The 48,667-nt window shown below is 60.1% G+C and carries 49 protein-coding genes and 2 pseudogenes; 24 read left to right on the plus strand and 27 right to left on the minus strand.

Annotated elements, in window-relative coordinates:
• The 4 genes from AC3WLX_RS35170 to AC3WLX_RS35185 all read right to left on the minus strand — a co-directional run.
• Nucleotides 1–1,067 (minus strand): HlyD family secretion protein (locus AC3WLX_RS35170; RefSeq protein ID WP_492339253.1); only part of this gene is annotated, 1,067 nt, incomplete at its 3' end.
• Nucleotides 1,060–1,542 carry a MarR family winged helix-turn-helix transcriptional regulator gene (locus AC3WLX_RS35175; RefSeq protein WP_024343403.1) on the minus strand — a complete coding sequence of 161 codons (483 nt, stop codon included), beginning with the start codon at nucleotides 1,540–1,542 and terminating at the stop codon, nucleotides 1,060–1,062. The genes AC3WLX_RS35175 and AC3WLX_RS35170, both read right to left, overlap by 8 nt.
• Before the next feature lie 455 nt (nucleotides 1,543–1,997).
• Nucleotides 1,998–2,237, minus strand: a complete 240-nt coding sequence (locus AC3WLX_RS35180) for an acyl carrier protein (RefSeq protein ID WP_028139161.1) — start codon at nucleotides 2,235–2,237, stop codon at nucleotides 1,998–2,000.
• 246 nt (nucleotides 2,238–2,483) lie between these two features.
• On the minus strand, nucleotides 2,484–3,083 hold the full coding sequence (locus AC3WLX_RS35185) for a PepSY domain-containing protein (RefSeq protein WP_024343405.1): 600 nt from the start codon (nucleotides 3,081–3,083) through the stop codon (nucleotides 2,484–2,486).
• A gap of 593 nt (nucleotides 3,084–3,676) precedes the next feature.
• Between AC3WLX_RS35185 and AC3WLX_RS35190 the strand changes: the two genes are divergently transcribed.
• The 3 genes from AC3WLX_RS35190 (at nucleotide 3,677) to AC3WLX_RS35200 (ending at nucleotide 6,486) form a co-directional block, all read left to right on the plus strand.
• Nucleotides 3,677–4,555 carry an alpha/beta fold hydrolase gene (locus AC3WLX_RS35190; protein WP_049820510.1) on the plus strand — a complete coding sequence of 293 codons (879 nt, stop codon included), beginning with the start codon at nucleotides 3,677–3,679 and terminating at the stop codon, nucleotides 4,553–4,555.
• A complete protein-coding gene (locus tag AC3WLX_RS35195; RefSeq protein WP_049820511.1) occupies nucleotides 4,552–4,971 on the plus strand; it encodes a hotdog fold thioesterase in 420 nt (139 codons plus the stop codon). The genes AC3WLX_RS35190 and AC3WLX_RS35195 overlap by 4 nt, the downstream gene beginning before the upstream one ends.
• Nucleotides 4,972–5,256: 285 nt before the next feature.
• On the plus strand, nucleotides 5,257–6,486 hold the full coding sequence (locus tag AC3WLX_RS35200; RefSeq protein WP_024343408.1) for an ABC transporter substrate-binding protein: 1,230 nt from the start codon (nucleotides 5,257–5,259) through the stop codon (nucleotides 6,484–6,486).
• A gap of 403 nt (nucleotides 6,487–6,889) precedes the next feature.
• On the opposite strand, the gene AC3WLX_RS35205 is transcribed toward AC3WLX_RS35200, so the two are convergent.
• The 14 genes from AC3WLX_RS35205 to AC3WLX_RS35270 all read right to left on the minus strand — a co-directional run bounded on the left by AC3WLX_RS35205 (nucleotide 6,890) and on the right by AC3WLX_RS35270 (nucleotide 20,283).
• Nucleotides 6,890–8,053, minus strand: coding sequence for an LPD7 domain-containing protein (locus tag AC3WLX_RS35205; RefSeq protein WP_024343409.1), 1,164 nt, complete (start codon nucleotides 8,051–8,053; stop codon nucleotides 6,890–6,892).
• A complete protein-coding gene (locus tag AC3WLX_RS35210) occupies nucleotides 8,037–9,983 on the minus strand; it encodes a type IV secretory system conjugative DNA transfer family protein (RefSeq protein ID WP_024343410.1) in 1,947 nt (648 codons plus the stop codon). Before AC3WLX_RS35210 ends, AC3WLX_RS35205 begins: the two co-directional genes overlap by 17 nt.
• Complete coding sequence (gene virB11 / locus AC3WLX_RS35215) at nucleotides 9,949–10,980, minus strand: P-type DNA transfer ATPase VirB11 (RefSeq protein WP_024343411.1); 1,032 nt, start codon at nucleotides 10,978–10,980, stop codon at nucleotides 9,949–9,951. Before virB11 ends, AC3WLX_RS35210 begins: the two co-directional genes overlap by 35 nt.
• On the minus strand, nucleotides 10,977–12,122 hold the full coding sequence (gene virB10, locus AC3WLX_RS35220) for a type IV secretion system protein VirB10 (RefSeq protein ID WP_024343412.1): 1,146 nt from the start codon (nucleotides 12,120–12,122) through the stop codon (nucleotides 10,977–10,979). Before virB10 ends, virB11 begins: the two co-directional genes overlap by 4 nt.
• An 11-nt stretch (nucleotides 12,123–12,133) precedes the next feature.
• The gene (gene virB9, locus AC3WLX_RS35225; RefSeq protein WP_024343413.1) at nucleotides 12,134–12,985 is read right to left on the minus strand and encodes a P-type conjugative transfer protein VirB9; all 852 of its coding nucleotides are present in this window, start codon (nucleotides 12,983–12,985) and stop codon (nucleotides 12,134–12,136) included.
• A complete protein-coding gene (locus tag AC3WLX_RS35230) occupies nucleotides 12,982–13,653 on the minus strand; it encodes a VirB8 family type IV secretion system protein (RefSeq protein ID WP_024343414.1) in 672 nt (223 codons plus the stop codon). The genes virB9 and AC3WLX_RS35230 overlap by 4 nt, the downstream gene beginning before the upstream one ends.
• Before the next feature lie 351 nt (nucleotides 13,654–14,004).
• Nucleotides 14,005–14,991 carry a TrbL/VirB6 family protein gene (locus tag AC3WLX_RS35235; RefSeq protein ID WP_024343415.1) on the minus strand — a complete coding sequence of 329 codons (987 nt, stop codon included), beginning with the start codon at nucleotides 14,989–14,991 and terminating at the stop codon, nucleotides 14,005–14,007.
• Nucleotides 14,992–15,002: 11 nt separating this feature from the next.
• Nucleotides 15,003–15,248 carry an EexN family lipoprotein gene (locus tag AC3WLX_RS35240; protein WP_024343416.1) on the minus strand — a complete coding sequence of 82 codons (246 nt, stop codon included), beginning with the start codon at nucleotides 15,246–15,248 and terminating at the stop codon, nucleotides 15,003–15,005.
• Nucleotides 15,245–15,967 carry a P-type DNA transfer protein VirB5 gene (gene virB5 / locus AC3WLX_RS35245; RefSeq protein WP_024343417.1) on the minus strand — a complete coding sequence of 241 codons (723 nt, stop codon included), beginning with the start codon at nucleotides 15,965–15,967 and terminating at the stop codon, nucleotides 15,245–15,247. Before virB5 ends, AC3WLX_RS35240 begins: the two co-directional genes overlap by 4 nt.
• On the minus strand, nucleotides 15,964–18,330 hold the full coding sequence (locus AC3WLX_RS35250; protein ID WP_024343418.1) for a VirB4 family type IV secretion/conjugal transfer ATPase: 2,367 nt from the start codon (nucleotides 18,328–18,330) through the stop codon (nucleotides 15,964–15,966). Before AC3WLX_RS35250 ends, virB5 begins: the two co-directional genes overlap by 4 nt.
• Nucleotides 18,323–18,661 carry a VirB3 family type IV secretion system protein gene (locus AC3WLX_RS35255; RefSeq protein WP_024343419.1) on the minus strand — a complete coding sequence of 113 codons (339 nt, stop codon included), beginning with the start codon at nucleotides 18,659–18,661 and terminating at the stop codon, nucleotides 18,323–18,325. The genes AC3WLX_RS35250 and AC3WLX_RS35255 overlap by 8 nt, the downstream gene beginning before the upstream one ends.
• Nucleotides 18,661–18,957 (minus strand): TrbC/VirB2 family protein, encoded by a 297-nt coding sequence (locus AC3WLX_RS35260; protein WP_024343420.1) that lies wholly within the window; start codon nucleotides 18,955–18,957, stop codon nucleotides 18,661–18,663. The genes AC3WLX_RS35255 and AC3WLX_RS35260 overlap by 1 nt, the downstream gene beginning before the upstream one ends.
• A gap of 75 nt (nucleotides 18,958–19,032) precedes the next feature.
• Entirely contained in the window at nucleotides 19,033–19,602 is a 570-nt protein-coding gene (locus AC3WLX_RS35265; RefSeq protein ID WP_024343421.1) for a lysozyme family protein, read from the minus strand.
• A gap of 45 nt (nucleotides 19,603–19,647) precedes the next feature.
• Nucleotides 19,648–20,283, minus strand: a complete 636-nt coding sequence (locus tag AC3WLX_RS35270) for an acyl-homoserine-lactone synthase (protein WP_024343422.1) — start codon at nucleotides 20,281–20,283, stop codon at nucleotides 19,648–19,650.
• Nucleotides 20,284–20,488: 205 nt separating this feature from the next.
• Between AC3WLX_RS35270 and AC3WLX_RS35275 the strand changes: the two genes are divergently transcribed.
• From AC3WLX_RS35275 to AC3WLX_RS35295, 5 genes and pseudogenes are all read left to right on the plus strand, one after another.
• Nucleotides 20,489–21,229 (plus strand): helix-turn-helix transcriptional regulator, encoded by a 741-nt coding sequence (locus AC3WLX_RS35275; protein ID WP_024343423.1) that lies wholly within the window; start codon nucleotides 20,489–20,491, stop codon nucleotides 21,227–21,229.
• A gap of 187 nt (nucleotides 21,230–21,416) precedes the next feature.
• Nucleotides 21,417–21,720: pseudogene (locus AC3WLX_RS35280) on the plus strand (transposase zinc-binding domain-containing protein); the annotation flags it as partial.
• A gap of 594 nt (nucleotides 21,721–22,314) precedes the next feature.
• Entirely contained in the window at nucleotides 22,315–24,156 is a 1,842-nt protein-coding gene (gene ftsH, locus AC3WLX_RS35285; protein ID WP_024342346.1) for an ATP-dependent zinc metalloprotease FtsH, read from the plus strand.
• A gap of 493 nt (nucleotides 24,157–24,649) precedes the next feature.
• Nucleotides 24,650–25,414, plus strand: coding sequence for an NADH dehydrogenase ubiquinone Fe-S protein 4 (locus AC3WLX_RS35290; RefSeq protein WP_024342345.1), 765 nt, complete (start codon nucleotides 24,650–24,652; stop codon nucleotides 25,412–25,414).
• 669 nt (nucleotides 25,415–26,083) lie between these two features.
• The gene (locus AC3WLX_RS35295; RefSeq protein ID WP_080672325.1) at nucleotides 26,084–26,353 is read left to right on the plus strand and encodes a hypothetical protein; all 270 of its coding nucleotides are present in this window, start codon (nucleotides 26,084–26,086) and stop codon (nucleotides 26,351–26,353) included.
• A gap of 463 nt (nucleotides 26,354–26,816) precedes the next feature.
• On the opposite strand, the gene AC3WLX_RS35300 is transcribed toward AC3WLX_RS35295, so the two are convergent.
• Nucleotides 26,817–27,188: a hypothetical protein gene (locus tag AC3WLX_RS35300; protein ID WP_155248720.1), complete on the minus strand. Its 372-nt coding sequence runs from the start codon at nucleotides 27,186–27,188 to the stop codon at nucleotides 26,817–26,819.
• A gap of 139 nt (nucleotides 27,189–27,327) precedes the next feature.
• Nucleotides 27,328–27,780 (minus strand): Hsp20 family protein, encoded by a 453-nt coding sequence (locus tag AC3WLX_RS35305; protein ID WP_024342340.1) that lies wholly within the window; start codon nucleotides 27,778–27,780, stop codon nucleotides 27,328–27,330.
• Nucleotides 27,781–28,505: 725 nt separating this feature from the next.
• Between AC3WLX_RS35305 and rpoH the strand changes: the two genes are divergently transcribed.
• Nucleotides 28,506–29,399 carry an RNA polymerase sigma factor RpoH gene (rpoH, locus tag AC3WLX_RS35310; protein ID WP_029674525.1) on the plus strand — a complete coding sequence of 298 codons (894 nt, stop codon included), beginning with the start codon at nucleotides 28,506–28,508 and terminating at the stop codon, nucleotides 29,397–29,399.
• A 39-nt stretch (nucleotides 29,400–29,438) separates the two neighbouring features.
• Here rpoH and AC3WLX_RS35315 read toward each other — a convergent pair whose 3' ends face one another.
• Nucleotides 29,439–29,669 (minus strand): hypothetical protein, encoded by a 231-nt coding sequence (locus AC3WLX_RS35315; protein ID WP_024342338.1) that lies wholly within the window; start codon nucleotides 29,667–29,669, stop codon nucleotides 29,439–29,441.
• A 276-nt stretch (nucleotides 29,670–29,945) separates the two neighbouring features.
• Here AC3WLX_RS35315 and groES point away from each other — a divergent pair, with 276 nt between their 5' ends.
• From groES to AC3WLX_RS35345, 6 genes are all read left to right on the plus strand, one after another.
• Nucleotides 29,946–30,260, plus strand: a complete 315-nt coding sequence (groES, locus tag AC3WLX_RS35320) for a co-chaperone GroES (RefSeq protein ID WP_028139166.1) — start codon at nucleotides 29,946–29,948, stop codon at nucleotides 30,258–30,260.
• A gap of 36 nt (nucleotides 30,261–30,296) precedes the next feature.
• Nucleotides 30,297–31,919, plus strand: coding sequence for a chaperonin GroEL (gene groL / locus AC3WLX_RS35325; protein WP_028139167.1), 1,623 nt, complete (start codon nucleotides 30,297–30,299; stop codon nucleotides 31,917–31,919).
• A gap of 188 nt (nucleotides 31,920–32,107) precedes the next feature.
• On the plus strand, nucleotides 32,108–32,437 hold the full coding sequence (locus AC3WLX_RS35330; protein WP_024342335.1) for a hypothetical protein: 330 nt from the start codon (nucleotides 32,108–32,110) through the stop codon (nucleotides 32,435–32,437).
• A 519-nt stretch (nucleotides 32,438–32,956) separates the two neighbouring features.
• The gene (locus tag AC3WLX_RS35335) at nucleotides 32,957–33,415 is read left to right on the plus strand and encodes an Hsp20 family protein (protein WP_024342333.1); all 459 of its coding nucleotides are present in this window, start codon (nucleotides 32,957–32,959) and stop codon (nucleotides 33,413–33,415) included.
• A 174-nt stretch (nucleotides 33,416–33,589) separates the two neighbouring features.
• On the plus strand, nucleotides 33,590–33,922 hold the full coding sequence (locus tag AC3WLX_RS35340; protein ID WP_024342332.1) for a hypothetical protein: 333 nt from the start codon (nucleotides 33,590–33,592) through the stop codon (nucleotides 33,920–33,922).
• A gap of 133 nt (nucleotides 33,923–34,055) precedes the next feature.
• Nucleotides 34,056–35,147, plus strand: coding sequence for a trypsin-like peptidase domain-containing protein (locus tag AC3WLX_RS35345; protein WP_024342331.1), 1,092 nt, complete (start codon nucleotides 34,056–34,058; stop codon nucleotides 35,145–35,147).
• 135 nt (nucleotides 35,148–35,282) lie between these two features.
• Here the strand turns inward: AC3WLX_RS35345 and greA are convergent, their stop codons facing one another.
• Nucleotides 35,283–35,762, minus strand: coding sequence for a transcription elongation factor GreA (gene greA, locus AC3WLX_RS35350; RefSeq protein ID WP_024342330.1), 480 nt, complete (start codon nucleotides 35,760–35,762; stop codon nucleotides 35,283–35,285).
• Nucleotides 35,763–36,006: 244 nt separating this feature from the next.
• Between greA and AC3WLX_RS35355 the strand changes: the two genes are divergently transcribed.
• A complete protein-coding gene (locus AC3WLX_RS35355) occupies nucleotides 36,007–36,189 on the plus strand; it encodes a hypothetical protein (protein WP_035698935.1) in 183 nt (60 codons plus the stop codon).
• Between the two features lie 268 nt (nucleotides 36,190–36,457).
• Here AC3WLX_RS35355 and AC3WLX_RS35360 read toward each other — a convergent pair whose 3' ends face one another.
• Nucleotides 36,458–37,102: a MarC family protein gene (locus tag AC3WLX_RS35360; RefSeq protein ID WP_024342328.1), complete on the minus strand. Its 645-nt coding sequence runs from the start codon at nucleotides 37,100–37,102 to the stop codon at nucleotides 36,458–36,460.
• A gap of 298 nt (nucleotides 37,103–37,400) precedes the next feature.
• On the opposite strand from AC3WLX_RS35360, the gene AC3WLX_RS35365 reads away from it, so the two are divergent.
• Both AC3WLX_RS35365 and AC3WLX_RS35370 read left to right on the plus strand, forming a co-directional pair.
• Nucleotides 37,401–38,912 (plus strand): ATPase domain-containing protein, encoded by a 1,512-nt coding sequence (locus AC3WLX_RS35365; RefSeq protein WP_024342327.1) that lies wholly within the window; start codon nucleotides 37,401–37,403, stop codon nucleotides 38,910–38,912.
• Entirely contained in the window at nucleotides 38,902–40,590 is a 1,689-nt protein-coding gene (locus AC3WLX_RS35370) for an ATP-binding protein (RefSeq protein WP_029674520.1), read from the plus strand. Before AC3WLX_RS35365 ends, AC3WLX_RS35370 begins: the two co-directional genes overlap by 11 nt.
• Nucleotides 40,591–40,628: 38 nt before the next feature.
• On the opposite strand, the gene AC3WLX_RS35375 is transcribed toward AC3WLX_RS35370, so the two are convergent.
• The 3 genes from AC3WLX_RS35375 to AC3WLX_RS35385 all read right to left on the minus strand — a co-directional run bounded on the left by AC3WLX_RS35375 (nucleotide 40,629) and on the right by AC3WLX_RS35385 (nucleotide 41,934).
• Nucleotides 40,629–40,823: a hypothetical protein gene (locus tag AC3WLX_RS35375; protein WP_024342325.1), complete on the minus strand. Its 195-nt coding sequence runs from the start codon at nucleotides 40,821–40,823 to the stop codon at nucleotides 40,629–40,631.
• A gap of 77 nt (nucleotides 40,824–40,900) precedes the next feature.
• Entirely contained in the window at nucleotides 40,901–41,398 is a 498-nt protein-coding gene (locus tag AC3WLX_RS35380) for an Hsp20/alpha crystallin family protein (protein ID WP_024342324.1), read from the minus strand.
• An 80-nt stretch (nucleotides 41,399–41,478) separates the two neighbouring features.
• Nucleotides 41,479–41,934, minus strand: coding sequence for an Hsp20 family protein (locus AC3WLX_RS35385; RefSeq protein ID WP_024342323.1), 456 nt, complete (start codon nucleotides 41,932–41,934; stop codon nucleotides 41,479–41,481).
• Nucleotides 41,935–42,542: 608 nt separating this feature from the next.
• Here AC3WLX_RS35385 and AC3WLX_RS35390 point away from each other — a divergent pair.
• The 4 genes from AC3WLX_RS35390 to AC3WLX_RS35405 all read left to right on the plus strand — a co-directional run bounded on the left by AC3WLX_RS35390 (nucleotide 42,543) and on the right by AC3WLX_RS35405 (nucleotide 45,600).
• Nucleotides 42,543–43,667 carry a glycosyltransferase family 4 protein gene (locus AC3WLX_RS35390; protein ID WP_024342322.1) on the plus strand — a complete coding sequence of 375 codons (1,125 nt, stop codon included), beginning with the start codon at nucleotides 42,543–42,545 and terminating at the stop codon, nucleotides 43,665–43,667.
• Nucleotides 43,668–43,691: 24 nt separating this feature from the next.
• A complete protein-coding gene (locus tag AC3WLX_RS35395) occupies nucleotides 43,692–44,150 on the plus strand; it encodes an RNA polymerase sigma factor (protein WP_024342321.1) in 459 nt (152 codons plus the stop codon).
• Between the two features lie 78 nt (nucleotides 44,151–44,228).
• Nucleotides 44,229–44,402, plus strand: coding sequence for a sigma factor-like helix-turn-helix DNA-binding protein (locus AC3WLX_RS35400; RefSeq protein ID WP_433994225.1), 174 nt, complete (start codon nucleotides 44,229–44,231; stop codon nucleotides 44,400–44,402).
• Entirely contained in the window at nucleotides 44,377–45,600 is a 1,224-nt protein-coding gene (locus AC3WLX_RS35405) for a baeRF10 domain-containing protein (RefSeq protein ID WP_024342320.1), read from the plus strand. Before AC3WLX_RS35400 ends, AC3WLX_RS35405 begins: the two co-directional genes overlap by 26 nt.
• A 1,378-nt stretch (nucleotides 45,601–46,978) precedes the next feature.
• Here the strand turns inward: AC3WLX_RS35405 and AC3WLX_RS35410 are convergent.
• Entirely contained in the window at nucleotides 46,979–47,134 is a 156-nt protein-coding gene (locus AC3WLX_RS35410) for a hypothetical protein (protein ID WP_196232456.1), read from the minus strand.
• 592 nt (nucleotides 47,135–47,726) lie between these two features.
• Here AC3WLX_RS35410 and AC3WLX_RS35415 point away from each other — a divergent pair.
• Together AC3WLX_RS35415 and AC3WLX_RS35420 are read left to right on the plus strand one after the other, a co-directional pair.
• Entirely contained in the window at nucleotides 47,727–47,903 is a 177-nt protein-coding gene (locus AC3WLX_RS35415) for a hypothetical protein (protein WP_024342318.1), read from the plus strand.
• A 204-nt stretch (nucleotides 47,904–48,107) separates the two neighbouring features.
• A pseudogene (locus tag AC3WLX_RS35420) lies at nucleotides 48,108–48,590 on the plus strand (DUF3991 domain-containing protein); the annotation flags it as partial.
• Nucleotides 48,591–48,667: the final 77 nt, after the last annotated feature.

Here is a 48,667-nt window from a genome sequence, read left to right on the forward strand (position 1 = left end):
TTCAGCTTGGCGACGTATTTGTCGTGCTCGTCGAAATAGATCCGCACCGGAACGCGCTGCACCACCTTAACGAAATTACCGGTGGCGTTCTGCGGCGGGAGGATCGCGAACTGCGCGCCGGTGCCTGGCGAGAGCGAGCCGATCGTGCCCTTGAACACGTGGTTCGGGAAGGCGTCGACCTCAAGCGTGACGGACTGCCCTTCGGTGACGTGGGTGAGATCGCTCTCCTTCGGATTGGCATCGACCCAGGGGTGCGCGACATCGATGATGGAGAAGACGGGCGTGCCGGCTGCAACGTAGCGTCCGAGCTGGATCTGCTCGACCTGCGTCGCCACGCCTTCCATCGGAGCTCGCAGCACCGTGTGGTCGAGATTGCGCTGCGCATCGTCCAGCTTGGCCTTGGCCTGCGCGTAGGGGGGGAATTGCTCCAGCGGCAATTCGGGGTTGCCGAGCAATTGCGTCTTGGCGTTGGAGAGTTGCTGCTTGATGTATTGCGCCTGCCCGCCGGCGGTGACCAATGCCGTCGAGGCGTTGTCGAGGTCGAGCTGCGAGCCAAAATTGCTCTTCACCAGCGCCTGCTTGCGCTCGACATCGCGCTTCTTCAGATCGATGCCCTGCTGGGCCAGATCGAGCATGTCGCCATAGATCTTGATGTTGGCGACGAGGTTGTCGTAAGTGGTGCGGGCCTGCGCGAGCTGCGCCTTGGCCTCGTCCACCGCGAGGCGGAACGGAACGGGGTCGATCTCGAACAGCTCGTCGCCGCGCTTGACCGATTGGCCCTCCTTCACGATCACCTTCAAAATCTTGCCAGAGATGTCGGGCGTCACCAGCACCTTCTGGGCGCCGACATAGGCATCGTCGGTGCTGACATAACGTCCGCCGTGCAGGTAAAATGCCAGTCCGCCGAGTGTGGCAGCAATGGGCAGCACCACCAACAGAAGGGGACGGCGATAACGGCGCAGACCCGCCATCATGCGGCGGCGCGGTTCGGCAGCGACCTTCCTAGTCGGCTTGCCGTCGGGCGCGGCCTTCTGCTCAGGCGCGAATTTGACGACCTGATCAGCCATAGCGCGGCTCCTTGCGTACCTGCTCGGCTCCAGCATTTTGAATTGCGTTGCGCACGTTTTCCTTGATCGCTTCCAGTTGTGTCAAAAGACGGTGGGCGTCCGCCGGGAGAATGCCGTCGAGCGCGGTCGCCGTGAGTTCGGATCGCAGACCGCTCAATTTGCCGAGCAATTGACGTCCAGCTTTCCGAAGATGAAGCCGTTTGATGCGACGATCGTTTGCATCCCCCCGCCGCTCGATCCAATCGCTCTCGCACAGCTTGTCAACCAGCCGCGTCAACGTGATCGGCTGCATCTCCATCTGATCGGCAAGTTCCGCCTGGCTCATGCCCTCGTTGCGCTCCACCTTGGCCAGGACCGCCCACTGCGCCCGGGTGATGCCAAACCGCGCGGCTTCCTTGTCTGCATACACGCGAAGGACGCGTGTCAGCTCGGCGAGAGTAAACAGAAAATTCTGGTCTACAGAACCGCGGCTCATAAGTTCAATCTCCATAACTTTAATATATTATAAGCTAGCTCATATATAGCAGTCAAGCGCCGGCGCCATACAAAATGCCAGGATGTCCAGGCTGGATGAGAGCCAATGGAGTCAGGAGCGATAGTGCGCTGGCGGTGACAGACGTCTGCTCAGCAACAATTTTGTCGATCATTCTCGGCTCGCGATGGGCGCTCTGGCGGTGGTCAGGCGCTCGGCCAAGACCGATTGGGTCGCCGCTGCCGGACGCCGGCCTGCGGTGAAGCCCTTGGTTGCGCGCAAAGCAGGAGGATCGATACGCGATCCTACGGTGGTGTTCGGCAAAGGGAACGATGGCAGTGCAACCTCGCAAGGCGTCGCCTCGCAACGAATTGCCGCAAACCAAAGGAGGATACGCGACCGCGGGCGATCGATCCCCATCGGCCCACCTACGCAACGCCCGCCGTAGGCATAACTGACTACGTCTTTACTTTGCCTTCAAGATACTGCCTCGCGTCTGCCACGGTGACGATCGACTCTGCGACCTCGTCGGGAATCTCGCAGCCGAAGGCCTCTTCGAAGGCTATGATGAGCTCAATTGTGTCAAGGCTATCGGCACCCAGATCCTCGATAAACCGCGCCGAGTCGGTGATCTTTTCCGGCGCAACATTCAAATGCCGGCCAACTATTTCTCTGATCCGATGGCTAAGGCTATCCACGGCTGGGGTCCCCGATCCGGCACCATCGAACATTGCCGCGTATTCCAAAAACGCGTCAAGGGAGGAAGCGGTTCCCTGTAGCCGCCACAAATGAAAGCCGCGGTGAAGCCCACGGGACATTGATCGACGCTGAAGTGGGCCACGCGCCTCGGATCCGCCGTTATTGCGATGTCGACGACTAACGCCGACTGATGAGGACGTTTAGCCGCACCACGGAGCCGGATCATAGGGAAGGCAAGAGAGCGATCATGGACTCCTTGCTCCGGGCGATTCGAGAATAACCTCCTTCAAGTGGTTGCCGCTAACGATCAAGACGAGGAACTGCAGCTTACCATCGTTGTTCAGAAGACTTGCGCCAATCGCCTTTCCGTCTGCGGCCTTCTCCGCGATAAGCACGGCGTCCGACAATTTTAGCCGAACGCTCTCCAGGGCGACGAAGTTATTCCGATCCTCAGTATCCAGATTCTCGAGGGACATGACGGTTTCATGGCCCGCAACCTCTCCGGTCTTCCCGTCGATTGCATTTTCCCAGATCCGAGCTTTACGGGTCGTTCTTACCTTGTAAACGGCAGACCCCGACGAGCTATCGAAGGTGACATCCGCAGCTCTCGACCCCGCGTGCAGTTGCTGCGCGATCGCGATCGCCCGCCGCAATGACACTTTGGCTTCGCGGAAGAGTTCGAGTTCACGTCTAGCCGCATCATTGTCGGCATCCTCTTTGTCGACTTGAACTGCAGCTTGATCCTGCAAGAGAAGCGTCGTTGCGTCGGACCAAACGATCGCCTGCGACGGCGAGCACGCCACGAGCGGCAGGAGAGGAATGAGATACTGGATTGTCTTTGACATCAGCCATATCCGTAATGATCGAGCCCTTACCCATCTAGCCAACTGCTTCCGCGGGCTCGCTGCATCGCGATGTCTTGTATGCAAGACTATCATAAGCTTGCTTGTTTAAGCAAAACGCGCTATTGTTATTTGGAGACGGCTTAAAACTGTCGCGCGTTGGATGCGGCGCTCGCTTCGTCCATCGTGCAAATAAGAATAGGCGGACGGGATGCGGGACGCCCTCATGAACCAGAAAGCTGGATCAAGCTCGGCGCCAATATCCGCGCTAGTTGGCGCTGGGTTGGCCTTCGGGATAGCCCTCGCTATCCTCAGCCTTATGTATATCCTTTTTGTATGATGCTGCCCTCCACCAATCCCTGTTTTGCAGCAATTCAGCCAGGCTGGATGTTTACAATCAACGCAAAGCGCTTCCACTTGCCAGGAGGATGAGCAATCTGGGACGAAAAGATCGCGATAAGTGCGTTGCACAACGTTCGAAAGATTTGGCAGTTCGAACCAAGTCGGCATGGCTAAGGGGCGATGGAGGAAAGTGATGTTGAGGTCCTTTGCGGATCATTTAGTCGAGCAACAATTCCCTGGTACCGGGTAGTTACATGACGCCGACGATGCTTGCTGGGTACCAGGGCCACCCGATTGCGGCCTCGATCGAAGGGAGTGAGCAGGCCTTCCCAGTCGTCCTGGCGCACGGCGGAGGGCAGACGCGTCGCGCCTGGAAGGGGATTTCAAAACTTCTGGCAAGCCAAGGATTTCGCGCAGTCGCAATCGACATGCGAGGGCATGGCGACAGTTTCTGGGCTAAGGACGGAGCCTATGATATCCGCGATTTTGCAAGTGACCTTGTGGCCATCGCTAACGCGAGCACAAGAAAGCCGGCCTTGATTGGCGCCTCCCTCGGAGGGCTGGCAGGCATTATCGCCGCGGGCGAGCTTAGCCCTGAGAGCTTTGCATCGCTCACACTGGTCGACATCACCCCGCAAATGGAACCAGAAGGTGTGGCCCGGGTGGTCGGCTTTATGGCCGCGCATGCGCGCGAAGGCTTTGCCTCGCCCGAGGAGGCCGCGCAGGTCATCTCCCAATACTTGCCGCATCGGCAAAGCCGGAAGGCTTCGCCGGGGCTTCAGCGGTATCTTCGTCTGGGGGAAAACGGGAGGTACTACTGGCATTGGGATCCCGCATTCATCGAAGGCGTGATGCAGGCCCGAATAACGGACGTCGAACTCATCGATCATCGACGTGCGGCCTTTAGCGCGGCAGCTTCACGATTGCGCTTGCCGGTGCACCTGATCCGGGGAGGGTCAAGTGATCTGGTCTCGCCCGAGGCCGTGGCCCATTTCAGGAGCCTGGTTCCACACGCCCACTATAGTGACATTGCGGACGCCACACATATGGTGGTCGGAGATCAGAACGACGCCTTTGGCCAGGCCATCGTTGAATTTCTGGTTCGTACGCACGGGGCTGAGGTGGCCCGGTGAGTTCGGAGCAGACCAAGCCTTACGATCTCGAGCAATTGCGGGAGCGCCTGCAGGTCGCGCCCTTCCATCGCTGGCTGGGCATCAATCTGGTTACCCTAACCCGGGATGAGCTGATCCTCGAAATGCCTTGGCGCGACGAGATTGTGTCCAATCCTAAGATCGCTTCCGCGCATGGCGGCGTTCTTTCTGCATTGATCGACCTGACGGGGCTGTACACGATCCTCGCATTTGGAGGGACAGCGCGCGCGACCATTGATCTGCACGTGGACTTCCACCGACCTGCAACACCCGGCGCGCTGCGCGCGATTGGCCGACCTGTCAAAATTGGGCGTCAAATGAGCGTTGCCGCAACACGAATCGTCAGTGGTGACGGCGCCCTCCTGGCGAGCGGGAGAGGCGCTTATGTTGGTGGCTAGGCTGACAATGCGCCGTTGTTTGAGCTTGACCAAGATGCCATTCGCTTTGCGTCAGAGCCAACAAGCTGATCGCGGTCAGAAGCTCCGGTGCCACAGCAACTTACCCTTAGGTGCTCGGGTCGGGATCCCGGCCTCAAGTCCTACGCTCGACTCGCCCAGCGGCTTGACAAACGATATGCCTGCTACGTGCTTGGCCTCAGCGACAAGCGCCGAGGCCCCCGGAACGTTATGCGGCACCGTCGCGTCACAAGAAAAGATACTCATCGATAATAAAGGGAGATAAAAATGACTGCCGTTACCGACAAATTCGCCGCTGCTTCTATCGCGCTCACCTTGTTGGGTCTCTCGACGTGCACCGCGCTGGCGCAGAAGAGGTACGATACCGGGGCCACGGACACTGAGATCAAGGTCGGCAACATCATGCCCTATAGCGGCCCGGCATCCGCCTACGGTGTGATCGGCAAGACCGAAGAAGCTTACTTCAGGATGGTCAACGACCGCGGCGGCATCAATGGTCGGAAGATCAATTTCGTCACCTATGACGACGGCTATTCCCCGCCGAAGGCCGTCGAACAGGTTCGCAAGCTCGTCGAAAGCGACGAGGTACTCCTCGTTTTCAATCCGCTCGGCACGCCCTCGAACACTGCGATCCAAAAGTACCTCAATTCCAAGAAAATCCCGCAATTGTTCGTCGCCACCGGCGCCACCAAGTGGAACGATCCGAAGCATTTTCCCTGGACCATGGGCTGGCAACCATCCTACCAGAGCGAAGCCCAGATCTATGCGAAATGGCTGATGAGGGAGAGGCCCGATGCGAAGGTAGCAATTCTCTACCAGAACGATGACTTCGGGAAGGACTACGTGAAGGGTACCAGGGACGGCTTCGGAGCCAAGGCCTCCAGCATCATCATGGAAGAAAGCTATGAAGTTTCCGAGCCGTCGATCGACTCCCATATCGTCAAGATCAAAGCCGCCAATCCCGACGTCCTGCTGATCTACACCACGCCGAAGTTCGGCGCCCAGACCATCAAGAAAACAGGCGAACTCGGCTGGAAGCCGTTGCAGATCATGACCAACGTCTCAGCCTCAGTCGGCAGCGTTATGCAGCCCGCGGGCTTCGACAACGCTCAGGGCGTGATATCTGCGGCCTACGCCAAGGATGCAACTGATCCGCAATGGGCCAAGGACTCCGGCATGATGAAATGGTCCGAATTCATCGACAAGTACATGCCGGGAGCTGACAAGACGGACAGTGGCCACGTCTATGGCTACGGGGCCGCCCAGACCCTGGCGAAGGTGCTTGAAATGTGCGGCGACGATCTGACACGCGCCAATGTCATGAAGCAGGCAGCGAGCCTGAAGGAGTTTACCCCTGACACTCTTCTGCCCGGCATCAAAATCAACACCGGTCCGGCCGACTTCGCGCCGATCAGCTCGCTTCAGCTGATGAAGTTTCAGGGCGAGAAGTGGGAGCTGTTCGGCGACATCATCAATGGCGACGTCGCGACAGAATGATGGTCGAAAAAACGCAGCAACGAGCATGCGCTTAGACGCCAAGCGGCTCGTCAAGGGGAATGGAACGCGCTGGGACTGGGTGGGGCGCTCCAGGGCAATTCAAGCGTAAACTCAGCAAAGCCTCAGACGGCCAGGGCCCTCGGGTCTGGTGAACGGGTGACTGATCGGGTTTGGACTTGGTTGGCAGTGCCATCGTAAGTCACAGCCATCCGACTCCCGAGCAAGAACAACCGTGGGAGTCCCCCCTTTGTTCGAACCATCACCTGGATCGCCGGCATCCGCACTCGTCCGCTGGGGTGACGATTCTGCTTCTCTTGTTCTGCATTGTCGCGACGGTTGGGTTGGCTCGAGCGGAGGTACTTTCCCAAAAGCCCAGTTCGGCTCATTGATTGACCTCGTGAATTCAGCGCTCACGCTCACGCATTCTCGCGCTTTGACCAGTCTGAGCTCGGATCTCCTTATCTCCTTGCGACGGATAACGATCTCGAACCGGTTCCATGACTGTTGCCCGCGCAAACGAATGTCCGTTCTCCAGATGCTGGGCAATGCGCTCCTTGGCGAAAGCCATAATGTTGTGACGAGCATTCTCATCGTTCGGCAGAGCGCGTTCGACAAGCTTGTTGATGACGGCCATCTGGGATTGGGCCGCGAGCAGGTCGGAATCATACGCGGCCGCCGGTCGGTCTGCACGGCGTTCCTCTACCGTCACACTCCACATGTTGCGCCACATCTGGCGCTGTTCAATACGAGCGAGTCCAGTGGCGTCGTCTACTGACTTGATCGCCCTGATGACGGGTACGACGTTATCTCTTCGCAGAGAGATACGGTCGCCAGGCTTGGCGCCACTATCTGCGACGTCTGCTACAATGCCGACGCCCCACACCTGATGTCGCCGGCCATTGTCCAGTTCGATGGCTACATAGGTTGATGGCTCCGCGTCGGCGCGGTTGCGGTAGGGGCCATAACCGACCTCCAGCAGACGTCCGGAAACGCCCTTGTCGTAATCGAGCCTATCCGCCTGTAGTGACCTGTCGGAAGGCGTGCTGGCTCCGACTTCGTTGTTGTGGGCCTGGGCTCGATCCCATCGGATTCGTCGGTCAGCGAGCGCCTGGCGATCGAGCTCGCTTGGTTGATAGCCCTTCACATCCATCCCGCGCGCGCTAGCCTCGAACCAGGCCTCGCGTCGGAACTCGACAGAACCACGGACCTGAAGTGCCTCCCACTGGCGATGTTGTGCCACGCTGACCATGTCCCGGATCACTTCTGCGGCAGCTATGCGGGTGACCAGGCGATCGTCAGTGGTCTTGAACGCGAGGTACTCTTTCCGCTCGTCGGCATAGAGCCGCGCTTCGCGGTCGGATCCATCCTTGTGGAATTCACTGGCCACCACGTAATATTTCCGACGGATGCGGTCCGGAAACGCACTATCTGTGACCTCCGCGGAAGAAGGCTTGTTGGGGGCTGTAGTTGCGGCCTCGTCTTCCCCCTTTTCTCGGGCGGAAGCGTGCCCCGCGCGACGCTGCCGCTGCAGGCTGAATTCCTCGCTCGCGTCATGCCCGCCGTTCATGCTGCTCGCCCTTTTGCTTGCGGCCCGTCCGCCGCGTCGGCGGAATGACCTGAGCGTCGATGTAGTTCAGGGTCCAGGCTTTCAGGTCGTCCTCAGAGAGGCCTTCGAGATCGACATCCACGTCCCCAAAATCGAAGGAGGCGTCGGCGGGAATTGTGGAGGGATCGGCGACCTCCTCGTCGGTCATCGGCCGCGACCGCAATACCGCCTGGAGCTCCGCAACCTCGGAGCGAAGCTCGTTGATCTCGGCGTGAAGCAGTGCTGTCGAGCGACCTTTCGGCAGATTCTGGACAGGCGCGGGTAGCAGGCGTGTGAGGAACGCCTTGTCTTCGTAATAGACGATCTTGTCGGCGACGATCGGCGGAAGGCCGGTGCCCAGGATGAAGGCCTTGGACCTTGGAAGAAGCTTCAGCTCCTGGGGCAGCATCAGGGCGCGCCGATGCTCGGAGACGGTCTCGCTGGTCGACCGCGTTGCCAGCCCTTTCGGTCCGCTGCGGCTGCGCGCTTTGACCGTGTCATAGCCGATGCGCTCCGAGAGTTCATTTGCGACATCCTGTTCTTTCGGCGCGAATACCACTTCGACGGCATGGTTGGTCATGAAGTTGCGGGCCGCATCGATCCCGTAGATCGCCCGCAGCTGGGCCGGACTCTGGACCACGGTCAGCAGACGGATGCCGTAACCGGCGATGAACGCCACCGATTTCGCGAGCACGTTGACATTGCCCAGCGCCGGAAATTCATCGAGCAACAGCAGCACCTTGCGATTGAGTTTGAGATTTTGTTCCGGCAGCTCGCGGGTATTGAGATCGACCACCTGCTGAAAGAACAAGTTCAGAAGCGGCGCCATGCGGTCGAGATTGTCAGGGGTCACGCCGAGATAGATCGACATGAGCCGTTGCCGCAGCTCTCGCAGATCGAAATCATTGGCCGAGGTTGCGGCATCGATGCGGGGATTGAGCCAGAGACCGAGCCGTGCCGTCACGGTTTTGCGCACCGAGTTCATGGTGTTTTCGGACGCAGCGAGAAAATCGTTCAAGGCCGTGACGCAATGCCGCGACAGTGGCGAAGGGCCGGACTTGCGAGTGGCGATGAGTTTCTCAAAATGTGCCTTGAGGTCACTGGCCACGGAGAGCTGGTGCAGGATTTCGCCGATCGTCAATGGAAGACCCGGCGTCTCCGCGACATAACCGCCGATTGCTACGAACGCAGACCGCGCGGCCTCGAACCAGAAGGGATCACCGCGGCTTTCGGCCGGAAACAGCATGACGGAGATGCGTTGCAGATCGTCATAGAGGTCGGCAGGATCCCTGCGCACGTAGCCAAGAGGATTGTAACGCGCGGTGCGACCGTTCTCCTCGAGCGGGTCGAACAGATAGACCTCCTGCCCGTGGGCTGCGCGAAATCCGGCCGAGCGGTCCCAGTTCTCCTTCTTCACATCCAGAACGACGACTGAATCTGGCCAATTGAGCAGGTTCGGAATGACGTAGCCGACACCCTTCCCGGCCCGGGTCGGAGCGTAGACCAGGACGTGTTCCGACCCGCCGAAGCAGAGCAGCGCGCCGTCCTTGCGGCCGAGAAGCACGCCATCTTTGGATCGCAGGCCAGCGGCCTTGATTTCGCGTTCAGACGCGAAGCGCGCGCTGCCGTGCAGCGGGAGAGGACGGTGCCGGAAGATCGCACCGAGCAGCCCAAAGACGACGACCGCGCCGGCAAGGCTCGACAGGGTCAGCCAGCGGTCGAAACGAGGGTCGGCACCGTAGCGGGGCCAGCCGGTGGCGATCTCCGACCAGTGCAGGCCGCCATCGTGAAGCCTGAGCCCCAGCAGCAAAACGTTGGAGGCGACCAGCAGGAACAGTGCGCTGGCCGCGAGCGCGACCGCGAGGCCCTGCGCCGCCTTAACGGAGGTGGTCGCGCTTGCGAACGGGGTCATAGTAGATCTCCGAAATGCGATAGCGACCGTCCCGCTTCCGCATCTGGATGACGACGTCGACGAGAAGCAGCAGCAGCGAGCGGATGTCGTCGCGATGCAGGTCGCGGCCTTCCGCACTTTCCTTGACCAACAAGGTCAGCTGCTCGAAGGCGAGCCGGGCGCTGTCGGCATGAACCGTTGTAATCGATCCTGGATGGCCGGAGTTCACGTTCCGCAGATAAAAGAACGCCGTACCATCGCGCAGCTCCTGCAGCAGAATGCGATCCGGCCGCATCCGCAGGCAGGATTCGAGCAGTTCGCGCGGTCCTATTTTGGCAACGCCCTGCCCGTCCTTGGCGTAAAGCAGCCGCACGCAATTCTGATGAGGGATGACTAGCTCAGCGGTGTCTTCAATGGTGATGAGCCGCTCTTGTGCCGGGATCGCCGCGATCAACGCCTTGGATAGCGTCGTCTTTCCCGAACCAGTCGCCCCGGAAATGATGATGTTGCGGCGAGTTTCGACGGCAAGCTGGAGGAACTCGCGCCAGGCGCCGGCGTCTTTCAGCGCCATGAGCCGATTCTCGTCGGTTGTGAGTTCGTCATCGGCGACACGGACCTCATCGAACAGTTTTGCCTGCTCAAAGGTCTCCAATGTCATCGTCAAACCTGACGGCTTGCGGATGGTAAGACTGACGGTGCCTTCTGGCACCGCCGGCGGGACCACGATCTGGCAGCGCTCCTCGCCGATCAGGGTGGTCGACACCACGGGGTGCTCCGGACCTATGTCTTGACGGGTGTGGCCAGCGGCCGCGGTCGCCAGGTGTGAGAGATAGGCATGCGTCAAAGCTGGCGCTTCGTGCCGGGTCCAGCCGTCAGGTCCTTCCACGAAAACCTCGCCGGGACGGTTGACGATGATTTCGGTCAAGGATTTGTCCGCCAGAAATGGCGCCAACGGCTCGAGATAGCGCGTCAGCACGAGGCGGCTGCCATCGCGCTCGATGGAATGTACGGCGCTCACTTAGTCACCACGGCCGGGGCCGCGAGGCCTCCGGGAACAGTGCGGTCCAAAATCTGCGTGCGGGTCTCGACCCGCCGCAATTGATAGACCGAGGAGAAATCAACATCGCGAGCGACAAAGATGTTGACCAGTTCGCCCTGGTTCTTGTTCAGCGTCGGCGGAATGTTGATCGACTGCTCAACGGCGATTGCCGCGGCGGTATTGGTGGCGCCGGTGGTGTTGTTGATCTGGATGGAGCTGTCCTGCAGCTGCTGGCGCCCGATCGAGGAGGCATCATTGACGACCGACAGCAGCAGTGCTGAGCCAAACCGCTCAAAGAAATGGGTGTCAATGTCGCCGTCGAAGCCGGCGCGCCCCAGCGCATCGGTCGCCGGCGAGGCCAGCGCTGCAATGACGCCGGTCGGCGTTTTGGCGCGAGTCCACAGTACGAACAGGCGTTTTGATCCGCGCCGCACATTGCCGCGATATTCGCCGACCACTTGTGTGCCCTTTTCCATCAGCACCACGTTGCCGGAATCCGACATCACGTCCCGCACGACGACGCAGGAAACGAAACCGGCCACGTCCGAGGACATCGCGGTTTCCAGCACGCACGGGATCGAGGTGCCTTGTGTGACCAGCAGATTGCGGTTGGGGAGCCGCGCCGCGCGCACGCCCTCGATCGGCGTGGGCTTCAGCTTGTCGGCGAGGTCATTGCGCGGCTCGCCCCGGCCAAACCCGTAAGAGTCGGTGACGACACCTCCTGTCACGCTGTCGTGGGCCGCCCGCCCAGCAGAACTTGGCCGGTTATAGGCCAGCACGGGCGCGCGCCGGGCGCTCTCCAGAAGCTGGTCGGAGGCGGGTGCCGGAGCCGCTGGCGTGGCTGGGACCGGAGCGCCTCCAATTGAGGCCGTGGTAACAGGCACGGCCGGCGCTTCCGGGAGGGGCTCGAAGGCCGCCGCCTGGCGGATCACCAGCTTCCGGGCGGAATCGCTGACCGGCTTATCGCCTTTCCAGGTCCCCCAGATGATCAGAGCGGCAAAGGCGGTGAGCGCCAGCGCACCGAAGCCGCGTTTGAGCATTGCCGTTCGGCCATTGTCCCCTCCGCCCACTGGCGTAATGCCGCGGTCGCCGGCGATCGTCTCATCTTGATGTTCGGTCATATCGCCCTCGCCTATCGCGGCCTTGGGGTTAGTGGTGATTTCTTCGCCCGCCGCTCGATCGATGGGCTGGTGGTATTGGTGCCCGGGTTAATCCCCACCGCGTCGAATGCTTCGTTGAAAATGCAGAGAACGTTGTCGCCTTTGCGCAGCCTGAACTCCCGCGCCGTGGCATGAACCACCACGAGCTCCCCGCGGACGTCTTTTGGCACGAGGCTTTCCGAGCCGTCGGAGTTGATCAGATAGATCGCGGGGACTTCGCGGTTGCCTGCGAAGCGGAACGTGGTCTCCTTGCCGTCGTCGAAAACAGCTTCGGGCTCGAGGTCGATCGATCCCTGCGCCGAAAAACGCCAATTGCGCGCGCCATAGGCATGATGCAAGTCGAAGGTCTGGTCGATCAGCGCGCCTTCCCGCTCGGCGCCGCGCGCGGCCGCCTCAGTGCGCCGGCGCTCTATCTCGTCGCCGGGATAGGCGAAGCGGACGACGAAGTAACTCTCCGCGAGCGTCGTCTCGGCAATTGACAACTCGAATTGATACGAGCGCTTGCGTCCGTCAGGGCGCGTGGTGACGACCTGCAAATTGGTTGGTGGATGTTTCTCTCGGGGTTTAAGGAACAGGATTGAGCCCGCCGGTGCGACCTCCCATGCAATCGCGTCACCAATCGCGACATGCGCAACCTCCTCATCGTCGGCAAACAACACCTGTGTTGATGCCCGAATCACGCCGTTGACCTTGACGACGTTGGCCGGATCGTAGGTCACGGTTCTCACGCGGGCATCATGTTGACCTGGTGACGGCTGTTGCAAGGCCATTGCCGGCCCCGCGAATCCGAGGGCGAAAATCATCAAGAGAGCGAAGGATTTCATGGCACGACCTCCGGATCGGCGCGATATTCCGAGACCAGAAAGCCGAGAGGATTAATGAGACGGTCGGCGGAGGACATTGGCGCGTTGGCATAGGTGAACGTCAGGGTCGAGACCCAATGGGTGATGCGGGTTTCCTCGCCTTTGCGGCTCTCTCTCATAAAGCGCACCGAGGCGACATTGTCGGCCAGGAGCGAGATCGCCTTGATCCGCACGGTCGCAACGCCGAAACGGCCCTGAACGACTTGCGGGCTTTCGGGATTGGAGCCCCGGTACCAGACCGCGAACCGTGCCTGTTCGCCCTGCCCCGAGAGTAGCGAAATGGTGCGAAAATTGGTTTCGGCCTCCGGATAACTGTAACCTTCGCGCGCGCGGACGTAGCGACCAAGAAAATACTTGGTAACGGCTTCATCGTAACGCGCCGGCGTTGAATTGAGGGCGGAGACGGTGTCCACAATGCCGGTGGCATTATCGACCCGGATCACGAACGGCTCGACCGTCTTCAGCGGCGCAAGTGCTGCGACTGCGCCAACCGAGGCGACCGCCAACGCGCAGGCAACCGCGGCAATCACCCATGCTGTTCGACGCGAGCGATGGGCCGATAGCAGGAGATCCTGTTCCCATCGCCGCGCATTGTCGAAATAAGCTTTCAGCTCATCGTGGCCGACCATCTTAGGCCTCCTTGCCGCAGGAACGGTAAGAGGCTGCAACGTCGACTTGGTGGCCTGATGCACCCAGTTGCGAGGAGAGTGCCGCCGGGTTGGTCTCACCTTTGCGGATGACTGGTGCTGGAGCGGATGGCGCAGGTGGCGGCTCGGGTGCCGCCAACGGCGTGTTGGTCTCCCAATCCCACAGCGAACGATTGAGCGGCCGCCGAGCTTGGCCATCACATGACGGTGGTCCCTTTGACCAGATCGCGCATCCGCCAAGCTGAAACGCGATCACGCAGATGATAAATAGTCGACGCCACATCGTTCTGATGCCCCTGTTTGTCTTTGTCGTCTGATACCGACGATGATTGCCTACGCCGCCGTGGACCCCTGCGATCGCGTGCGCCGCATACTGCCGCCTTGCCGGCTCGCTCGGAGTGCGTCGAGACCGCGGCTGGCCGACCAGCGGGCACCGGCATAAGCGCCGCCGGCTGCGGTCGTGGCGTTGGCGATCATGGGGCTCGTGACGAGCCGGCTTGCCAGCGACGCACCACCTCCGGCGAGGCCGCCTGCGATGACCGGCAGTTGAAGCGAGATGTAACCGGACAGGCCGAGCACCGCGCTGATGGCGACAGCGGCCACCACCATCTCCCCAGCCGTGCCGGCGTTTGCCGCAAACCTGTCGATGAAGCCGGTAACAGTCGTTAGCATCAGTCCGACCAGAGCGACCACGAGGACCAGGAGGATCACGAAGTTCGCGACTTGCCGAAGCCAGGCTTCCGTAAACGGCCGCGTGGCCTCAAAGAGTCCAAGCGCAATGAAGATCGGGCCGAGCGCGATCACAACGCCCAAACCAACCTTGGCATAGAGCAGGATGGCAAACTGCAAGAAGGAGCCCACCGCCACAAAGACTAGGAGAATGGCGGCGACCAGCGCTGGTGCGATGTTGGTCAGTCCGGCCTGTTTGTAGATCTTATTAGCGACATCAATGCCTTTGGTCAGAAGCTGATCGAACGGAACTCCGGAATTGGTATTCAGCCCGGCACCCGCCAAGGCATTGCCAATCTCCTTCGGCAAGGAATCGAAAAACAGCCCCGTGACGTATTGCTGGAACGCGCTCGAGTTGGTCGCTAGCAGAACCACAACCACGATCCGCATCGCCCGCCAGGCAAATTCCATGATTGGTTCGGAGATTGCGCCGCGCATCACCGCAAAACCGTAGAAGATGACATAGAGCATCACGGCCGTGCGGAGGGGACCATCAATGTAGGAGGCAAGATTCGATACCGAGGTCGACACGAATGCCGTGATCGGCTGCTCGAACTCCTTCAGAAAGCTATCAAAGACGTTTATGGCCATCGCGGCGATCCTTACTTCAGGGCGTCTTCCATCTCTTGGACGGTAATCTTGTTGCGAGCCTCGTTCGCGTTGATGCAGTTCGGCGTCTTCGCGAACTCTCCGGGATTGTCGCCGCACGTAGTGAGAACCGCCGCAAGCTCGTCCCGATGGTCGAGGTACCAGCCGACCGTGTTTGTGCGCTCGCTCTTGTTGTCCTCGTTACAGCCTGCAAGAACAGCGACGAGAGTGAGTACCAAAATGGAGGTGTTCAATTTCATTGCAGCGCCGCGCTCATTTCATCGATCAGTTGCTGTTGTTTCTCGCGCTCCCGCTGGCCATCCATGTCGGTGCGGGCCTGCTGTATCATTGCAAGACCCTGCATCCGCAGCACGTCGTTCTGCAGCAACGCCTGTTCGGCTTGCAGCCGCGCGGACAGATCGAGCGTCTCCTTGACGTCGGTGGCCGAGCTGATGCGCGTTCTCAAGTCTTCGAGTGCTTCGATACGCTGCGATGCTGTGTCATAGACAGCCTGGCCCATGGAGTGCTTGGCGCCAGTCTGCCGTGCGATCCGGTCGAGCTCGCTCTGATAATACGAATTGCCGCTGTTGCCGGCATAGGCGCGGTTCTGCGAAAGATAATGGTTCATCGCGTCGGCGAAGTTGCCGCCACCCTGCCCCGCGACAAGGCGTTCGATATCGGAGAACTGTTGGGGCAGAACTTTCCGGAACTGCGGCGTGTTCAAGAGCGCGCCAATGTCGTTCGCGTTGGTCCGCTTGTTGAAACTGTCATAGAGCTGCTTGGCCTGGTTCAATTGGTCCTGCGCCACCTTGAGCTGGGACGTCAGGGTATCGACCTGCTTCTTCAGTTCCGTCAGCTGCTCGAATTGCCGCGCATAGACGCTAGGATCGAACACAATCTCGGCTCCCGCAGGTGATGTCATCACGAGGGTCAGGACTGAGACGGATGTGAGAACCATCGGGATACGCAGAGCCGTCATCGGACTGTCCTCCGTTCGGCGTGAAAGACCGGCAGCCAGCGGACCGGATCGTCGCCGACCTCCGCCCGAATGCGGTCCAGCAGTTCGACCGTCTCCGTGCGTCCGGACAGCACAGCGAGCGCATCGTCGAAACCGCTGAGATCAAGTTCCGCCACCACCGAGTTGTGGCCCTGCTTGACGAGAAACCGTCGGCTTTCGGGCGCGAGCTCCTCCTTGATCAGGCGGAATTCCGTGTCGGTCAGATGGAATCCATCGACATAGTCCGAGCGTGTTCCCCGCGCGTTTGGCAGGAAGATTTGCGTGGGACACTGTTCGACAATGGTGTGTGCGATCGGGGAAGCCAGCGCATCGCGTGGTGACTGCGTGCCGAACACCATGACGCCGTTCTGCTTGCGGATGGTTTTCAGCTTGTTGTTGGCGAGATCCCGAAACGCCTCGTCGCCAAGCGCCTTCCAGAACTCGTCGATGTCGATGATCAGGCGCCGTCCGTCGATCAGGCGCTCAACGCGATGGAACAGGTACATCATGAGCGGTGTGCGAACGGTGGGATGATCCAAGAGATCGGTCATGTCGAAGCCGATGAACCGGGCCTCTAGCCCGATCGCATCCTGCTCGCCATCCAGCACCCAGCCGAAAGGTGCGCCCCGGCACCATCGCTCCAACCGGGCGCCGATCCCTTCGCGATCCTGTTGGCCGAGAAAAGCCCGCAGCGCCCCGAACGAGCGTTCCGCCTGCCGCAGCTGCCCAAGCGCTCGCAAGCCGGAGTCGATCCGCTCCTCCTCGGTGACGGTCAGCGGACGGGTTTCCGGTGTGACAAGCTTTCGGACGAGTGCGCCCAGGAAGGAAAGATTGGCTGGCGTCAGCTCCAGCGCCTTGAGCGGCGCACAGCCGGTCCCAACGCCGTTGTGGAGCGTCAGATAGGTCCCGCCGGCGGCGCGGACGAAGATCTCGGCCCCGCGGTCCTTGTCGAAGAAGACGTAAGTCGCGCCGAGCCGCTCGGCCTGCGACAGCAGGAAGTTCTGCACGACGGTCTTGCCAGACCCGGAGGGGCCGCAGATGAAGGTATTGCCAAGATCGCCGTGATGGAACGAGAAGTAGAACGGCGAGCCGGACGCGGTCTTGAGCATCGCAACCGCCGGTCCCCAAAGGTTGCCGGCAGGCTTTCCGGTCGGATAGGTGTGGAACGGAGAGAATGCCGCGAAATTGCGCGAGCTGATCGCGCCGGTTCGCGCCCGATACTTGAACAGCCCCGGGAGCTGCGCCCAATAGGCCGCCTCAAGGCCGAGATCTTCGCGGGCCACCACGGCGCCCGCGTCGGCCAAAGCGCGCCGGGCCACGCTCATGTGATCCTGGAGCTGCGAAGGCGTCTCGGCATAGATCAGCAGCGAGAGATGATGATCTCCAAGCACGAACCTGTTGGATTCGAGATCGTCGAGCGCGTCAGAGAGCTCATCGACCTGCGAGGCCGCCGGATCCTGGGCTGAGACCAGCTGGTTCTGTTTGCGCGTCAGGACAGTCTTGGCGTCTGCTTTCGACAAAAACGCCAAGGATTGGGTGAGGATAACCTCGAAAGGCGCGGAAAGCAGCGCGTTCAACAGGCCAGGCCTTGTCGACGCCGGATATTCCTTAAGCCCAAACATGCCGCCGAAGCGCGATCCGCCCGCGCTGCGGATTTCGATGGCCTCACGGCCGAAGATGACGCGGTTTGAGTAAAGTGCCGGGCCAATCGGTCCTTGTGGCAATGGCATCGGCATCCACTCGCCGGAGACGACGGTATGGAGCAGTTCCATTGGCTCTGAGAATACGATGCCGTCGCGCTCAATCAGTCCGAGGGCACGGGCGCCGTAGCGCTCCAATGCCGCGACCATATCGCGCGTGGCATCGTTGAGCCGCTTGATGCCGGCGCTGTCGACTTCGAGGGAAGCCGCAGCGCTCCAGCCAAGCCGTTTGAAGAACGCAGCCGCGGCGTCGGTGGGGGCGCGCCCGGGATGCCACACCAGCGTCAGATAGAGATCGTTGCGAAATAGCGCCGCCTTGCGGAGCTGGTCGCGATATTGCGCGTCTAGCGAAGCTGAAAATGGCGATCGGAATGCACCGTCCGGATAGTCCGACGTCCGGCGTCGGGCCAGATGGGTCCAGAGCGCCAGCCGCGGATCTGCAACATTGCGCATGGTGAGATTGAGCTTGGCATGCAGGTCGTTCAGATCCGCCGTCTCAGCGGTCTCAAACGAGGCGCCGTCGAGCCGGATCACCGTCAGCAGAGCGCGCGTTGTAAGACTGATGACCGTATCGGTGACGTGTCGGCCGAACGGCAGGTAGACATCGGGCCCGATCTCCCGGGTTTTGAGCGCTGCGTTACGCATAGCCAAGGTCTCGTGCTCGATATCGCCGAACGAGCTTGAGCGGCGTGCAGGACGATCCGCCCCAGAATGATCCATTGCGCGTGCGTCCGCGGGTTTCGATCCAGGCGAGCAGAATCCGGAACATGTTGGGGTCATACCGACAGATGACGCGGCAAAGACCATGGATCGGGATCGCAACCAGGCCGTAGATGATGCTTCCGGCCTCCAGGAACAGGATGCAGGAAAACATCACGTTAAGCGCCATGGCTTCCATGGTGACTCCGGCAATCATGGCCGGCCGCGTGCAGGCGAGGAATAAGGTATCCTCCGTGAGACGCGTGGCCTCAATCATCAACGACCCCCGGTCAGGGTCGAGACCACTTCGGAGGCGCCGAACGTAATGGCGACGCCGAGTACGACATAGGCGGCCTTGCGCAGATCGAGATAGCCGAACATCCAGGCGATGCCGACGATGATGACCGCCAGCGTCGCCAGCAGGCGCGCGACGTTGCCGGTGAGCATGTTGACGATGTTCTGCAGCACACCCTCGATGTTCGCGGTCTGCGCGAGCGCAGGCTCGACCAAGGCGATGCTGAGAACGGCCCCCATGCACACGAGTGTAGCGGCTTGTTTAACACGAGAAGTCATGACGACTGAGCTCCGATTGCAGTGCAGCCGGACCAGCCCGGACCGCGGTTTTGAATTGAGGCAAAACAAAAGAGTTCATAATCGCCCATAGACGAAGGCTGACGTGCCAAGGCCCGAGCGATAGACGTCCCAGTTCGGACGCTCCCTGATGGCGGGAGCTGGCGCGTTGAGATTCGGGGTCTCGCCGGTGGAAATGTCGGCATCGCCGGGCGGGGTTCGGGGCTCGGGCGTTGTTCGGGAAGTGTTAGTCGCGAAGCTCGCGACGACCCTGGCAATGGCCTGATCATGGCCGGAGGCGTTCACGTTCGCTGCTTGCAATCGGGCCTGGAATAATCTGCCGAGCCCCGCGATGTGCTTGCAGGCGTCGAAGGTCGTGGTAGCTGTCAGTCCGGCCTCTTTCATGTCCGCGGCATCAAGCTGAGCGAGACCGGTCCGGACCGGCTGGCCGGTGGCGATGGCTTCGGTCGCGAACTGGATCGCTTCGTCACGGTCACTTGCCTGAATCGGAACCGGTTTGCGCGCCTGAACTGTGATCAGCAGCGGCTCGAACGAGCTCGCCTTCCGCACAATGGCCGTAAGCGGCCGAACCAGTTCTGGCGTCGGGGCGCACCGTTCGGCTAGAGCCGCGAATGCAGCTGGATCCATTTTGATAGCCTCTTGTTATTGCCAGGAGCTGCAGAGCGCTCGACGCTATGCCGCGAGCGCCGTGCTCGACGGAGCCTCAATCGCCGGCTTCGAAATCTTGCCGGCTGCCCGGATCGCCCGGAGGGCGTCATCGGTGACTGGCAACAGTCCTGCGACGGCCGTGGTGGTTCCGATTTGACGCGGCGTGCCGAGGCGATCGAGATGCCATCCCGCTCGGCGCAGGATGCGCTCCAGGCGCAGATCAGTAACCGTTGCGATGGCTTGCAGGCCGCACTGCTGGCCCCATTCAATCATTGCCGCAAAGAGCAGGAACGTCGCTTCCCGCAAGCCGTTGGCGGCTGTAGCCGCGACGTTTTTGGTATCCACGCAAAAACGCGAACTCTCCCAGATACTGGCTGCTCTGGGCGCCGCGTGGCCATCCAGCAACACTGGGAACGTGTCGGCAAGCATGTTGCGCCCGGTGGTGGGCAGCAAGCGAACACAACCGACAACCTCGCGCCGTTCGACCACCAATAGATAAGTCGGCCTGAAGGCGTCGTACTGATCAATCTCCATGCCACCTGTGACAGAGACGTCCCAGTCGAGCCGCTCCTTGAACACGCGCGCCCGCAGACGGTGCATTCCCATTGTTAGTTCAGAGTCGTGCAGGAGCGCCATACGCGTGCGCGCAATGACCTTCATTCTTAACCTCTCGCTTACGAATCACAGCTTCGAGATCAAGAGAGCAGGCGCGGTCACGGCGTTGCGCTGTCAGTTCTGACAGGGCTGTTTGGAATCGTTCTTGCCGCAAAGCTGCCGCAAGGCCGCAATACACACCCACACGCAGCGCGCGAATGTTGCGCGGCTGTCGCGTTTGGGAACCAGAGAAAGTTCTAAAAGGGGTGCAATGAAGAATGTCAAAAGAGCATGCGATGAGTTTGTCGATTGCCTTCACTCTGCCCATACGGAAGATGATTTTAGACGCGTCGCGGAGCGAACCGCGCATGCATTGGGCTTTCGCTGGTTCGCCTATTTTGGCCACCGCGCGAATGGCCCCAAGCTGATCTCTTCCTATCCGAAGAGTTGGACCAACCACTATTTTCGGGAAAGATATCACAACATCGATCCCGTTCTTCAGGATCCGCGAAACACAAGCCGGATGTTTCTGTGGGATGGACGTGAAGCGCGAAGCGCAAAGTCGGCGAAAGAACGCCGTCTGTTTGACGATGCGCTCAGCTTCAAGATCAGGACCGGTCTTACGATTCGCGTTCCGGCAAGACAGAATCAGTTCGCAGCGTTCACGTTAGCGGTAGACGACCGCAGCATTGGACTCGATCGTTTTATCGAGACCTCGCAAGATATGCTTGAAAGGATGGGTCTCACCTTTCATGCGCATGTTAACGCCGCCCGAATCGGACGCGCGCCCCCGGACTCTAAGCAGGAAAGTCCCCTCACTCAGCGCGAGCGGCAGTGTCTCGAGTGGATTTCTGATGGCAAGACGATGCAGGACATCGCGGAGCTTCTCGGAGTTTCTCCTCGTGGGGTGAAGTATCATCTTGATAATGCCAGGCGAAATCTTGCTGCACTGACCCTTCCCCACGCCGTGGCCCTCGCCTTTCGGCAGGGATTGCTGCCAATGTGCGTATAATAGCCGTCCGGGTCGGCAACCGTGGCTCAAAGATCGATGGGTTAACGACGAGCGCGAAAGGAGATATGTGACGAGTTTCTTCATAAGTTGACGCCCTGTCGCCAGCAGAACGATCAGCGAGGTCATGAGCCCGCTGGAGCATATCGCACTTGAGCCTCAAGGAGATACAACCAAGGCTGACGCGCGCGTGTCATGCCTGGCCTTTGAGGTTGCGGACATCTTTTGCGACCATGGCGCGGCATGACGTCAAGCACATGCCGGCCATGTTAGCCTCGACCAATTGAAGGTAATGTCGGCGATCGAGCGCTGCAGCGCCGCGTCACTTGGTGAACATTTCGCGTGTTGAGCGGACTGCGTGTTTAGCACGACCGCCTACAAAATCTTGCCGCAACCGGCACTGCCCGGCCAAGGCCGCCGCCGAAGACTGGCTCGCCGACCGCGATACTGAGCTGTTGGGGGTACCGTACTGTCACATGGCGTTAACGCTGCCCGGAGACCAGAGGACAGACGCGCCACCCGACCGTGTCCTTCGCGAGGACGTCGAAGCGTCCTACTTAAGAATCGGTAACCACGAGGCGGACGCTTTCGGAATCAAGCCGCAAACCATACTACTGCCTTTGATTTTAGCAGTGTTGTCGCAGACCGGTCTTACACCCTCCACACTTACACCGATGCCGCGCTGAACATGCTACGCCACATGCGGAATTCGTTTGGGCTATGAAGCTGCCTCTTTCGGCGGCCTCTTCGTTCTGGCCCACCGCCACTGCTCACCACTCCGGTTGACGGACAGTGTTCTGCGGTCTTGGCCACCAACCTTGTTCTCCGAAAAAGGCGCGAGGCACTATGTCAAGGAGCAGTCATCGGGTGCTCGTTGCCCGACCTGGCGTCGCCTCAAGATGCATGAACTCATTCTAGGCGACGAGCAATGGCCAAAGAAGCGATCTACAATCTTACGACTGCTCAGTTGGGCATCCTCCAGCGAAATTGCAGCCGGCTGATAGTCTCGTAACACAACGTTGAAACCAAGACCACGTCAAAGGCGTTTGGGCAAAGTTGGTTGCACATTATACATTAGGGGTCTGGCCATGACAAACAAAACCCGCTTCAATATCGGATACGCTCTTGTCGCCGTTTTTGCGGTCTTCTTCATTCAGTATCTTATCGCGACGGCTACGCAGATCGCTGTCATTCCTTACAGCGAATACCTACAGCTGCTACAGCAGGGCAAAGTCGACGCCGTCGGCATCTCCGACCGCACATTGCAGGGTACGTTAAAGGAGCCGCTGCCGGGTGGTCAGAAAAGATTTGTGACCACGCGCGTCGACCAGGACGTGGCGCAAGAACTCCAAAAGCACAACGTCCGGTTCACCGGGCAAATCGAGAGCACCTTTCTGCGAGACCTCCTCTCCTGGGTGATGCCCGTACTGCTTTTCTTTGGGCTATGGTGGTACATCGGCCGTCGCATGGCTGAGGGAGGTGGTCTTGGCGGCGGACTAATGGCGATCGGCAAGAGCAAGGCCAAGATCTATGTCGAATCCAACACTGGCGTGACGTTTGCCGATGTAGCGGGGGTAGACGAAGCCAAGGACGAATTGCGCGAGGTCGTCGAATTTCTAAAAAATCCTACCGACTACAGTCGTCTTGGTGGCCGCATGCCTAAGGGCGTGCTGCTGGTTGGCCCGCCGGGAACAGGCAAGACGTTGCTGGCGAAGGCGGTTGCGGGCGAAGCTCGGGTGCCTTTCTTCTCAATCTCGGGCTCTGAATTCGTAGAGATGTTCGTGGGTGTTGGCGCTGCCCGGGTGCGCGACCTATTCCAGCAAGCTCACGAGAAGGCGCCGGCGATCATCTTCATTGACGAACTCGACGCCCTTGGCCGAGCCCGCGGTATCGGCCCCTTCGCCGGCGGGCACGACGAGAAGGAACAGACGCTCAACCAGCTGCTGGTCGAACTCGACGGCTTCGATTCCCGCTCCGGGCTCGTCATCCTCGCCGCAACCAACAGGCCGGAAATCCTCGACCCTGCCCTGTTGCGCGCTGGGCGCTTTGACCGACAGGTCTTGGTCGACCGCCCCGACAAGAAGGGCCGTATCGATATACTCAACGTCCACATGAAGAAGGTGCGGCTCGCAGGTGACGTCCAGCCAGAAGCCGTTGCGGCCTTAACACCCGGATTCACCGGGGCCGACCTTGCCAACCTTGTTAATGAGGCCGCTCTTCTAGCCACACGCCGTGGGGCCGAAGCGGTTAGCATGAGCGATTTCAACAACGCGGTGGAGCGCATGGTCGCCGGTTTGGAAAAGCGCAACCGGCTGCTCAATCCCAAGGAGCGCGAGATCGTTGCTTACCACGAGATGGGCCACGCGCTCGTCGCGCTCTCACTGCCCGGTGTCGATCCTGTGCACAAGGTCTCGATCATCCCCCGCGGAGTCGGCGCACTGGGCTACACTATTCAGCGGCCCATCGAGGACCGATTCCTGATGACCAAAGAGGAGTTGGAAAACAAAATGGCCGTACTTCTCGGCGGCCGTGCGGCTGAGCTAGTTGTGTTTGACCATCTATCGACGGGAGCCGCCGACGATCTGCGGCGGGTAACCGATATCGCGCGAAGCATGGTGACTCGCTATGGCATGTCGGAGCAACTCGGCAGCGTTGCCTATGACCGCGAGCCTGGCAATTTTCTCGGAGGACCCGATCAGACCTATCGAGCTCACGAGCGAGACTATGCGGAGGAGACCGCCGCTGCGATCGATCGCGAGGTGAAAGCGATTGTAGATCAAGTCTTCCAACGCACTCAGGGCCTCCTAAATACACGGCGTCCGGTCCTCGACCGCGCGGCAAAGAAGCTACTGGAGAAGGAAACGTTGGAGCAAAGTGACATTGACGTGTTGATACGGGAAATGCCCAGGGAGGGTCTGCGTGCGATCTGATTCACTTCCCACCTGCCCCGAGGGCGCAGGACGCCGCGTCTCCGCAATCACGAGCGCCTTCAACCCCTTGCGTCTCACAGAGCTCTGGTTTCCGCGATCGGTAGGTGAACCTCCCTCGTAGACTCAGTGAAGACGCCGGTCGATATCCCGAATTTTTGATGAGCACGGGTGTGTGCCTGGATACAGTCGGACGACGCCTTGCTTTACGGCCGGGAGCACCTGACGGCTCCGGCCGGAGTCTCATGGGGCGACGTCAGAGCTGCTGGAGGACAACAAAGAACCGTCCGAGCAACTTTCAAGTGGGTGAGCACGGGACAGCAGCGGCGCTGTTCTACTTTCTGGCGAGCTCTTGAAGGCTCGCGAGCAGATACCCAACTTGATGGCCGTGACGCTGCAAAAGAAGCGGCGCGAAATCATTCATTCAGTCATCCTTTGATAGGACTGCCACGAGGCGCGGCCAAACCGTGCGGTCCACGGATATGGGAGGGACAACATGAAGGTCGTGAAAACCAGAGTCTTGGAACAATCGGTATCAGAGGCTGTGTCTGCCAATGACAATCGTCCGGCAGACCAGCTTTTCACCCCGTCCGTCTTTCCGAAGGGTGCAATAGCCATCATCTTTAGGGCGTCGCCTTCGCCGATGAGTTCGGGAAGAGCTCATTGCCAAGACTGGCGGCTCGTCTTCAAGCGCCGCACCGCCCCTTACCTGGAGCCTTTGATGGGTTGGACCTCTGATGATGATCCGCTGGCCCAGGTCGAGCTCAAGTTTCCGACCCTGAGATCAGCACTTCGCTATGCTGAGCGGCAGGGGCTAAAATACGCTGTTCAGACGCCTTGGCACGAGCGCACGGAGTCATACGAAGTGGGCCCTGGAATTACGCGCGCCTTCTCCGATGCAACGCTCGAACGTCTGGGGCTTGGTGCCCTGCAAACGAGCTATACGGAGGCCATTGCAGGCGCCGAAGCCCGCCACGACCTGCGAGGGGACGAAGGGTGGGTTTCACCCATGGCAGTGGTGAAGGATGCCTCTCTCTCACTTGAGGCGAAACGCTCGATCCTGATAAACTGGGCCTGGACCGAATACCTGTTCGGGCAAGCTGACGCCGACGAAAAACCGCAAGGACAGCGGCAATCGCGGTTGCCTGAAGTCGAGTTCGCCTTGCTCGAGCTTGAACGGGCTGCCACTCATTCCAAGAGCCCTCCGCCGGAGGGCGCTTCTGTCCAAGACAACGAGTCTAGGACAGAACTGGCAGCATGAGGGCTCGCTGCCCTGCAGTTCGTCAGCTTTCAAGAGAAACGACGATCCGGCTCAACCGAGCGTCTTCGTGTCCCTTCGACAGCTTATGGATCACTCGGTCGAGATTTTCGCTGTGCGCGGCCAGAGCCATGCCTATCAGTGTTACGCCCCCAAAAGCCAGTCCAATCGCCCACAGCGCCCCATTCGGGAAAGCCGCGAATCAGCAGGCCCATGAGGCCCGCAATCAGTCAGCGCGTACGTGCCCTGCACGGTCCCGACCAACAGGGCTACCCCGGTAGGTAATTGCGACAGGGCGGAGAGCAATGACCACCAAAAACGCCCCGCACTCCTTTCGCCCAGGCCGTTAGGACCAGGTTCAAATCAGCGATGGAATTTGCGCTGGTCCGGCCATCGTTACGCGAACTCGACTGGGCCTTGACCCGCGCCGGTTATCGCTGATCGCGGCCGATGGGAGCTGACCCGCTCGTCCACGATTTGCGCGTCCGCGGCAAGGGAGCGGTAGCATCTCCGTTGCGCTGATGTCGTACAGACAACCGCACGGCGACGGACGTTTGTCACTTGAACTTGCCCCGGACACTTCTAATTCAGTCTATAGCTGAACAGCGGTTCGGCTAAGAGGACCATGATGAGATTAGTGCGGAGAGCGCGTAGAAGCTTGAGGGAAATGATATGAGAAAGCTTGCTCTTACAATCGTCGCGGCGGCAACGCTCCTCATCGGAACGATGGCGCCGGCTTCGGCCCATTGGCGTCACCATGGTTGGGGCGGCCCGGGTATCACTTCTGGGCTTGCTCTCGGATTGTTCGCGGGAACATTGGCGGCCGCTGCCGCGCCCCCGATCTATTATGGACCGGTCTACGGTCCGCCCTACTACTACGGCCGCCCATATCGGGTAGTCCGCTACTATCCGCCGGTTGATCCCTACTGGTACGCCTGGTGACGAGAAGAAGGCCCGGTTTCCGCCGGGCCTTCTTAGTGCCCGACACGGTGCTTCCGGGAATGAAACTCGATGGCTGGACGAGGTTGGCCTTGGCGAGGTGACCGAGTGTGTTGTTGGGGCGAAGATGCCGAAGGACAGTCTGCGGTCGCTGAGCAGCAATGTTGCGCCCTCGCGCACTCAGCTCGCGCGCCGCTTGTGAGCTCGGGGCGGCTCGATCGGCCAGCCGGTAGATGACGGCGCTCGAGAGATGAGGGCTGGCTGTCCCTCCTGTTGCGATGGCTGGCTCGGACGAGTGGGGTAGTTTTCGAGGTAGATCTGGCCAGCAACCAGCATGATTCCGGCAGATAGGAGCGGAAGGCTTGCTGTTACAATGTCGCTATAGTCGTCCATTTTCTGTCATATCCCTTAAGCGAGAGAAAACGTCTGCCATCTGTGATCGAAGTTTTGCCACAGCAAAGCTCGCCTAGCAGGCGGGCATGCTGGCTCGGTGTCGTCGCGGTGGTTGGGTCTGCTCCGCAGAACCCGAAGGTGTCGCGTTAAATACGGATTGGTCCACGGTCTTACCCTCGCGTTCCCGCATCACCGGCGCGACAAGCCGAAAGGCGATCGCAGAGCCGGGAATGGGGTCTTCACCCGCGCGCCTCACTAGTCCACGGTGGATGAGATCCTTCAGCGCGAGCCTGAACTCCTTCGCGGCTGCGTGCGTTCCGACGCTAACTTCCAGACTCTGCAATGTGATAGCCCTGCCATCGCTGCCGTGGCGCTCGAACGCAGCAAGCAGTTTACGTTTAATCTGCTCAAGATCGATAGGAACTGCTCTTTCCATGGCCTTCACTGTGGCTCTCTGATCAAGTCTCGATCCGGGCCAGCCGGAGTTCCTCCCTAGCGGAGAGACGAAGCGACTATCGGCTGAAATGCGGACAATGCTCCCGTGCGCGGCGCAGGCCGCGCGACGGGAGCGATTCGGCCAAGACTTAAGCCGTCTGCTTGTGCTCGAGCTTCTGATTGTCGTTGCCGGCCTGGATGGGAATCTGGCGCGGCTTTATCGCTTCGGGAACCTCGCGCACCAGCTCGATCTTGAGCATGCCGTCCACGAAGGAAGCGCCCTTCACCTGCACATATTCGGCCAGGTTGAACTGCCGACGGAACGGGCGGGACGAGATACCCTGGTACAGGAACTGATGGGCACCCTTGTCCGCCTTACGGCCTTCGATCGTCAGTACGTTCTGCTCAGCCGTGATCGTCACCTCATCAGGCGAGAAGCCGGCCAGAGCGAGCGAGATCTGATAGTGGTCCTCATCGCTCCGCTCAATGTTGTAGGACGGGTAGTTGTCGCCGGTCCATTGGGCGGAATCTTCGAGAAGATCGAATACGCGGTCGAATCCAACTGTCGATCGCCACAGCGGACTGAAGTCAAAGGTGGTCATAGCCACATCCTCCTTTCGAGCAACATGGTTACGAGCGCACGGACACCGTAGCTGGCGCCCGATCACCGGGTCCTCAGAGGCACCCGGAGCAGCGCATCGCCGCGCGCTGCACTCTTGGAATTAGAACGGGCTTGGCCGGTTTCAAGGCCCTTCGTATCGTGAGCCACCTCGATAAGAGGCTTCGAAGGCGTTGCCGACGGTCCGCGGATGCGCATGCGGTCGCTTGCCACCACCAGCCCATGCCGTATCGGCGACAAAATGGCGGGGATGACCTGATCCCTGAGTATGCGGCTCCGCGCCCGGGTTGAGAGGCCTGGGACAAGCGGATTTGCGCTCCACCTCAATCGAGCAGGTGACCGCGGGCACGATGGCAAGCCCACCGTTTTGGGACCGTCCATTCGTCCGGGGGATGGCGGCGGTTCGACAGGTCGTCCGAATTGACCGAGATTTTCCGACCAATGGGCTAGCCAGAACATGGAACAACCCGTTGGCTTCGCAGTTCTTTCGGCGCCGCCGGCCTGAGTTTCGCTGGGCGCCTTCTGGGCCCAGCTAAGCCGGGCAACGCGGCGGCTCGTACCATCTTGCTCCATGGAGGATTTGGATATGAAAGCCACCGGTCTCTTCACTTCGCGGTCTGCCGGTCTCACTTGCCTCGGTGGGCTCGCGCGGTCGCGCCTTCCCTTCAAACTCAAGAACAGCTCTGGCGCCTGAAGGGAGGGCAAGTCATGTCAATTGCCTCAGCCCTCCCTGCCATCCATTCGGAAGCCGGGTTGTCCCGGTATCTGCAACAGATCCGTAACTTTCCGCTGCTCGATGCGTCGGAAGAAGCGATGTACGCGAGGCGTCTTCGGGATTTTGGCGATCGCGAAGCTGCCTACCGTTTGGTGACGAGCCATCTACGGCTGGCTGCCAAAATCGCGCTGAAGTACCGGCGGTACGGTTTGCCGATTGCCGACCTTATCTCGGAAGCCAATGTCGGATTGATGCTGGCGGTCAAGCGGTTCGACCCTGAAAAGGGATTTCGCCTTGCCACCTATGCCACGTGGTGGATCAAGGCATCCGTGCAGGAATTCGTCCTGCGGTCCTGGTCACTGGTGAAGCTCGGCACGACGGCCGCACAAAAAAAGCTGTTCTTCAACCTTCGAAAGTTGAAGGCGCGTTTGGGTGCTCCGGAGGACGGCGAGCTTTCGGCGGAACAGATCAAACAGATCTCTGAGCACCTTCAGGTCAAGGAAGCCGACGTCGTCGAGATGAATGGGCGGATCCGTGGCGACATGACGCTGAACGTTCAGCTCAGTGACGAAGAAGGCGAACAATGGCAGGACAGGCTCGCCGATTCGTCGCCTGATCCTGAAACCCTGCTCGTGGAGACCGGAGACCGTGAACAGCGCAAGGCCGCACTCTCGGAAGCCTTAAGCGCGCTTTCGCCGCGAGAACGCACCATCGTCGAAGCGCGCTACATGGCAGAAGAGCAAAGAACACTGGACGATCTTGCTGCCAGGTTCGGGATCTCTCGCGAGCGAGTTCGCCAGATCGAGCAGCGTGCCTTGAAGCGTATCAAGGCGATGATCTGCGCTCGTCTCCCCGATCTTCAGACTGCATCAGCAGGGGCATACTAGGAGGATCACACAACCGCTGACCGGCTGCCGATCGATAGATCAGCAGCCGGTGCAGATGTCAGGCACAATGGCTTCCGCTGAGAATTCACGGTCCTTGCGGGCATCGGCCCTTGTTCTTGCGAGCTTGCCAGGCGGCTGTGAGCTTTGATTGCTCACGATTTGCTTAACGGCGGCGCCCGAGCCTCGCAACGCTCGCAGCGATTCCGCTTCCTTCGCCTGCAGCGAAACCATCATGCCGAGTAAAGCAGCGAATACCATCAAGGTCCGCATCTCTGATCACCCTCCTTTCGACGATGCTCCATGTGCTGCGTTGCTCCGCGGCCGAGCAACATCTCGGTTTGATGATCTAAGTTTTCAACTGCGCGGCGAGCGATTCCGAGGCCGATGAAGCTTCGAGCCGCGGGCGCTATCGATGAGCAGATTTGGGGCAGAAAATTTGCTCACTTCCACTTGAAAGTAGAACCCTCGCTCCTAGGTGGATTTTCGCCGGGGGCCGCTATGGACCCGGTTCTGTGGACATCGCTGACCTAGCCAAGGAGGATGTGCATGCATTTCCGTCCCTTGCACGATCGCGTGCTCGTGCGACGTCTCGACGCCGAAGAGAAGACCGCCGGCGGCATCATCATTCCAGACACCGCGAAGGAGAAGCCGCAACAGGGCGAGATTGTCGCCACCGGGCCCGGCGCACGCAACGAACAGGGCCAGCTCGTTCAACTCGACGTCAAGCCAGGCGACCGTGTCCTGTTCGGAAAGTGGTCTGGCACCGAAGTCAAGATCAACGGCGAGGAATTCCTGATCATGAAGGAAAGCGACCTTCTGGGTGTCATCGAGAAAACAGACACGGTCAAGAAGGCAGCGTAGCGCGCTGACAGTCATAGCGGAAAGGAGACTCAAGAAATGGCTGCCAAGGACGTGAAATTTGCAACTGAGGCCCGAGAGCGCATGCTGCGGGGCGTCGATACACTGGCAAACGCGGTGAAGGTCACACTCGGTCCGAAAGGACGCAACGTCGTCATCGAAAAATCGTTTGGTGCGCCGCGCATCACCAAAGATGGCGTGACCGTCGCCAAAGAGATCGAACTGGAAGACAAGTTCGAGAACATGGGCGCACAGATGGTGCGCGAAGTCGCGTCGAAGACGAATGATCTTGCGGGCGACGGCACCACCACGGCTACCGTGCTCGCTCAGGCCATCTTCAAAGAAGGCACAAAATCAGTCGCCGCCGGCATGAATCCCATGGACCTGAAGCGTGGCATCGATCTGGCTGTCGACGCTGTCGTGTCCGATCTGAAATCACACGCCAAGAAAATCACCTCCAACGATGAGATCGCCCAGGTGGGCACAATCTCCGCCAACGGCGACACCGAAATCGGCCGCTTCCTCGCCGACGCCATGAACAAGGTCGGCAGTGAGGGCGTGATAACCGTCGAGGAGGCCAAGAGCCTGCATACGGAGCTCGAAGTGGTCGAGGGTATGCAGTTCGACCGCGGCTACATCTCGCCATATTTCGTCACGAATCCCGAGAAGATGCGCGTCGAACTCGAGGATCCCTACGTCTTGATTCACGAGAAGAAGCTGTCCGGCTTGCAGACTATGCTGCCGCTTCTGGAGCAGGTCGTTCAGTCCGGTCAGCCGCTCCTGATCATCGCGGAGGATATCGAAGGCGAAGCGCTTGCGACATTAGTCGTCAACAGGCTACGAGGCGGACTGAAGGTCGCGGCCGTCAAGGCGCCGGGCTTCGGCGACCGTCGCAAGGCCATGCTGGAGGACATCGCGATCCTGACCGGCGGCAATGTTATCAGCGAGGACCTCGGCATCAAGCTGGAAAAGGTCACAGTGAAGATGCTTGGCCGGGCCAAGAAAGTGGTCATCGACAAGGACAACACCACCATTGTCGGCGGCGCGGGCGCCAAGAAAGATATCGAGGCGCGCGCCCAGCAAATCAGGCTTCAGATCGAGGAAACCACCTCCGACTATGATCGCGAAAAACTGCAGGAGCGGCTGGCGAAACTTGCCGGAGGCGTTGCGGTGATCCGCGTGGGCGGTGCGACGGAGGTTGAAGTCAAGGAGCGCAAGGAGCGGGTCGACGACGCGATGCACGCGACTCGCGCGGCGGTGGAGGAAGGCATTCTTCCCGGCGGCGGCGTTGCCCTTCTGCGTTCGCTCAAAGCGCTCGAGGCCATCAAGACCGCGAACGCGGACCAGAAGGCCGGTATCGAGATCGTTCGCCGCGCCATCCAGGTGCCGACTCGGCAGATCGTGCAGAACGCCGGCGAGGATGGCTCACTGATTGTCGGCAAGCTTCTGGAGCACCAGAACTATAACTGGGGCTTCAACGCGGCGACCGGCGAGTACGAGGACCTGGTGAAAGCCGGTGTGATCGATCCCGCCAAGGTCGTCCGCACCGCCTTGCAGGACGCCGCGTCCGTGGCTTCGCTGCTGATCACCACCGAGGCGCTCGTGGCCGAGAAGCCGAAGAAGGCAGAACCTGCTCCGGCAGCTCCCGCCATGGACTTCTAAACGTTAGAGTCCGGCCGAGGACGGCCGGGCTCTGCCGATACGAGGAGAGAATCAAAGAGGAGTCTCGCATGAACAGGTCTGATCATCGTCGGCTCAGGATGAAACAGGACGCGACCCATTGGTTCATGTTTTCCCTGAGCTTTCTCACTCTCGCCTGGGTCTGTTGTCGAACGATTGGAGGAGTATAGATGAGCCATCATCATACGTTCTCCGCCCGAACGGAGACCAAACACAACCTGCTGCGACACCTGCCGGCGCTCGCGATTGGCAGCGCAATTTCCATGACCGCCTTTGGTGCCTACGGCATGGACAGCCCGCGCGGAGCCGAGACGACGCAGAGTGCTTTCACCGGCCTGCCACTGCCGCCGATCCCTTATCTTGATACAATGCCGTGGATGAAATGGCAGCCTGAGGCAGCAAAGATGAAGATCGACATTTTGCTGCCGCCGGCCACTGCGCCGATGGGAATCTGGCCGCAGCCGACACCCCGTCCGGCCGGAGTGGCGGCAACAAGCTGAACGTCAGGGAGCGACCCTCCGGCCGCTCCCGCTGCAATGCATCAAGAGCGAGCGACGATCATGTCCGGACTAAATTCGGCGAGGCATTCCGCCCGCGGAGGGTCCGACGCAGCCTCAAGCACAGCTATCGCGCCTGGCGTCCGCGACTTTCTCATCCGGGGCAGCCAGAAGGTGATCGGTCACTACGAGCGCCTTCTTAAGACCGCGACGAGTGAGGAAGAGCGCCAGCTTTATCAATCCCGAATTGAGCGAGAGCGGCGAGCGATAGACGATCTACGCCAGGGCGCGCTCCTGGATCGCTTCGCCGCGTAGTGGCTAAGCAGCTTCTGTCAGAAAAAGTACGTATCGCCTCTTGAACTCACGCGTGTCGGTTCTAGTTCGATTCTCGACCGCGACTGCGGTGTGTCGAGCGCCAGGCCGGGCTCGGCACGAGGCGCTGGACTGGGCGTCTTCGACTCCAGCCGAAACTCCCGTCCTGCCTTAGCTTCGTATCCATATTGCTCTTTGGAGGACTTGGCTATGAGGACACCTGATTTTACGCCACTTTGGCGCAACACCGTCGGCTTCGACCATCTGGCTGACCTTGTCGACGGCATGTCGCGCCAGCCGACCGAGGACAACTATCCTCCGTACAATATCGAGCGGTCCGGTGAAGATCACTATCGAATCACGCTGGCCGTGGCCGGCTTTGGCGTCGACGACGTCTCCGTGACGGCCGAGCAGAATGCTCTCACGATCGAAGGCAAGAAGTCCGATGGTGCTGCACGCGAGTATCTGTACCAGGGTATCCCGGCGCGACCGTTCCGGAGGGTCTTCAGCCTCGCCGACTACGTGCAGGTGAAGCAGGCGATCTTCCAGGATGGCCTCTTGATCGTGGATCTCGTTCGAGAGATTCCGGAAGCCATGAGACCACGCAAGATCCAGATCGGAAGCGGAGAGGCCTCTTCTTCTCAAATTGAACAGAAGAAGGCAGCGTAGAATGGCCCGACACGGATGCTGAGTTGTGACCTTGAGCTAAGTCACACTTTCTCGGAGTGATCTCGCGGCAGACGTGATTGCGCACGAATACGAAACGCGGGTGGCGACGCATGCCGCGCCGCCGCTCATAACGCAAGCACCATCCCTTTAGAAAGGAGTGATAGGGAGGCACTCATGACGAACGTCAACATTGGCGGTGGCATGCATCCATTCTTCCACCCCGCCGCTCACTACAGTTCGCCGGTGGAAGTCCTGAATGACAAGGATCTCTCGATCCCTGAGAAGCGAATCATCCTGTCTTCATGGGCGTCCGACATGTACGCGGTCGAGTCCTGCCCCGATTTGCGGGAGATACCCGGCACCGGCAATTCGGTACGGTTGAGCGACATACTAGCAGCGTTGCGCCAGCTCGATGGCGGCGGCGATGACGATCCGCCCCGTGGCGGCGGCGTTCCCATGCGGTTGCGGCGGCCTTGGGCCGCCGCCGCGCGGTGGAGGTCACTGTGATAGTAACGGAAGCCGTTTTGGGCATCGTTCTGCTGGGCCACGCCGCAGCGGCTTGGGCAATTCCGATTATCGCATTGCAACGAGCGATTCTGCCTCCACTTGGTCCTTTCACGAGCATGCAACGGTGATCGAAATGTCAACTGGGCGAGTGATATTGGCGAGGCTTCTTATTTTGGCCTTATCCGCATCTCCGGCTGCGGCCCAGGTACCGGACCTGAAGACGGGCAGCTCTATTCCAACGTTGGCCCCAGTGGTTCGGCAGGTGACGCCGGCCGTGGTCAACATTTCCGTGCACGGTCGTGTGCGCGAGGACAATCCGCTTTATCGCGATCCTTTCTTCCGCGAATTTTTCGACATTCCCAAGCAGGTCGAGAAGGAGGTCAATTCGACGGGTTCGGGAGTCATCGTCGATGCGAACCGCGGCTATGTGTTGACCAACAATCATGTTGTACAGGGCGCGTCTTTGGTTCAGATTACGACCAAGGACGGCCTCCAGCTTCCTGCCAAAGTAGTCGGACGCGATCCTCCTACCGACGTCGCTGTACTGCAGATCCAGAACCCTGTCGGCCTTCAAGGGCTTCCCTTCGGCGACAGTGACGCGCTTGAAGTGGGAGATTTCGTGCTTGCCATTGGCAATCCCTTTGGTCTCGGCCAGACGGTCACCTCCGGCCTCGTGAGTGCGCTGGGTCGCACAGGCTTGAGTAAAGAAGGTTACGAGGACTTCATCCAGACCGATGCTGCGATCAATCCGGGCAATTCCGGCGGCGCATTGGTCAATCTTCGTGGCGAGTTGGTCGGCATCAACTCGGCTATCATTTCACCTGGTGGCGGCAACGTCGGAATTGGCTTCGCCATTCCCGCAAACATGGCGCGGCTGGTCATGGACCAGATTGTAGACAAGGGACGCGTCGAGCGCGGACGCATCGGCGTCTCACTGCGCGACCTCCAACCATCGACCAATAAAGGTCGCCATGAAGGTGCGGTCATCGCGGAGGTGTCGCCGGATTCTCCCGCTGAGAAGGCCGGCTTGCGGAAAGGTGACATCGTCATTATGGCGGACGGTCGTCCGATCCGCACGGCCTCGCAACTTCGTAATAGGATCGGTCTTGCGCGTGTCGGCCAGGACGTGAAGCTTACGCTAGTGCGCGGCGAATCCACGAATTCGGTGATCGTCAGAGTCGCCCCGGCAGCGGAAACGAGTAGCGCGTCTACTCGCTTGCGCTAGGTGCAGGACCGCAAGGCTCACGGCAGTACAAAGCAGCTGAGCGAGATGCGCTCAGGCGGAGCAGCGCGTTTTAATCCCCAACCCCGCGAGAGCTTCCTCCCCAACCAGCGACCAAACGAGAAGGTTCTGTGGCCCCTATGGCAGCCACGTGACGTCCTCAATCCTGTAACTCTTATCTCCTCCGGGCGTCTCTACAGCCACGAGCGCGCCCTTCGACTTGCCAATCAATGCCCGCGCGATCGGTGAACTCACCGAAATCTTGCCTCTGGCAGGATCGGCTTCCGGCTCGCCAACAATCTGGCAAGTTCGTTTCTCGCCCGTATCCTGATCCCTGAGCGTGACCGTCGCGCCGAACTTGATGTTTTCGCCGGAGAGCTTGGATACATCGATGATTTCTGCACGCGCAAGCCTGGCCTCCAGCTCGACTATGCGAGCCTCGTTAAGGCCTTGCTCGGTCAGCGCCGCCTGGTATTCAGAGTTCTCGATGAGATTGGGATCGTCGGTGATCGCTTGCTGAATGCGCTCGGCAAGTTGCGGCCGCTTGGTCCTGATGCGGTCGTTTAGTTCGGCCTGAAGAGCGGCGTAGCCCGCCGCAGTCATAGGTAGGCTTGGCATGGAATTAGCTGGCTTCTTCGGACGGCACTGAGCCGAGGCCGGTCCCGGGTTGGGAAACTGCCCTGAACCATCGTTGTTCCAGAGCACCACACCTTCGGAGCCGATGTACCGAGGCCGCACCCGAGGAACTGGTCGTCCGATCGAGAGTTTAGCGGGTATTCAGAGTGGATGACGGCGCGCTCGCCAGTCGAGCGCTCAGCGTCTACTTGGTTGTATCGCGACAACGAAGAATAGGTGCCGAGCAATGTACCAGCATCCCGAACTCACGCCGCCGATGACGAGTATTGCAATGCTTCTGACGCAAAAGCAGCACCTGATCAGCCGCCTAGAGGAGGATCCTGGCCCAAGGGAGCGCGAGCAGATCGAGCGTATTCTTGAAAAGATTGATGCCGAGCTGGACGCAGTTGATAGCCCTGATCGGCTGTGAGCACTGTGGCATGACGTCCATGTCGACGCGTTCCTATTCTGACCTGGGCAGTGCCGCTCAAGAGGACGCGGCATACCTCGAATCGTTGATCCGGCAGGATTTCGAGCGATGTCATCCCGGAGAGACTCTTGACGATCTCAAACGCCGGGCAGCCTTTTCGAAAGAGGCCAGAGGATTGCTTCGAGACTGGATGGCGGTCGCGGCAAAGCGCGCCGCGGATGAGCGGTCCAGGAGAACTCAGTTCAACTCGGCGGCCTAGCTTACTAGCTTAGATGGTTCGGTTCACCAGGCCGGGCAACTCGCTTTTTATTACGGTCATGATAAAATTCACGGCGATCGCCGCAATGATGAGCGCCATCACGCGTGTCATAACGTTGATGCCGGTTCGTCCCAGGAAGCGCTCAATCGCAGCAGCCATCCACAATGTCAGGCCGATCAGTACTGTGGCGAGGACGGCCGCCGATGCCAAGAATGCCTTTCCAAGCCATCCGGGATTGTCGTTCGACAGAGTGATCATGATGCTCAGTTCGGCCGGTCCCACAAGCAAAGGAAACGCAAAAGGCGTGATGGCAAGACCATGTATGTCGACCTCGCTAAATTTCGTTTCGTCAGCGCGAGGAATGAACTTTCCATATTGAGCTTGAAACATTTCGAACGCGATCACCAAGACGAGCAGCCCGCCCGCAATACGGAAATCATTGAGGCCCACATTAAAAAACGCCAGGATTTCCTTGCCGAACATTGCAGAGCCAACAAAGAAGATGGCTACCGTTGTACAGGCCAAAACGATTATCCGATGAGTCTTCAGCGAACCGGCTCGCCCCGTCATCGCCAAAAAGACCGGGATGGCGCCGACCGGGTTCGTCAGCGCGTAGAGGAGGATCGTGGTGCCGACAAACTGATTCCAAGCCACAGTCTTCAGGTTTTCCTTTGTTCTGCCCCGCCGAGCGGCTGTTCTGCTCAACCGTCTTTGCGGGGAGCCGGGTAATGCCAACTTCCGATCCGGGTTCTAGCCCGCTGCAGCTCCAGCCGCTTGACAGAACACCGGAAATTCGTACGAAATTAGACATTAGGAAGATGTTTGCAGCCACGGTGCCTGCTCAAGGGCCTTGGCCCTGTCTTCGCGAAATCAAGATTATCACACCCGAACCATGGCGGTCAGGCGGAGCAAAGTCTGCTTGCCGTCATGCGCGTGGCCAATCGGAAGACAAATGAACATTCCTGAACGCAGCATCAAAACCCAAGCGATCTCCACCGGTATCGGCGGCTTTGACGGCATCCTCGATGGCGGATACGCGTCGCACCGCGTGCATTTGATCGAGGGCCAGCCGGGAACCGGAAAGACAACGCTCGCGCTGCAGTTTCTCCTCGACGGCGCATCCAAGGGCGAGCGCTGCCTCTACATCACCCTGTCCGAGAGCAAGGACGAGCTACGGCAAGTGGCCGAAACCCACGGCTGGAATCTTGATGGGATCGAGATCTTCGAACTCGTCCCGGCTGAACTCAGCCTCGACCCCAAGCAGCAGCAGACGGTCGTTTACGCGTCCGACCTCGAGCTCGGGGAAACCACGAAGATGACCTTCGACGAGGTCAAGCGGGTCGCGCCGGCGCGAGTGGTTTTTGACAGCCTCTCCGAAATCCGGCTCCTGGCGCAGAACCCGCTGCGCTACCGTCGGCAGGTCATCGCCCTGAAGCATTTCTTTGCCCAGGAGGGCTGCACCGCGCTGCTTCTGGACGACTTGACCGACGAGGCCGACGATCTCAATCTGCACAGCCTCGCCCACGGCGTCATCCGGCTCGAACATAATGCGCTGCAATACGGCGCCGAACGCCGCAGGCTGCGCATTTTCAAGATGCGTGGCCGCAGCTTCCGGGGCGGCTTTCATGACTTCGTCATTCGCAAGGGCGGCCTGGTGCTGTTTCCACGACTGATCGCGTCCGAGCATGTGGATGGCGCGCCGGAGGCCGAGCCGCTTCTGAGCGGCATCGGCGAGTTGGACCAGTTGCTCGGGCGCGGCCTCGACCGCGGCACCAGCACCCTGTTCATGGGGCCGTCCGGATCCGGAAAATCGTCAATCGCGATGCAGTTCGTCACGGCGGCGCTTGGCCAACGCGAACGCGCTCTCTTCGTGACATTCGACGAGACCAAGGCGATCCTGATGAAGCGCTCGGCCGGCATGGGCTGGCATTTGGATCAGCCGATCGCATCAGGACAGCTCCTGCTCGAGCAGGTCGACCCCGCCGAACTGTCGCCGGGAGAGCTCACGGGAATGGTGCGCCGACGCGTCGAGACCGACAATGTAAGGGTTGTGGTCCTGGACAGCTTGAGCGGCTATCAGAATGCCATGCCCGCGGAGCAGTTCATGCTGCTGCTGATGCATGAAATGCTGACCTATCTAAATCACCGCGGAGTCGTGACGATCTTGACGCTTGCCCAGCACGGGCTGGTCGGTTCGATGCAATCCAGTGTCGATCTCACCTATCTTAGCGACACGGTCCTGCTGTTGCGCTTCTTTGAGGCGGCCGGAAAGATCCGTCGCGCGATCTCGGTCCTGAAGAAGCGCACCGGACGCCACGAGGACGAAATCCGAGAGTACCGGCTCGATAACCGCGGCATCCGCGTGGGTCCTCCTTTGGCGGAGTTCCAAGGGGTCTTATCGGGTTCTCCCGTCTATACAGGCCAGCACGGCGCGCTCCTTGCGACGGGGAGCAATGGACAATAATAGTGCAAGCCCGGATGGGCCGGTGCTCGTATTGGCGCCATTCGGTCGTGATGCCCGCGTCGTCTGCTCCGCACTGCGTGACGTCGGCATCCGCGCGTTGCAGCAATCGAGCCTTTCGGAGTTGGTGGGCAATCTGAATGATGCCGCCGCGGCGGTTATTGCCGAGGAAGCGCTAGTTCACGATCATCGTGGCGCATTGGCTCAATGGATCGCCAATCAGCCACCTTGGTCGGATTTTCCCTTCGTATTGCTGACGCTAAGGACGGGCCAAAATGGTGCGGCTCTCACGGAGCTGATTGAGCTGCTTGGTCACGTTACAGTCCTCGAGCGACCATTGGCCGCGACCTCTCTCAGGAGCGCAGTATTGGCAGCCGCGCGTGGCCGAGGGCGCCAGCGGCAGGCCGAAAAGTACCTCGGGGAGTTGAAGCAGATGGCTGAAACGCTGGAGCGGCGCGTGGAAGAGCGGACCGCCCAGCTCTCCGAAGCGAACAAGCGGTTGAGAGAGGAGATGGTGGAACGAGAGCGAACCGAAGTGGCGCTCCGCCAGGCACAGAAAATGGAGGCAGTGGGGCAACTCACCGGTGGCATTGCTCACGATTTCAACAATCTTCTGATGGCTATCATTGGGAATCTCGAGCTGATCGCCCGGCGGGTCGAGGACGAGCGCATTCAACGATATGTCCGCAATGCGATGCACGGCGCGCAGCGCGGCGCCAAGCTGGTCGGACAGTTGCTGACATTCTCCCGCAAACAGCGTCTCGCGCCGGAGCCCGTCGACGTCAACCAGCTGGTGGACACAGTCGCAGAGATGCTGTCCAGAACCCTTGGAGCCTCCATACGGGTCGACGTCGTCACGCAAAAGGATCTTTGGCCTGCACTGGTTGATGCGACTCAACTTGAGCTGATGTTGCTCAATCTTGCGATTAATGCGCGAGACGCAATGCCGGAGGGTGGCCTTCTTACGATCGAGACAAGCGTCCTCCATGCTGTCCCGGAAGATCTGCGAGCCGACCTCAAGCCAGGTGAATATGTCTCGATTGCAGTCAAGGACACTGGCACTGGAATGCCTCCGAATGTTTTGGCACGAGCCTTCGATCCGTTCTTCACCACCAAGGAACCTGGAAAGGGAACTGGACTTGGATTGTCCCAGGTCTACGGGTTTGCCCGCCAGTCCGGCGGGACTGCCAAAATCGAAAGCGAGCTTGGTCGAGGAACGGTGGTGCGAATCCTCTTGCCACGATCAACCGACGTTGTGGTCGGAGGCGACGACCGCCGACTAGATACCCCACCCCGGGGGGAAAGAGAGCACATCCTTGTCGTGGACGACAATGCCGGCGTGCTCGAAACGACCCGGAGCATGCTTGACGATCTTGGTTACCAGGCTATCGCGGCTGGCAATTTGGACGCCGCGTTGGCGACCCTCTCAGATCAAGCCATCGATTTGGCCATCGTCGATCTCGCAATGCCTGGCGTCTCGGGACTGGACGTGGGACTCGAGCTTCAACGAAGGCAGCCCAGCCTTCCAGTGGTGTACTGCAGCGGGTACCCAGATCTCATCGAAGAGACCGGTAAGCGCATCAACGGCAGCATGCTACTAAGCAAGCCGTTCTCCTCGCGGGAGCTCTCCGCCAAACTGGAAGGGATGCTGCGCGCAAAGACCAGCCAACACTCCGCTTGAGACGGCCGTAGCGATCCAAAATCTCGTTCCATTCGGCTTCAGTCGATACCGGTCCGCACGATTGCGCGTGCCAACTCCAGCTCGCTGATCGCCTGCCGCAATGACCTGCGGGCCGCGCTCTTGTCGCCGTTCGCGCAAGCCACTTTAAGTTTCTTAATGTGCTGGACCGCGGTCTCAGCGTGCGCGACGACATCCGCAGCGCCTGCAAAACTGCCTTTCCGCTTTGTGTCCATGGCGGGCACACATCCCCGTCATTTTTGCTGTTTCAAAAGCAAAACGGGAGCGGAGACCCGCTCCCGTCGATCTGCACTCATTTGGAATTGATCGCAATCCGCTTGACCTTCGATTCAGCTTGCGGCAGCTTTGGCATGGTGACCGTCAGCACCCCGTTCTTGAACGCGGCAGAGATCTTGTCCTGATCCACGTCGTCGACCGGAATGCGCCGTTCAAACCGGCCATAGTAGCGCTCGCTGAACTTTCGATCCTTGTCTTCCGTTTCGGTTTTCTTCTCTCCCTTGATCGCGAGAACGCCGTTGACGAGTTCGACCTGGACGTCTTTCTCCTCGAGGCCCGGCAACTCTGCCGTGACCTTGACGTCCTTGTCGCTCTCATTGACCTCGATGCTCGGCCAATTCATCGACTGCTCGAAGAAGCTGCTGCCGAATGGCGCGACATCGAAGCCGCGGAAGACATCGTCGAACAGCCTGTTCATTTCCCGATGCAGGGTAAGAACCGGATTGTAGTTTTCGGAGCGACGGGTGGTCAGATCACGACCACGGCTCCAGGGGATCAGATCAGTGATAGCCATAGCGTTTCTCCTTTCGTTGTTTCCAAAGGCTCGCGACGCGGTGGGGCCATGCCGCGAACTCCGACTGCGAGCAGGCGGCGCTAGGCCGCTTGCTTGTTCTCAACTTGCTGGTGGTCGCCACCTGCGCTGATCGCAATCTGGCGGGGTTTCATGGCTTCCGGAATCTCCCGCACCAGATCGATCTTGAGCATGCCATTCTCGAACGAGGCGCCCTTCACCTGCACGTACTCGGCGAGATTGAAGACGCGCCGGAACGGTCGTGAAGAGATGCCTTGATAGAGATACTGGTGGCCGCCCTTCTCGGCCTTGCGACCTTCAATGGTCAGCAAGTTCTGCTCGGCCGTGATGGAGACCTCGTCCGGCGTGAAGCCCGCAAGCGCCAGCGAGATTTGGTAGTGATCCTCGCCGACACGTTCGATGTCATAGGGGGGATAGTTGTCCCCGCCGGTCCATCGGCCGGAGTCCTCGAGAAGGTCGAACACACGATCGAAACCAACGGTCGATCGCCATAGGGGAGCAAGATCAAGCGTGTTCATAGCCATATCCTCCATTGAGCAACATGGTTCTGGGCGCTTCGGACACCTGCCGGGCGCCCGCTAACCGGGCCCTGCGTTAGGCGCCCGGTGATGCCGCGCGATGGCTCGCGCTTTCACCCACCAAGTTAGAAGTGACCTCAATCGTTTCAAGTCCTGCCGGCATCTTGCGAAAACGGCGATGCCGCACCCATGTTTTTCGGCGAGAGTGGCCGAGGCGAAGATTGTTTCCTATCATCCTGCTGCGCCTCCGCCGCCTCTCCAGTCGTACTTGGCCGAAGAGAGAGACCATGGCAGCAGTCCTCGACGATGTCATCGAAACGGCGCTTCTGGAATCCTTTCCGGCGAGTGATCCGCCGTGCTTTGCCGCGCTCGGCGTCAACATCGGCTCTCCCGACAGGTCCGGCACTTGGCGAGCACGACCAGGGGACCGCTCCACGGCCGCGCCGCCGGAACGACGGGCTCCTTCCGAGGTTCATGGCGCCGCCAAGCGCCGCCAAGCGCCGCCAAGCGCCGCCAAGCGCCGCCAAGCGTCGGCTCAGCCGTCTGGCAAAGCCGGCCGACCTGATGCTTGAAAAGAAATTTACCCGACGGGATGCACGGAGGACCGAATGAAGATCGCGCAGATTGCTCCGCTATTCGAGAGCGTGCCGCCCCGGCTTTATGGCGGGACCGAACGGGTCGTGCACTACCTGACGGAGGAGCTGGTCAGCCAAGGACACAAGGTCACTCTGTTCGCGAGCGGGGACTCCATCACATCCGCCGAACTCGTCCCCTGCACGAAGCAGGCCCTCCGGCTCGATGCGGATGTCAGAAATTCGATTCCGCACCAGATGCTGCTGCTGGACAAGGTCCGCGAGCGCGCCGAGGAGTTCGACGTGCTTCACTTCCACGTCGACTACTTGCACTTCCCACTGTTCCGAACCCAGGCCGGACGGACCTTAACGACCCTGCATGGACGCCAAGACCTGCCCGATCACATGCCGTTCTACGCCCATTTCCCCGAGATGCCCCTGGTCTCGATTTCCAACTCGCAACGCGCGCCGCTGCCGCGGGCCAATTTCGTTGCAACCGTCTACCACGGACTGCCGCTCGATCTGCACAAACCAACTCTCCAGGCGGCCGGTGGCTATCTAGCTTTCCTCGGACGAATTTCGCCGGAGAAGCGACCTGACCGCGCCATGGCGATTGCGCGAGCAGCAGGACTGCCGTTGAAAATTGCCGCGAAGGTCGACAGTGCCGACGAGGCCTACTTCCGCGACACCATTGCGCCGCTGCTCGACGGTCCAGGGGTGGAATTCATCGGCGAGATCAACGAGAGCGAAAAGACCGAATTTCTGGGCAACGCGGCAGCACTGCTGTTTCCGATCGATTGGCCGGAACCCTTTGGTCTCGTCATGATCGAGGCCATGGCATGCGGCACGCCGGTCCTGGCCTTCCGCGGAGGATCGGTCGCCGAGATCGTCGAGAACGGGATCACCGGACGCATCGTCGAAAGCGTCGAAGAGGCCGTGCAGGCCATGCCGTCTCTTCTGGCGCTGGACCGCAAGGCGGTGCGCGCCCGTTTCGAGGAGCGCTTCTCCGCCACCCGTATGGCTGCCGAATACGTCAAGCTTTACCGGAAGCAGCTGCGAAAGCGCCCTGCACCCGAGCGTCACCTGCAGAGCCTCGCGGGACATTCGATCGCACGATTGCATGCTCAGGCGGAAACTGGGTTTCAAAACGAAGCCAATTGAGGAGGCCCAATACGGGACATAACCATGACGCCCATCGATGTCTCGGACGCCAGTATATCCGGCCCTGCGTCTGGTACGTTGGAAAACAGCACGGCATGGGCGCGTTGCCTGGACGGCGATCGGGACGCCTTCCAGGTTTTGATCAGCGCTCACCTGGACGAGCTGTTCGCTGCCGCTGAGCGGGACATCCGATATCAGGTTGCCCTCGGCGATCTGCGCGACGGCGATCTGTCTGCGGAGGAACTCGTTGGCGAGACCCTGCTGCGGGCATGGCGAGACCGCCGAACCCGTCCGCAAGCCCTCGGTCTTCGTGCATGGCTGCTCGGGCTCCAGTTCCGCGTGCTGATGCGCATCGTCCGGCAGGAGCAACTGCTGCGGCGTCTCGTTTCGGTTTCGTTGGAGGCGCGTGCGCCGGAGCCGCCGATCTACGACGATGACGAAGGCTTCTACGAATGGTTTCAACCAGACGAGGTGGTGCGGTAGGAGGACATTCTGTGTGCTGAGTCCGATCTGGAGCCCGCCGCGGGAGTATTCGACCAAAATATTCCGGGTCTATCCCCCATTGCTCGCCAGGTGCTGGTAATGCGTCATGTCCACCGCCTCAGCTTTACCGAAATTGCAGTTGGTTTGCGAATTTCGCGGGAAAGCCTGTCGCAGCTCTGGCGAGAGGGGCAAGCCCGCTTGGCTGAACTGATGAGGAGGACTGCAAATGAAGGCTCTCAGCCTCGCCATTGACGCGCATCACGCTCTCACTCCCGAGTTGCGGGACCGGATCGTTCAGAACGTTCGCGCGCGGATGCAAGAGCACTCCTATCGCTTGCTCTCTCCCGAGCATTTCCGCGCTCTCGCTGCGCTCGACACGGCGGGCGCGCCAGTCGTCAGCCTCTATCTACAGCTGACCCCGGAACGGCGCGTCGGGCGCGCCTGGCAGTCGGCCCTGTCGGCCCTCAGCCACAGGATCTCTCAGACGTCTGATCAGGCCGCTCGGGCCAGCGTCAATGCCGACATCGAGGATATCCAGGGCGCGCTGGATCACCAATTGCCCGAGCTCGGTCGTGGCGCTGCATTCTTCGCTTGCCGCGAACGCGGGATCTGGCGGCAGATCACGCTGCCGATTCCGCTGCCGGACAGTATCCACATCGGCCCCCGGCCCTACCTGCGACCTCTGTTGCGCACCTGGGGCGGCAGCGACCGAATGCTACTTGCGGTCCTTTCGCGGGAGCAGAGCCGCTTTTTCGTCAGCCATCTCGGCACCATCGAAGAGATCTACCGCGTCAAGGGGCAGCGCATTCGGGGCATGCTGACGGATCGCGTCCCGCGCGACCGCCGCGATGCGCTGGCGATCCAACTCATGAAGGACGAAGCAAAGGCCTTGGCTTCGATGGCGGAGATCATAGGCCGGGAGTTCGAAACGTCTCATATTTTGCTCTGTGCGCCTCCCGACATGAGCGCGGCGTTCCGCGATCATCTGTCCAAGGATTCCCTTTCCCGCCTTGCGGCGTTCGAGGCCAGCGTACATGCGTCGTCCGCCGAAATCGGTGCTGTGGCCGCCGCGATACAAGATCAGCTCAAAGCCCGAGAGGAGCGCGAGCTTGTCGACCGGTTGCGCGAAGCGAATCCAGGGGCGGTCTCAACGGGAACGCAGGAGACGTTAGACTGTCTGAGCGAGGGACGAGTTCTCACCTTGGTCGTCGATGACAGCTACGCTTCTGCTGGCTCGCAATGCGGTCACTGCGGGAGTTTGTTCGAAGACGCACAGCTTTCCAAGTGTCCTGTTTGCGGCGAGGCCTCTCTCGAGGCGGTCGATGATCTCTTTGAGGCGGCGCTCCAGCAGGCGCTTGAGCGCAGAGCGCAGGTCCACTTCGTCCGCGATCCGACGTGCCGTTCAGCTCTTTGCGAGAAATCGCCGCTGCAAGCCTTGTTGCGATACTAAAGAGGCGGGCCGCGGGTCGCCTTCTTCCGCGACATCGGTTCTCGAAAAGCGGCCTCGGCCCCGCAGCTGCATTGGCATGCAAAATTGCAAGCGATAGGCAAGTCCGGTCCCGGATCGGTCTCGACCACTTGCGTCCGAAGGAGCGACAACCAGATATTTGGTGCGCGCTCGACCCAATCGCAGGCTGCCCCGGGCCGCCACGAAGGCGCCAAGGCGGTAAAGGCCGTGCCGTCCCCGACTGCCTGCGATCGGGCCGAAAATCGTCCGGCTGAAAGGGTTTCACACCTCGCCAAGGCTGTGACAGCGATTCTACCGGGCAAGCTCGTTGCAAATACTGGAATGTCGCGGGCCCAGAGTATCTCGGCCAAAGGATAGGACAAATCCACCGTGTACTAAGATGCCCAGAATCGCTGCATCCAGACGCCTCCGATGAGCCAGAGCTAAGGCGTTCGATATGGCATCGACAGGGCCAATTATCGCGGCTCCGCGAGCTGGCAGTTCCGCAAACATGCTGGCGATGAATTCTGCCGCCCTTCAGCGGCAGCCCGTACTTACCCGATCTTCCACCCCCCAGCCTTCAATGCACTCGACTACGGAAGCTGGACCCCGCCGATAGATCGTACTCTCAGACCGCCTTTCGGTTAGCCAACTCTAAGTGGCGCACGGCGAGCAACGATGGTTAGTTCTTTGAGGTGCGTCATCTCATGGCTAGCAACTTCGGCGAGCCTCTCTGCGACGTATCTGCGTGTGCTATGATCTCCACCATGAACCAGGCCACTGCACCTCTGCTCCAGAATGGCGTCCAGTCTCGCTCGGATATTCCCGCGAAGGCGCGAGGTCAAAAACTTGCACGGATGGCCCGTCGGCTCTGCGAGCTTTTCTATCGGGCGCGGCAGGCCAAGCTAACTGACAACATGACAATGATCTTTCAGCCAGTATGGGCGAATTGGGCGTAAGCGTGGGGAATGGGGATCGCCACCGTCCATCGCACCCTGCAGGAGCTGAGAGCAACCGAAAGCGCTGACTTCCGCGAAGGCGACCTCGTTATAAGGGATTGGGCCACTCTCGTAAAATCGGAGAGTCCCATCCTACACCTTCATGCCAGAGATCGTCTTGACCTTTCCTCGTGACAAGCAGTTTGTGGCAGCTTTTCATCCGCGCGGGTTAACTTTCCGTCCCCCAGCGGGTCCAGTGGGCGGGGACGCGGTTGCGCTCGGCTTCTGCTACCCGCAATTAGTCCTCGCCGCGTAGATCGCCGGAGGCTAGATCTTGCTCGCGACGAGGTCGCCATACGGGTCTTCGGGTCTCTTATAGCTGTTCCACAGGCGTCCTCATGAACGGTAGAAGGATCAGCTGCAGGCACTATCCCACAGCGTATTTACTGTTTGGTCTCCGGGTGAAGATCGGCCTTCCTTGCGAGCAGCTGTGCGATCAGCTCGGCTATGCCATCCAGTGTGGTTCGGTCAGTGACGCGGGACTGGATCGCCTTGTAATGCTCGATTTTCTTGTCCAGTTCGTTGCACTTCTCACACATCGTCGACCGCCGGGGGGTACCTCCAGGGCAATTAACAAATGATCAGTGCGTTCCAGAACGGAAATAGGATAATTCCAAATCCAACTTAGGCCGACGCGAAGATGGTGACCGTCAACCGTTGCGACGGGAACACGGTTGGGAGCAGCCGGGGGAGAAAGTATTCGGCTGGGCGGGTGGCCCATCGTCGCTGCCCGCGATCCAGCTGAGAGGATTACCATCAAGGTCGCTAGTCACACAAGCTGCGGTCCAAGGGGATCTATGATGTAGAACCATGGCCATCCTGAAGCACGCCGACGAGGTCGCGCCCGGCCGAGAAGCCCCGAAGCTAGCGGCGGCAAGCGGTGGGTGCCGTGGCTATCCGCGCGACCAAATATGCGCCTCTTGGCACACCCGACTTCCGGTGAAGGACCAACCTCACTCTCGAATGGGCTTCCTTGGTTCTGGTGCGGCCTTCCACGATCAACCCGCAAGGGGTTCGCTACGCAAGCGTGCGACCTCTTCGGCTTCGCCTCTCGACGTGACCGCGGCCGCCCCCGAACACGTCGGCGCCTGTCGAGCGGGGATGGTCCCCGCCGCAAGACGGGAGCCTTCAATGTCGCACAATCTCACTCTCGCCCAGAACCACGCCTTCGATCTGGCCCGCACGCTCATGGTGCCGGTCATTCTGTTCCAGGCTGACAACGAATTCGGCGTGATGGTCTCCAGCGAGTACGACGGCGATCAGGACGCCGTCGTTCACGAATACGACCCCTGGTGCCCGGCTCATTGAGCCGGGCGACCGGCTGCCGCTGGCGCCATGCCGGCTGCAAGGGAAGCTTCGCCGCGCCCGATGACGCGGCGACTAACGGTTGGTCAGCGCGCCCTTGCATTCGGCAGGCTTCGCGGCCGGTCGGGGATGCTCCGCAAGGCTGGGAGCAAGAGAGATCAACAGAAGAAAGGGGCGGACTCGCTTGCGCGAGACCGGTGCAGATAAATGGACAAGAGAGAAATCGAAGAGCTGCGCCAAAAGGTCGGCTGCGCGGCCCTGCTCGAGAAAGACGGCTGGAAGGTCGACGTCAGGGAAAGCACCCGACGCGCGATCAAGTATCGGCGTGACAGCAACATCATCATCGTTATCCACGAAGGCCGCGGCTGGTTCGATCCGTTGTCTCCGGCGAAGGGGGACGTGTTTTCGCTCGCCGAACATCTGGGCGCCGATGGTTTCGTCGAAGCATATGACTGTGTTGCGGATATGGTTGGTTTCTGTCCCAGCGCCCCAGCGTGGCAGCGGCCGGCAAGGCCGAAGGGGCCGAGATCCGTTACTGAGCGGTGGCAACATCGCTTTAAGCCGCGCCCGGGCTCGCCAGCCTGGCGCTATCTCACGGACGAGCGCGGGCTGCCGGCGGAGATCGTGAAGCAGGTGATCGCCTTCGATCGGTTGCGAGAAGGCCCCCGAGGCAGCATATGGGCCGCCCATTGTCGCGCGCCATGGAAAACTGCCCCCTCAGCGTCACAAGGGATTGCCCCCTCCTTGGATAGCTGAGGAGAGAGTGA

Source organism: Bradyrhizobium sp. FW305-F6 (assembly GCF_058782905.1).

Coding starts and splice junctions, on each gene's coding strand:
- AC3WLX_RS35175 (WP_024343403.1), bottom strand. CDS start 1,542: ATGAGCCGCGGTTCTGTAGACCAGAATTTTCTGTTTACTCTCGCCGAG.
- AC3WLX_RS35185 (WP_024343405.1), bottom strand. CDS start 3,083: ATGTCAAAGACAATCCAGTATCTCATTCCTCTCCTGCCGCTCGTGGCG.
- AC3WLX_RS35190 (WP_049820510.1), top strand. CDS start 3,677: ATGACGCCGACGATGCTTGCTGGGTACCAGGGCCACCCGATTGCGGCC.
- AC3WLX_RS35200 (WP_024343408.1), top strand. CDS start 5,257: ATGACTGCCGTTACCGACAAATTCGCCGCTGCTTCTATCGCGCTCACC.
- AC3WLX_RS35205 (WP_024343409.1), bottom strand. CDS start 8,053: ATGAACGGCGGGCATGACGCGAGCGAGGAATTCAGCCTGCAGCGGCAG.
- AC3WLX_RS35210 (WP_024343410.1), bottom strand. CDS start 9,983: ATGACCCCGTTCGCAAGCGCGACCACCTCCGTTAAGGCGGCGCAGGGC.
- virB10 (WP_024343412.1), bottom strand. CDS start 12,122: ATGACCGAACATCAAGATGAGACGATCGCCGGCGACCGCGGCATTACG.
- virB9 (WP_024343413.1), bottom strand. CDS start 12,985: ATGAAATCCTTCGCTCTCTTGATGATTTTCGCCCTCGGATTCGCGGGG.
- AC3WLX_RS35230 (WP_024343414.1), bottom strand. CDS start 13,653: ATGGTCGGCCACGATGAGCTGAAAGCTTATTTCGACAATGCGCGGCGA.
- AC3WLX_RS35235 (WP_024343415.1), bottom strand. CDS start 14,991: ATGGCCATAAACGTCTTTGATAGCTTTCTGAAGGAGTTCGAGCAGCCG.
- AC3WLX_RS35240 (WP_024343416.1), bottom strand. CDS start 15,248: ATGAAATTGAACACCTCCATTTTGGTACTCACTCTCGTCGCTGTTCTT.
- virB5 (WP_024343417.1), bottom strand. CDS start 15,967: ATGACGGCTCTGCGTATCCCGATGGTTCTCACATCCGTCTCAGTCCTG.
- AC3WLX_RS35250 (WP_024343418.1), bottom strand. CDS start 18,330: ATGCGTAACGCAGCGCTCAAAACCCGGGAGATCGGGCCCGATGTCTAC.
- AC3WLX_RS35255 (WP_024343419.1), bottom strand. CDS start 18,661: ATGATTGAGGCCACGCGTCTCACGGAGGATACCTTATTCCTCGCCTGC.
- AC3WLX_RS35260 (WP_024343420.1), bottom strand. CDS start 18,957: ATGACTTCTCGTGTTAAACAAGCCGCTACACTCGTGTGCATGGGGGCC.
- AC3WLX_RS35265 (WP_024343421.1), bottom strand. CDS start 19,602: ATGGATCCAGCTGCATTCGCGGCTCTAGCCGAACGGTGCGCCCCGACG.
- AC3WLX_RS35270 (WP_024343422.1), bottom strand. CDS start 20,283: ATGAAGGTCATTGCGCGCACGCGTATGGCGCTCCTGCACGACTCTGAA.
- AC3WLX_RS35275 (WP_024343423.1), top strand. CDS start 20,489: ATGAAGAATGTCAAAAGAGCATGCGATGAGTTTGTCGATTGCCTTCAC.
- ftsH (WP_024342346.1), top strand. CDS start 22,315: ATGACAAACAAAACCCGCTTCAATATCGGATACGCTCTTGTCGCCGTT.
- AC3WLX_RS35290 (WP_024342345.1), top strand. CDS start 24,650: ATGAAGGTCGTGAAAACCAGAGTCTTGGAACAATCGGTATCAGAGGCT.
- AC3WLX_RS35295 (WP_080672325.1), top strand. CDS start 26,084: ATGAGAAAGCTTGCTCTTACAATCGTCGCGGCGGCAACGCTCCTCATC.
- AC3WLX_RS35305 (WP_024342340.1), bottom strand. CDS start 27,780: ATGACCACCTTTGACTTCAGTCCGCTGTGGCGATCGACAGTTGGATTC.
- rpoH (WP_029674525.1), top strand. CDS start 28,506: ATGTCAATTGCCTCAGCCCTCCCTGCCATCCATTCGGAAGCCGGGTTG.
- AC3WLX_RS35315 (WP_024342338.1), bottom strand. CDS start 29,669: ATGCGGACCTTGATGGTATTCGCTGCTTTACTCGGCATGATGGTTTCG.
- groES (WP_028139166.1), top strand. CDS start 29,946: ATGCATTTCCGTCCCTTGCACGATCGCGTGCTCGTGCGACGTCTCGAC.
- groL (WP_028139167.1), top strand. CDS start 30,297: ATGGCTGCCAAGGACGTGAAATTTGCAACTGAGGCCCGAGAGCGCATG.
- AC3WLX_RS35330 (WP_024342335.1), top strand. CDS start 32,108: ATGAGCCATCATCATACGTTCTCCGCCCGAACGGAGACCAAACACAAC.
- AC3WLX_RS35335 (WP_024342333.1), top strand. CDS start 32,957: ATGAGGACACCTGATTTTACGCCACTTTGGCGCAACACCGTCGGCTTC.
- AC3WLX_RS35340 (WP_024342332.1), top strand. CDS start 33,590: ATGACGAACGTCAACATTGGCGGTGGCATGCATCCATTCTTCCACCCC.
- AC3WLX_RS35345 (WP_024342331.1), top strand. CDS start 34,056: ATGTCAACTGGGCGAGTGATATTGGCGAGGCTTCTTATTTTGGCCTTA.
- greA (WP_024342330.1), bottom strand. CDS start 35,762: ATGCCAAGCCTACCTATGACTGCGGCGGGCTACGCCGCTCTTCAGGCC.
- AC3WLX_RS35355 (WP_035698935.1), top strand. CDS start 36,007: ATGTACCAGCATCCCGAACTCACGCCGCCGATGACGAGTATTGCAATG.
- AC3WLX_RS35365 (WP_024342327.1), top strand. CDS start 37,401: ATGAACATTCCTGAACGCAGCATCAAAACCCAAGCGATCTCCACCGGT.
- AC3WLX_RS35370 (WP_029674520.1), top strand. CDS start 38,902: ATGGACAATAATAGTGCAAGCCCGGATGGGCCGGTGCTCGTATTGGCG.
- AC3WLX_RS35375 (WP_024342325.1), bottom strand. CDS start 40,823: ATGGACACAAAGCGGAAAGGCAGTTTTGCAGGCGCTGCGGATGTCGTC.
- AC3WLX_RS35380 (WP_024342324.1), bottom strand. CDS start 41,398: ATGGCTATCACTGATCTGATCCCCTGGAGCCGTGGTCGTGATCTGACC.
- AC3WLX_RS35385 (WP_024342323.1), bottom strand. CDS start 41,934: ATGAACACGCTTGATCTTGCTCCCCTATGGCGATCGACCGTTGGTTTC.
- AC3WLX_RS35390 (WP_024342322.1), top strand. CDS start 42,543: ATGAAGATCGCGCAGATTGCTCCGCTATTCGAGAGCGTGCCGCCCCGG.
- AC3WLX_RS35395 (WP_024342321.1), top strand. CDS start 43,692: ATGACGCCCATCGATGTCTCGGACGCCAGTATATCCGGCCCTGCGTCT.
- AC3WLX_RS35405 (WP_024342320.1), top strand. CDS start 44,377: ATGAAGGCTCTCAGCCTCGCCATTGACGCGCATCACGCTCTCACTCCC.
- AC3WLX_RS35410 (WP_196232456.1), bottom strand. CDS start 47,134: ATGTGTGAGAAGTGCAACGAACTGGACAAGAAAATCGAGCATTACAAG.
- AC3WLX_RS35415 (WP_024342318.1), top strand. CDS start 47,727: ATGTCGCACAATCTCACTCTCGCCCAGAACCACGCCTTCGATCTGGCC.